Genomic DNA, 57,218 nt, shown 5'->3' with positions numbered 1-57,218 from the left:
CCTCGTAGGCTTTATCTTCTTCGGCGGTGCAGGACTTGCGACGACGTGGGGCGTATTGCGGGGGCGCAAGGCGTTCAAACGGTGGAATACGCCGTTTTAGTCGCAAGTCAGGCTGGTGATTCGACAGTGGGTAATCCCACTGTCGGCGTTCATTCAAAAATTCGTTCCCATCCTCGAGTGATCATCAGATAACCATATCCCGGTTACCCGGCCTGTGATGTCTTTCAGTGGGACCTGCCCCATGAAACGGCTGTCGTTACTTGAGTCTCTGTTATCACCCAACAGATACACATGATCGGGTTCAACTTTGACAGGCGACAGGTGCTGTGACTGCGCATCCACTACGGAACCTGGAGGCGCAAAAAACAGGCCGAGGTTTTCACCATTGTTAATCACCTCTCCGTTGACGATTGCCAGGATGTCGCCAGGAACTCCCGCAACTCGTTTAGTGGCTTCAATACCGTTAAACCGGTACACCACGATATCGCCCACCTTCGGTGTGCTGTACCGGCTGTTTTTCACGATGTAGTCGCCTACTTCCAGCGTTGGTCTCATCGAGCTGCTCGGGATGCTGTAGAGCTGATAGCCGAGCAGGGTGGAGCGCAATGGGTGGAACAGCACCAATGTCAGCATGATTAAAGACGCAACATATACAACATGGAACCGCATGGTGGGCAGTGATGTTGAATCGTTGTGCTTGCGTGCAATGATTGCCGCCGCAATAGCGGAGCAGAGCTTGACCAGCACGATGAACGCCAAGAGCGCATAGACCCCCTTGGGAGTTGCGATCAATCCCAGGGCGCCCGCCATTATCACGCCCGCATAGAGAAAGCCGGCGACGCGCACTGCCCACTTCACGCGCCCGACATACACAAGCCCCCAACCGGGTACCAGACAAGACATAAAGAAAGCGTTTGTTGAGTATCTCTGGCGCTGCATACTGGATTTATCACCGTATTGGAAAAAGTTAGAGTACTGACATCTTGCGGTCGACTCGTAACGAGGTCGTGTTAAAAGAGCTTGCTGGCGGGCAAAGCAGAAGTACTGCAATCGAGGAATGCATGGGCTGCAATTCCATTAATCCTGGCACTGCAATGCTTTCGACTTTTTTGACTATACGATGCCATTCATTGTTGGCGCAAAGGTGTGATCAGGCATGTTGCGCCCCCGTCATCCTGTTTCTGTGAGTCTGTTAGCCAGATTTGGATAGGCAGAGTCATCGACGGCCGACCAGAACTGCGGCCATAATCGAGTCATTACGCTTCCCAGAATAAATACAAAAACTCAGGAGTCATCGATGCAACCAATCCGTCTCGGTCTGGTGGGCTACGGCAAAATCGCCCAGGATCAACACGTGCCAGCCATCAATGCCAACCCGGCTTTTCAACTGGTGGCGGTGGCTACGCAAGGACAGCCCTGTGTCGGGGTCGAGAATTTCAAATCCCTTGATGAACTGCTCGAAAAGGGCTCGCAGGTCGACGCCATTGCATTCTGTACGCCACCGCAAGGGCGATTCGTGCTGGTGCAACAAGCGCTCGCAGCGGGCAAGCATGTGTTGGTCGAGAAGCCGCCGTGTGCCACGTTGGGTGAGGCCATGGCCTTGGTGAGTCAGGTTGAGCAGCAAGGCGTCAGCGGCCTGTTCGCCTGGCATTCGCGTTACGCGCCGGGTATCGAAGCAGCCCGTGACTGGCTGGCCACCCGCACCCTGCAAAGCGTACAGATCGACTGGAAGGAAGACGTGCGCAAATGGCACCCCGGCCAGGCGTGGATCTGGCAGCCAGGTGGATTAGGTGTTTTCGATCCGGGCATCAATGCGCTGTCGATCGCGACCCATTTGTTGCCGTTGCCGCTGTTCGTTGCGTCGGCTGACTTGCGGGTCCCGAGTAATTGCCAGTCGCCTATCGCCGCCTCGATCAAAATGTCTGATGCGCGCCACCTTGATGTTCGCGCGGAGTTTGATTTCGATCACGGTCATGATGAACTCTGGAGCATCGAAATTCGCTGCGCCGAAGGTGTTTTGCGACTCGATAACGGCGGCGCACTGTTGAGTATCGATGGCGTGCGCCAGACAGTTTCCGAAGAGGGTGAATACGCTGCGGTCTATCGACACTTTCAGCAGTTGATTGCGAGCAAAACCAGCGACCTTGACCTGCAACCGCTGAGGCTGGTTGCGGACAGTTTCTTCGTCGGCAGCCGGGCATTGGTTGAGCCGTTTTATGATTGAGCGTGACGTTATCTGAAGGGCCAAAACCTTCGGCCACTCACTGCATCTCCCGATTGAATCCTATCCTGTACAGACTGTGTGAAAACTACTGCGCTCGGCAATACTGCGTTAAAACAGGCGAAAAATGCTCATTTAGAACACCTAGACTCCGCTTTTTCGCCTGTTTTTGCCTTGTCTTGCCGTCGCTCGCTACGTTTTCACACAGTCTGTGTAGGAGCTCACCGAGGTTACGAGGCCAGCGATGGCGGTTAGTCTGACACACCGCCATCGCTGGCCTCGTAACCTCGGTGAGCTTCTACAGGTCCGATACCCGTAGATTAATGACGCTTCCATGGCTCGCTCGGCCAAGCGTCATGGCAAGCAAGCCAAAAGGAATTCGACATGCATCGCCTGACCTGGCTGCGTGATGAGATGCAACACAGCAATACCTTCGCGCAGTGGCTGCATCAACAGTTCGCGTACGAATATATCGGTCAGTCCCTGGCCGACTGGCAGCATGAGTTTGCCGAAGGGCAGTTGAGCGGTGACTGGCAATGCCTGATCGCCGTTGAGGATGGCCAGCTACTGGGAGGCGCGGCGCTTGCCACAAACGACCTCGCCGAGCGTCCGGAGCTGGGGCCGTGGCTCGCGTGCGTGTTCATTGCCCCGCATGCACGGCAGCGAGGCCTGGCAGAGCAACTGATCGAAGGCATCTGCACGGAAGCAAAGAGGGGCGGCACCTCGCGCATTTATCTGCATACCCACGATCGCCATGAGTACTACGCGAAGCGCGGGTGGCAGGTGTTGGAACGCTTTGAGGCCTGGGATAAGGCGCAATGGCTGATGACGCGGGATCTTTGATCGCTGCCAGTCATTGCCCGTTCGGTCTTCGGCGGGCAGTATCACGGTTTGACAAACGGACGCGTCGCCATGCACACACCCAAACTTCACCTCATGTGCGGCAAGATCGCATCCGGCAAATCAACACTCGCCAAAGCACTGGCCGTCGAGCATTCAGCAATCTTGCTCAGTGAGGATCACTGGCTCTCAAAGCTCTACCCCGGCGAGATCAACTCAGTCGCCGACTACGTGCGATCTGCACACCGGATACGCGATGTATTGGGCCCACTGGTCATCAACCTGCTGAAGTCAGACGTTGATGTGGTTCTGGACTTTCCGGGCAATACCCGCGCCGATCGCGAGTGGTTACGCAGCCTGTCGGAGGGCGCGAAGGTCAGGCACTGTTTGCACTATCTGGAGCTGGACGATGATATTTGCCGCGCCCGCCTGCACGCCCGTAACGAGCGCGCCGAGCACGACTTTGCAGCCACCGATGCCGAGTTTGATTTGATCACCCGTTATTTCCAGGCTCCCACAATGGAAGAAGGCCTGGATATTCTGGTCCACCGTCCGTAGCGCGGATGGCTGCGTAATCTGTTTTTAACGCAGACGAAAAGCAAATCAGTATTTAGTACAACTCGTCAGGTTTAACGACTCATGGGGCTGTTATAGGTCTGCGCCGTCGGCATTTCGAAGAAGCTGCACATGCGTGGCGTGATCGTCGTCCAATGGCTGAAAACCACAGCGCAGGTAAAATGCAGCCGCATCCGGGTTATCGGTGGACAGGCGCACCATGCGGAAATGCTCAGTCGCATATTCCACAAGCTGATTGACCAACCGCCTTCCGATGTTCTGATTTCTTGCTTCATTGGCGATGTACACCCTGCGTAGCCTGCCGATGTCCTGACCAGCAAACGGGTCCCGCGTCAGGCCACCAATGCCCACAAGACGGTCTCCCAGATACGCCGTCATCAGGCATTCACCCTGCGCCTCAAAACGGTTCGCTCCGGTTTGCCACTCCTCAATCAAGCGGGTGAGAAACCTGAAACCCTCTGCGCTCGCTTGTTCTTCCAGTGCCTGAATCTGTGGAGGCAATGCGGTGATCAGTTGAATGTCCACGTGGTTCACTCGATGTTCTCGTTTTGAGAGAGGCTCCGTCTTGCCAGAAATACCAGTACAGGTTGCAATCGGCAATGGTCGGGGAATTGCCGACGGGGCGCCCATTTTACGGAAATCGAAGCTAGTCATCCTTCAATTGATCCGCAAGAAACTCGACCATAGCCCTCACTCGACGACTGGGGCTGCTGGTTGCCGTTACCGCGTGCCAGCCAATAGCCGGGTGTCGCGCAGATGATTCGCTGGCTTCTGGTCAGCGCACGGGAGAATTCGGGAGGGCGGTGTTTCAGGCAGTACATTAACCATGGATGTACCGCCCTTCAGGTGTCAGGCGTTGGTTCGGCCGACAGCAGCTGGATCACCGCAGCCATCAGCTATCGTTAGTGGCGACAGTCACCTGTGTGCTCACGGCACGTCGGCCAGTCCCGGCGTCGGCACACGAATAGCGGAATAGCTCAAATGACAACCCATGAACCTTCTATAGGCAGGGCCGATGAGTCTGATCTGGACGGCATTCTGGAGCTTCAGGCTGCGAATCAGATCACCCAGGGTGGTTCGCTTTCGGCCAGCCTGCCACGCTCGCGAGTGCAGGCGATGAATGAATAAAATGCCCCTGATCGTTGCGCGCCGTGACGGGCACATTACCGGCTTTCTGATGACCACCACACGAGCGATGAACGCTGATCTGCCGATAGTGAAGGCCATGTTCGCCGCCTATCACGGCACACCTGACGCCTATGTCTATGGCCCGATTTGCGTCGGTGAGCAAGAGCGTGGCAAGGGGCTGGCGCAGAAGATGTTTGCCGATCTCCGGCGCCTTGAGGCGGGGCGTGAAGGCATTCTTTTCATACGTCAGGACAACGAGCCTTCATTGCGGGCGCATTTGAAAATGGGCATGAAGGAGGTCGCCCGTTTTTCATTCAAGGGGTTTGAGTACGCTGTCTTTTCTTATATTGGATAGCCTTTGCCCATGACAGGAAGAGGGCGGCTTGCAGTGCCGAGCGGTGATGCTTATTGCCTCGAGAACACCACCCTGACATTGCTTCGACCAAGCACTTTAGCCAGATCCTCAGCCCCCTCAACCCGGCCAATACGAGTGTATGAGTAGGGCGAGTCAAACGTCAGGTAGAAGAGCACCAGAGTGTCCGAGCCGTACAGCATGAGATCGCCGTTATGGATTACGCCCGGGCGGTACGGCGCGGTGGGCAGTTTTTGTGCGAGGGTGACGTGTTTCTCGTTGCCATTCAGGTCCGGCATGTTCAGGGTGAGCGGCAATCTGGCAGCCAGTGCGCGGCCGGTCTCGTTGTCAGCCAGGGTGACAACGAACGGGCGATCGCCAACAGTCATCCCTATGCGTAGCCCAGCTGCGGGTGTGGGTGGGGTCGTTGAATCCGCGATGGCTGAGACCGGGGTTGCCTCAGCGCCGAGCATCAGAAGACCCAGTAACAGGCGCGTAGCACGCTGACGTAAATGCAGTAAATAGCTATGTGCCCTGATCATGAATGTCTCCGTGTCGGGGACGTGCCGGGAAGATCGACTGAGTTTGCGAGTCAGCTCGCGGTATTGGCCGTCACAAGCGATTGACCAGACGCCGCACGCGCCGCCAGCAGCGCAAGTACGGCTGCAATCACCAGCAACGCCGCGCTTAATTCAAAGGTTGCCCGGTAGCCACTGAAGTCGAATACAAAGCCGCCGACGGTAGCGCCCAATGCGATTGCCAACTGGATGATAGCGACCATCAGTCCGCCGCCTGCTTCTGCATCTTCGGGCAGTGTTTTGGCCAGCCATGTCCACCAGCCAACGGGGGCGGCAGTTGCGACCAGTCCCCAGAGGCCGAGCAGTACCGCAGTTGTCAGTGCTGAGCTGCCGAACGAAACCAGAGCCAGTGCAATTACAGCCATCAACACTGGAATGACAATCAGTGTTCGATGCAGGCCGGTTTTCAGGAATATTTCGATCAGGAATGTACCTGCCAAACCGGCCAGACCCAGAATAAGCAGCATCAGTGAAAGCATGGAAACGCTGACATGCGTGACGGCCTCAAGAAACGGGCGCAGGTAGGTGAACAGCATGAACTGGCCCATGAAGAACACGCTGACGGCCACCATACCCAGAGCGACGGGCGTATTTTTCATTAGCTGGAAGACGTTACGGCTGCCCACGCGGCCGGTGGCCTTCATCGGCGGCAAGCTGAACAGCAGCCATGCCGAGGCGAGCAGGGCAACTGGAACCACGCAGAAAAAAGCCCCACGCCAGCCTATCAAGGCACCGAGAAAACTCCCGAGAGGCGCAGCTATGACGGTGGCCAGAGCGTTGCCGCCATTGACGATGGCCATCGCTCGCGTCACCTGATCTTCCGGCACCAGGCGCATGGCCGTTGCTGCTGACAGGGACCAGAAGCCACCGATGGCGACGCCGATCAGCGCCCGTCCAGCCATGAACAGCGTGTAGTTTGGCGCGAACGCCACTACGGTGCCGGAGACGATCATCAGCAGCGTGAGCGATAGCAATAACAGCTTTCGGTCAACCCGTGCCGCCACGGCTGGAATCAGCAGGCTGGTGAACAGGGCAAACAGCCCGGAGACGGAGATGCCCTGACCAGCTTGTCCTTCAGTAATGTGCAAATCGGCTGCAATTGGCGTCAGCAGACTGACCGGCATGAATTCCGAAGCGACCAGTGCAAAGGCGGCGAGTGACATCGCGAGCACTGCGCCCCAGGAGTGCTGGTCGTTCTGAGTGGAGAGGTGAGATGTATCGGTCATTGAATGATGTGTCCTGTAGAGCGTGAAGCGTCGCGGCATCGATATCGCAACCGCGAAAGGGACGTGCCCATAGGCCTGTCATTGATGAACCATTTTCCCCGGATGGCCGGACGCTCTGTAGCGCATTCCAATGACTTACTTGCCTGATCCTCTGAGTCTTGCTCTTTAAGCAGGACGCCCGGACGACAGAGGGGTAGAGTTCAGTGAAGAGGCGCGAGACGAACATGGCGATCAAACAAAGCACTGCAGTTCAACATTCATCGGCACAAGAACGGCTGGCGCAGATCATTGGCGAGCGGGTTTCCATCCCCGGTGATTTCGGCATGCCCATCGAGGGTCTTGGTTTCTTCAGGCGCGAACATCCGTCGTCGCCCGTGGTGTGCATGGTCGAGCCGAGCATCATTCTGGTTGCCAGTGGCGAAAAGCAGTTGTGGGTAGGCGGCCAGGGCTATCCCTATGACACGACCCGCTTTCTGATCACCTCACTGGACTTGCCTGCCAACTCTGAAGTGTTGGCGGCAAGCCCTGAACAGCCGTGTCTCGGGCTGACGTTGAAGCTGGATGTGCGCATGCTGGCTGAGTTGGCTGCACAGAGCGGTCTGTCGCCGGTTCGTGATCGATCCGTCGGGGCGGGCGTCGGCATCGGCTCTGTCACCGACGCATTGTTAGCGTCGTTCGAACGCCTGCTGGCGTTGCTTGAGGAACCCGAAGCCATTCCGGTTCTTGCACCGCTGATCAAGCGCGAAATCCACTATCGGCTATTGATGAGCGACCAGGCGAACAGGCTGCGACAAATCACTGCTGTGGACGGTCAGGGTTATCGAATCGCCAAAGCCATCGACTGGTTGAAGCTGAACTACGCCAGCGCGCTGCGGGTCGACGAACTGGCCGCCCGTGTGCAAATGAGTGCGGCCACCTTTCACCATCATTTCCGGCAGCTCACGGCAATGAGCCCTTTGCAGTATCAGAAGTGGCTGCGATTGAATGAAGCGCGGCGTTTGATGCTCAACGAACAAAAGGACGTTTCCAGTGCGGCCTTCAAGGTCGGCTACGAAAGCCCGTCCCAGTTCAGCCGCGAATACAGCCGCCTGTTTGGCGTACCGCCCAAACGGGATATTTCCGGGTTGAGGGGGCAGGGTGGGGATGTCGATTTGCGGGAGAGCGGGACTTGAGTGGCTGCCTCTTACTGCTTTGAGAGGTGCGCGGCGGTTTTCCATGTGTCCACGCCTACGAACGAGCTGAAGCATGACGGAGGCCAGGATCACCTGTCGACTGATCGCCACGTTACGAGTCCATCCAGACCATGGCTGGACTTGAGTCCTCCATCAAACGCTGGATCTGTAGGAGCTGCCGTAGGCTGCGATCGCGATGTGTCAGGGATAACTGATCGCAGCCTTCGGCAGCTCCTACAGAAAATGCATCAGGCCCACGTGCACGACAATCCGCGCCATGCTCGCTTTAAAGTTGATCTGCACAACATTGCTCGCCAGAATCGCGCTCCTGTCCGACCAAGCGTGTTGGGTGTGCAGTGAATAGGGGCGGCGGTTGAACGAACACACATTGTCCATGCGCCTTGAGCGCGTGGCGGCGCAGGTACCGGCCGGTGCACGGCTGGCCGATATCGGCTCGGACCACGGCTACCTGCCGGTGGCATTGTTGCGCCGAGGATTGATTGCAGCGGCGATAGCGGGCGAAGTGGCTGATACACCGTTTCGTGCGGCCAAACGCACCGTGCGCGAAAACGATCTCGATCAGCAGATCACCGTGCGTCTGGCCGATGGGCTGGCAGCAATCAAGCCAGAGGACCAGGTCACAGCGATCAGCATCTGTGGAATGGGCGGAGAAACCATCCGCGACATCCTCGAAAGCGGTCAGTCGCATTTGAGTGGCCGGGAGCGCTTGATCCTGCAGCCCAACGGCGGGGAGCAACCGTTGCGCCTATGGCTGATGGAGCATGACTACCGGATCCTCTATGAAGAGGTCCTGCGGGAAAACCGTTTCGATTATGAAATCATCGTTGCCGAGCGCCTCGGGCCGGTGATCTACACCGCTGAGGAACTGTACTTTGGCCCGTTACAGATGCAGGAGCGCAGTCCGGCATTCCTGCTCAAGTGGCATCGGTTGTTGCGTTACAAGCAGAAGACGTTGAAGCACTTCGAACGCGCTCGTCAGGCGCTGCCGGAGGAAAGGCTGGAAGACGCCACCCGGCAGGTTCGGTGGATTACTGAATTGCTGGCTGCTACTGGAGCATGACGCGCTGAATATTCGGGCGATTGGTTTTATCTGGGAATACGCGTCGTAGGACCGGCTTCAGCCGGGAAGAGGCCGGGACAGACACTTGGTGTCTCCCTGTCGGAATACCGTCTTCCCGGCTAAAGCCGGTCCCACTACAACGCGCCAGTATCGGGCCCGCATCAAAACCTGTGAGAGCTGAGCTTGCTCGCGATGAGGCTGTCGAGTCATCACCGCCTCACGTCATATCCTCCTAGGTCTTCAGGCGTTTCGCTTTAGTTTTGCGACCGAGCTTGAAGGCATCACCCGACGCTTCTGGCACAAGGGACATGCAGGGGGGAGCGGGCTCGGTCTGGCCATCGTCGATGCCATTGTCATCAGCAGTCAGGGGGAGTTGTCGTTCGCCAATCTGGTGGATGGGTTTGAGGCGGTCTTGAAACTTCCCTTGGCCGAGACGTCAGCGAACAGTTTTCAATCAGTGCCCACTTTCTAAAGATCTCCGGGCAATTGCCTGAAGCATGCGGCGACGAATCATGCCGCTCACTGGCCGTATCGCGTACCAATAAGGCGTGAAACGTCTGAGCGCCTGACGATCAACGCAATGCACCCGCGTGTGTGTCGTCATCCGGGCTAGCCCTGACTCCAGGCGCTGACAAGTAAAGCTGATCGCGAGCTTGACGCTGCCCGGTTCAGCAAAGTGTTGAAAGGCTTCTCCATCAGCCAAATGGGCCTGGCCGTAGTCAGCCTGCCAGAACTTTCCTGCCAGTCCGTAGACGACTTCTGTGTCGCCATCGCGATGCAGCAGGGTGAAGTTGTCCATGCCAAAACTCGCTTTACTGCTTGATGCCGAGCGTTGGAATAACCGCATGGGCAGCTCGCGTAGCTGGATGGCGTAACGAAAGAACCGGTCATCTTCAGGTCGGTACTTAACGGCTTCAGTCATCAGCCGGGCCGGGCTGGCTGCGGTTTCCAGCCAGTGGGTTTCACTGAACTGATAGTCAGGCAGGTAACGATCAATAAGATGCATCCGTACTCCTTATTGCAGGATTGTCCCGGTCGGCGGGGCGATAGATCAGGCCATTCTTTTAGATGTGCGTCTGGATCATCCTGCCTTGCCGACGTCTTGTGCAATCACGATCTGCTTTAGGGATCTCATGGTGATCCCGATACTCTGAACGCTTCATTCGTGAGTCTAAAGCTACCGCCCTCGCTGCCGATAACACCGGCCATAAACATGCGCCGTCGCGATAACGGCAATGACTGAATTTGCGACCAAAGCGTTGTGCTTGAAGGTCGCGTCATTTAAGGAAGAGTGACTGTGATCATTGGTATCGACCTGGGCACCACCAATAGCCTCGTGGCCGCTTGGGATGGCGAGCAGGCCCGGATACTTCCCAATGCCCTGGGCAACTTCCTGACCCCCAGCGTGGTTGGCCTCGACGACCATGGTCAGTTGGTGGTCGGTGACATCGCCCGTGAGCGTTTGCATACCCATCCCAAGCTGACCGCGTCGCTGTTCAAACGCTACATGGGCAGCGCCCGTGAAACCCATCTCGGCGGTCGCGCCTATCGCGCCGAAGAGCTTTCTGCAATGTTGCTGCGCAGCCTCAAGGCTGACGCAGAACGTGCTCTGGGTGAGCCAGTCCACGAAGCAGTCATCAGCGTGCCTGCGTATTTCAGCGATGCTCAGCGCAAGGCCACGCGTATCGCTGGCGAACTGGCGGGGCTGAAGATTGAAAAGCTGGTCAACGAACCCACCGCCGCAGCGTTGGCTTATGGTCTTCAACAGCGAAATGAAGCGACCTTTCTGGTATTCGACCTTGGCGGGGGCACCTTTGACGTGTCCATCCTTGAGCTGTTCGAAGGTGTCATGGAGGTTCGTGCCAGTGCGGGGGACAACTTCCTCGGCGGCGAAGATTTCGATGATCTGCTCGTGCAGCACTTCATCGCCAAAATCGGCACCTCTGACCTGCCAGACACAACCCTGCCGGCAATAGCCCAGCGGTTGCGGCGCGAGGCACAGCGGATTCGTCACTCGTTGGGGCAGGCGCAGGTTGCGCATTTTACCCTGCGTGAGCAGACACGCGAGTGGAGCCTTGAGCTGACGCAGAGCGACCTCGCTGAGATTGTCCGTCCATTACTGGATCGTTTACGCGCCCCGATCGAGCGCGCGTTGCGCGATGCCCGAATCAAGGTCGCGGACCTCGACGAAATATTGCTGGTGGGTGGCACAACGCGTATGCCGTTGGTGCGCAAACTGGTCGCGGCACTGTTCGGACGAATTCCGGCGATGCAGCTCAACCCGGACGAGGTGGTCGCGCAGGGCGCGGCGATTCAGGCTGCGCTGGTAGCACGCCATGAATCTCTGGAAGAGGTGGTGCTGACCGATGTATGCCCCTATACCTTGGGGATCGAGACTTCGGTGCAGGTCGGTGCCGGTTATCAAAGCGGTCACTACCTCCCAATCATCGAGCGCAATACCGTGGTGCCGGTCAGCCGTTCCCGCTCGGTGTCCACCCTCAGTGATAATCAGAAAGTGGTCAATCTGTTGATCTACCAGGGCGAAAGCCGCTTGGTGAGCAACAATATTTTCCTTGGCGAGCTGGAAATTCCGGTGCCGCCGCGCAAGGCCGGTGAAGTCAGCCTGGACGTACGTTTTACCTACGACAACAATGGCTTGCTCGAAGCGCAGGTCCATCTGCCGATCAATGGCGAAACCCTGCGGCTGGTGATCGAGAACAACCCTGGCGTATTGGCTCCTGAAGAAATCGCCCGGCGTCTGACGGCTCTTGAGGCGCTGAAAGTGCATCCGCGTGATCAGCAGGTCAATACCCTGCTGCTCGCCCGACTGGATCGCTTGTATCAGGAAAGCCTCGGTGACGGTCGTCTGCACATTGCCGCCCTGGCGAACCATTTCCAGCAAATGCTCGACACACAGGACGAACGCCAGATACGCGAAGCTCGTAGCGATATTACCCAGCGGCTGGTCCATTTCGAGCGAGAGGTTTAAGCCGTCATGAGCCACTGGCAATTGCTCGATCTGACTCCGGATGCGGACGAACGCAGCATCAAGCGCGCCTATGCGCGGCTGCTCAAAACCCATCGTCCAGATGAAAATCCCGAAGCGTTCCAGCGCCTGCGTGAAGCCTATGAAAGCTCCCTGGCAGAAGCTCGCTGGCGTGCGCAGGCCGATGACGAGGTTATCGATGAGCCTGCGGTGGCAACGATTGAAGAAGCGGCAGTGCAGTCGACGCTGCAAGCTGACGCCACTGCGCTAGTGATGCCTTTTGAGCGTGTTGAGGTACTCGACGACGTCAGCCCGCCAGACCCTTCTCTGGAGCAGATACAGCAGTGGCTGGACGAGGGTAAAGAGCGGCAGGTCCTGGATGCGCTGCGCATCTGGCTGGCGAGCGACTGGCTATTGCCTTTCGAGCGCCGCCAGCAGTTCGAGCAGCGCGTACTGGATTGGCTTGAGTCGGCTCCTGAATGGACGCCGGCCTTCTTCGAAGCGGTGTGCCAGTCGATGGGCTGGGACGAAGCACAAGGCAATATTCCGTGCGACTACTGGCGCTGGGACCGACTGATCCACAGGTGTGAAGCGCGGGCGATGGAAGAAACCATACGCAGCGAGCTGGCCAGGTATGACGCCGACAAACTCCACGGACAGGCTGCCGCGTTGCTGCTCAAACCCATGAGTGATCACCGCCGACGTGGCATGGCCGACTATTTCACCGGCCTTGACTGGCAACGCTTTGCTCAGCTCGCGCAGAACATCGAATATCAGAACCCGGATATACCTCGCAGGCTGGGGCTGCAACCGCTTGAGAACTGGCGGGACTGGTTGCCACCCTCCAGCTATCGAAGCATCTACATTTTCCTGTGGTTGGCGCTCTCTGCTGTCCTCATAGCTTCGGCGCTGCTTGGGCCAAGTAAGACTGATCAACTGGGCTCGATCATTTTTCTGCCAGTGTTTGTGCCGGTGGTGATGTGGATCGGCATGAAGATGTATCACGTCTGGGCCATGGTGGCCGTGGCATTGGGGAAGCTGGATGTAATCATCAGCCGCGAATTCATCCCGCATCGCTGGTATCGACAAGGTGCCGGTCTGTTGTTGCTCCGGCACATTGTTCCCAGTCTGGTTCCCGCGGCGCTGGCCTGGGTATGGTCTGCCAGTACTACGGCGCTAATACCGCTGGCCCCGATGTTGGTGTTATTAGGCACGCTTTATTTCACGGATGAAGCGCTGACCGGCGGCAAGGTTTCGCTTGGAGCGCGGGCTTTGGCGGCAATCAAACGCAAAGCCGGACGGCTGCCGTGGCACCTGCTGCAGCGCGAAAGCCTGATCGCCATCTTTGCTGTCTTGGGGACGGCTGGCTTCGTGTATTTCCGCATGAAGAACCTGCTTTAACAGGCAGGCCCGTTTTCACTGCGTATTACTGTGCAAATCCACAACTATCTCCGCCGGGCGTAGTCTGTTCATAGACCTCACTCTCGCCCGGCGGAGCTTTCATGATCATTGTTCATCACCTCAACAACTCGCGCTCCCAGCGCATTCTCTGGCTGCTTGAAGAGCTTGGGCTGCCCTACGAGATCAAGCGCTACCAGCGCGACCCAAAAACCAATCTGGCGCCCCCAGAGCTCAAGGCGATCAATGCGCTGGGCAAGTCGCCGGTCATTGAAGATGGCCCGCACGTGGTCATCGAGTCCGGCGCGATTGTCGATTACCTGATTCGTCGCCATGGCGATGGTCGCCTGCAACCGGACCCTGCCACGGCCACCTACGATGAATATGTGCAGTGGCTGCACTTTGCCGAAGGCTCGGCCATGCTGCCACTGATGCTCAACCTGTACGTTGGGCGGCTGGGGGATGCGGGTGCGCCGTTGCATCCTCGTATCGAGTCCGAGCTGGCGAATTATCTGGGCTATCTGAACGAGGCCTTGGGGCTAACCCCGTTTCTGGTGGGCGACGAGATAACAGGTGCGGATGTCCAGATGAGTTTCATCGGCGAGTTCGCCAAGGCTCAGGGCATGTTGCAGCCTTACCCGAATGTTGCCGCGTGGGTGCAACGCTTTCAGGACCGACCCGCGTATCGCAAGGCGCTGGAGCAGGGTGGGGAGTATGCATTTGCCAAGTGACCGCCGGACAAATTCGGCGATTGCTTAGCGTAGAAGCTCGCTGGCGCTACGTTGCTTGATCGCGTAGCGACCCGAGCCGATTGAAGTGAGCCAGGATCAGCTCTCGGAAGGCGCAGTAGAGTCCTGTGCGGTCTCGGCGTCCATTTTCAACCGGTCAGCTTTGCTGATGTATTTAGGCTTTTTCGGGGCCAGCTTGGCGTTGGCTTTTTTGGCTTTGGCCTTGAATAGCTGCTGTAGTTTTTTCTGGCGGTTCATGTTTTCTGCTCGGCGAGTCAATGCTGGGTCATGCGGGTGCGAAATTCTAAACCAGATCCCGGTCGAGCGCTTTGAGTCGATTGCTTTGTCGATGACAGGCATAGTCGGATGCCCCGGATTTTGCGGGCATCCGCATCAGTGGCCTGACTTAGAGCAAGTCTTCAGGCTGCATTGTCAGGATGATCTTGCCCACGTTTTCGGCTGACTCCATCCGGCGATGTGCATCCGCCGCACGTGACAGCGCGAAGGTGCTGTCCACCACCGGCTCCAGGCTGCCAGCGCCTTCAAACCGCTCAAGCCAATGCTCGCGAAAGCGTTTGATCATGTCGTGCTTCTCCGGCTGGGTGCGGGATTTCATCACCGTGCCGATGATTTGCAGGTGGCGGTAAAGGATATGCTCCAGCGCTATCGACACCTGGCCGCCGCCGCCAAGAATGCCCACCTGGATAAGCCTGCCGCCGTTGGCGAGCGAGGCAATGTTGCGTGCGAAGTAAGGCTCGCCGACAAAGTCGATGACCACATCCACACCGCGACCACCGGTCTTGTCGGCAATGACTTCGGCGAAATCAGTGGTTTTGTAATCGATGGCAACATCGGCGCCCAAGTGTTCGACACGCGCCAGTTTGCTGCCTTCGGTTGTCGCATAAACGGTGGCCCCTGTGGCGTAGGCCAGTTGTACCGCAGCCGAACCGACGCCTCCCGCAGCCGCGTGGATCAGCACCGAGTCGCCGGACTTGAGTCGAGCCAGATGCATCATCGCTTCATGGGCGGTGACAAACACTTCGGGAATGGCGGCAGCGTGCACATAGTCCAGTTGGGCGGGAATGTGCATCGCCATGCGGTAGTCAATTCGCGCCTGTTCGGCGTAGGCACCGCCACCCACCACGCCCATTACTCGATCCCCGACTTTGAAACCCGACACGTCGCTGCCTGTTTCAATGACTTCACCGGCTATCTCAAGCCCGATGATCGGCGAGTCGCCGAAGTCTGGTCGACCATAGCCACCGGTGCGATGGGTCAGGTCCGCCCGATTGACACCGGCGGCATAGACGCGCACCAACAGGTCGGTCGGGCGTACTTCGGGACTTGGCGCGTCTTGAAGTTTCAGTACATCGGCATCGCCGAAGTTTTCAATGATGATGGCTTTCATGGCTGGGTTGTCTCCGATTCAGTAAAGGTGGCATTGGCAATGGCGGACGCGGTAATGGCCGCAGGGAAACCGGCATAGAACGCCAGGTGAGTGATCGCCGCGGCGATTTCGCTGTGGCTGACTCCATTGCTGACTGCACGCTTGAGGTGGGCAGGCAGTTCTTCAGAGTGACCACCGGCAATCAGGGCAGCCACCGTGACCAGGCTGCGGTCGCGTGGCGACAGTGCCGGATCACTCCAGATCTGCGGGTACAAGGTCGAGTCAACGAACTGCGACAGTTTTGGGGTGAAGGCTCGGGCGGCTTCGCGCGGGCTGCTGAAATTGATGTTCGACATGGGAGACGTCCTCAGATCTGGCTGATGAATTTGTGAGTCAGGTAGTGCTCGATGCCCTCAATGCCGCCTTCGGAGCCGTGACCGCTTTCTTTCATGCCACCGAAGGGCAGTTCAGTGGCCACAATCCGGTACTGATTGATGCCGATCATGCCGGCCTCAAGACCGTCAGCGACGTCGATTGCGGTGCGTGCACTTGAAGTGAACGCGTAGGCAGACAGGCCGTAAGGCAGGCGGTTTGCTTCTGCCAGACCGTCCTCCAGTTCATCGAATGGCATTAATATCGCGATGGGTCCGAAGGGTTCTTCGTGCATGACCCGGGCGCTCATGGGCACATCGGCCAGAACAGTTGGCTCGAAGAAATAACCGTCACCCGGCAGACGCTTGCCGCCTGCCAGCAGCCGCGCACCCTGAGCAACGGCGTCGGCCACCAGTTCTTCCATCTTGGCCAGTTGCCGTGGGTTGGCGAGTGGGCCGACTTGGGTATCTGGCTGCAAACCATTGCCGATTTTCAAGGCGCGGGTGGCCGTTACAAAGTGATCAACGAACGTTTGGTAAACCTCTTTCTGAATCAGAAAACGCGTGGACGAAATGCACACCTGTCCGGTGCCGCGAAACCGGTTTGCAACGCCTTCTACCGCCGCTTTTTCAACCTCCGCGTCTGCAAACACCAATACCGGCCCGTGACCACCCAGCTCCAGGGTGATGGGCTTGACGCCTTCTGCGGCGCGAGCAGATAACAGGCGGCCAATCGGCACCGATCCGGTGAAGGTCACTTTACGAATGATCGGTGAGGCAATCAGTTGGCTGGAGACTTGATCAGGGATGCCGAAAACGATTTGCAGCACGCCTTTGGGCAAACCTGCATCGTCCAGCGCACGGGCCAGGGCCAGGGCTGTGGACGGGCTTTCTTCGCCAGGCTTGAGGATCACGCTGCAACCGGCTGCCAGCGCTGCCGAGAGCTTGCGGGCAGGGGTGATGGCCGGGAAATTCCACGGGGTAAAGGCGGCCACCGGACCAATCGCCTGACGCTTGACCAGTTGCAGAACACCCGGACGGTTGGCAGGTACAACACGACCATCAATACGGCGTGCGCTTTCAGCGAACCATTCGAAGTACTCCGCTGCGCGCTTTACTTCATCCAGGCTTTCGGTCAGCGGCTTGCCTTCTTCCAGCGTCATCTGGGCAGCGATATGCGGTGCACGTTCGAGGATCAGATCGGCAGCGCGTTTGAGAACCTTCGCACGCTGGTCCGGCACTGTGTTGCGCCAAGTATCGAAGCTGATTCGGGCGACTTCCAGTGCGTGCTGAAGGTCAGCTTGCGTGGCCAGCGGTACGCGCCCGATTTCGTGCCCGATTGCCGGATTGACGACAGCGGCGGTATCGCGCCCTTGAGCGTCGATCCACTCGCCACCGATGAAAAGATAAAGCGGGTCGTAAGAAGTGTTCATGGCGTTGCCCTTCATGGTTGTCAGGATTCGGGTTCAAGCCAGTGGCGTGTCTCGACGCTGCAATGGCTTGCCGCAGTGCCGGTACAGGCGGCCTGTGCAACCAAGTCTATGGAGGGCAACGCATTTGATTTAGCCGGCAAGAAGGGAATCATTGTTGTGTCAAAAGGAAATATCAGTCCGGGCAGAGCGGGTTGCACTGCCAATAATGAGCGGCGATGATGCCGCTTCACCGCTGCGCAACAGGCTTTAAGGACGCAACAGATGGACAAGTTTTCTAATATGTCTGTGTACGTAAAGGTCGTAGAGATGGGCAGTTTCACCGCTGTGGCCAACCATCTCGAATCGACGGTCGGCAATGTGTCCCGAGCGGTTTCTGCCCTGGAAACGATGCTTGATGCTCGTCTGCTGCAACGCTCCACCCGACGTCTTTCGGTGACCGATGCGGGGCGGCGGTTTTACGAGCGATGCAAGACAATCCTCGCTGACCTAGAGAACGCGGAGGCCGAGGCGAGCAATGCACTGCTGGAACCCAGGGGCACGCTACGCGTGCATTGCGTGCCGGGTCTTGCGCGCCACCTCGTCACGTGTGCGGCGCTGGAGTACCGCAGGAAATTCCCGGAGGTCACCGTGGATTTGCTGCTCTCGCAACGCATGCCGAACCTGCTTGAAGACCAACTGGATGTCTCCATTCTGATTGCCCGAACGCTGCCGGATTCGGCCTATGTCAGCCAGAAAATCGGAGTCAGTCACTGCGTGCTGGTGGCGTCGCCTGACTATCTGTCACGGCACGCAGCACCACAGGACCCGCAGGATCTGAGCGATCACCAATGCCTGTTGCTGGGCACCGTCGACTACGCACGAGATGAGTGGCAACTGAAGAGCAAAACCGGCAGCGCCACCTTCGTGCCCACGGGGCCTGGCTTCAGCGTGAACGATATGGAGGCCATGGCTGTTGCGGTGCGCGACGGAGCAGGCATCGGCTTGCTGGCCGGTTTTTCAGCCATCGACGATTTGCGCTCAGGGAAACTGGTGCGGGTCTTGCCGGACTTCCATACCCACGAGCGCAACGTTTACGCGGTCTATACCTCTCGCCAGTTCGTCGATGCGAAGATCAGCCGCTTTATCGATACGCTGAAGGCACGGGTGGGTGAGCAATTGGCGGCTACTGCTCATGAGCTGATTGGTCAATGACAGCAGTGGCCAAGGTACGTGCTACCAATCAGAGTGAACCAGGTCGCGAGACGTCAGGCCTGCGCGCACAAGTATGACGCCCCGCCTGTAGGACCGAATTTATTCGGGAAGAGGCCGGTACATCCGCCACATGTGTATCGTCAGGAATGTGTACCGACGACCACATTCACGTTGGTTCAGAAACTTCTCGCAGCTACATCGACAGGGGTCGTCCCTTGAGTGAGCTCGATGATGACTCGTGATGCCTGAGGGTTTTCGATCAGCTCAGCCAGAAAGGCGGCAACGTCGTCGCGGGAAATCTCGCCATACGGAATGGCGAGGCCTGCCCGAACGTTACCGGTACCGGGGCGGTCGACGAGGGTGCCAGGCCTGAGGATGACCCAATCCAGTTCAGAAGATGCCAGGACGACATCGGCCTGCTTCTTGACCTTCATGTAGTTCTCGAATCCTTCAGAGGTTTCTCCACCTCGTAGCGCTTCCGGGAAAGCCGATACCAGCAAGAAGCGGCGTACGCCTGCTGTTTGTGCTGCATTGACCGCTGTTTCCAGTGCTTTGCCATCAATGGCATTGGTCAGTTCCATGCCTGCGCCGCCAGCTCCGGCGGTGAACACCACGGTGTCGCTGCCTGCCATTGCATCGCTTAGTTGCGTAGAGTCCAGCTCGATGAGGTTACCCAGCAGAGGCGTAGCGCCCTGCGCTTTGAGTGGCTCTGCCTGCTCTGGTTTGCGATGAAGCGCTACTACTTCATGACCGGCAGCACTGAGCCTGGGGATCAGGTGGCGTGCGACCTTACCGGCAGCGCCGATGACGAACACGTTAGACATGCGATGCTCCTGATGGCGGACGTGCCGGTGTGTGGTGTACCGGCACATCGCAGTATGTTTTTAACCTTCGAACTGGTGGTAGACCTTGGCGATCACCTTCCAGTTGCCGTCGATTTTGAGCAGCGTCAGGTAGTCGTTGTAATCGGCACCGATGGCATCTTTTTCCATGTCGACGCGCACTACCGCGGTGGTGGGAGTAATGGCGAGGACATCCAGACGCGTGGTGATGTCCGGGGCATTGCCGTTGCTTTCAACAAAGGTGTAAAGATTGCTGATCGGCCCGCCCAATAGTTGGCCATTGGTGAAGCCATACATGACCGCGTCCTTGTGGAAGGCTTCTTCGATGGTGGCGACGCTGCCAGTGCGCAGGCCTTCGACATATTTGCCCGCTGTTTCAATCACGGCGTTGTAGTCGCTGGTCGGTACTGCTTTGATGTTTTTGCTCATGAACAGGTCTTCCTTTTGTTGGTTGAATTGATCACCCGATGAAACGAGGTCGTTGACGGTGACGTTTTGTTGCTCGGGTAATCAGTAGTGACCGAGAGGCCAGTCGGTGTAGCCCTTGGCGCCACCGCCGTAGTACGACTCGCGGGGCGCGATGGTCAGTTCGGCGCCGTAGCGCAGGCGCTTGACCAGATCCGGGTTTGAGATAAACAGGCGTCCGAACGCCACTGCGTCGATCTTGCCTTGCGTCCGGCGCTCGATTGCCATGTCCAGGTCATAGTTGTTGTTGCCGATGAAGGTGCCATTGAACTGCGCGCTCAGTGCGTCCATATCGACGCCTTCAGGAACTTCACGTGACGTGGCCGTGGCGCCTTCGACGAAGTGCAAATACGCCAGATTGAGCGTGTTGAGTTGCTGGATCAGGTAACCATGCAGGCCCATGACATTGCTGTCCGGCGGGGTGTTGCCCGCGTCCGGCGTGACCGGCGAGAGGCGAATACCGACGCGATCATTGCCCCAGATATCGACGATGGCCTGGGTCACTTCCAGCGTCAGGCGGGCGCGGTTTTCAATCGAGCCGCCGTATTGATCCGTGCGTTGATTAGTGGAGTCGCGCAGAAACTGGTCCAGCAGGTAGCTGTTGGCCGAGTGGACTTCAACGCCATCGAAGCCGGCACGTTTGGCGTTTTCGGCAGCCAGTTTGTACTGATCGATAATGCCGGGGATCTCATCGGTTTCCAGTGCGCGGGGCATCGACACCGGGACAAAACCATTGGCCGTATACGTGTTGCCGTCGGCTTTGATGGCGGAGGGCGCGACCGGTGCCTGACCGTCAGGTTGCAGGTCGACGCTGGAGAAGCGACCGACATGCCACAACTGGCTGACGATCTTGCCGCCTGCTGCATGCACCGCGTCCGTCACTTTGCGCCAACCGGCGACTTGTTCGTCGTTCCAGATCCCAGGTGTTGCGGCATAGCCTCTGCCCTGAGCGGAAATATTGGTCGCCTCGGCGACGATAAGCCCGGCGCTGGCGCGTTGTGCGTAATAAGTGGCGTGTAGATCACCAGGAACGCCGTCCTCGTCATAGCGACTGCGCGTGACGGGGGCCATGACAATGCGGTTGGCCAGCTCGATGGAGCCCATACGAACCGGCGAGAAAAGATCGGTGGTCGTGCTGATGTCGTTCATTGATTGGTTTACCTGCAAAGTTGATGGTTATAACTGACCGGTCGTCTACTAAAATGCGCTAAAAAAAAGCGCACTACCTCAGTAGGCGCTTGCTCATGTTCAGAGCGGTGTCGAAGGAGTCTGTAGACTTGTTTACTTTCACTAACAGCGAGGCCCCGAGCCAGAGCTGGTAAAGGCCCTCGGCAAACGCGCGGCTGTCTTCTCCAGGATGCAGGCTGTCATCGGCGATACCCAGATCAACGCACGTGGTGATGCGCTGAATGATCTTTGCCGTACCGCTCTCAAGGACCTTGCGCATGCCGTCAGACAGGTCGCACACCTCCGGGCCTAGCTTGACGACCAGGCACTTGCCGTCGGGGAGGTCGGTGCCCTGTGTGTCCTTCCAGTAATTGAAGTAGGCCCATAGTCGTTCTGCGCCATTGCCTGGTTGCGCCATCAGCGCGTCGACACGGCCCAGATATTCGGAGAAGTACTCTTCAAGCAGCGCTTCGCCGAATTCTTCCTTGGATTTGAAGTAGTAGTAAAACGAGCCTTTGGGCACGCCCGCAGCGCTCACGACCTCGGCGAGACCGACAGCGGTGTAGCCCTTGTTCGTCATAAGCGAGCGAGCCACATCAAGGATGTGCTGACGCATGTCGTGGTTAGGTTTCTTCATAATGGCGGCGATGCTAAAACATAACTGACCAGTCGTCTACAAGGTTTTCAGGACCTCTCGCTGAACGGTAAACGCCCTGATTACATCGGCTGTATCCGGGGCGTGGCGAAAAAGCGGAAAAAGTCGGGGCACATTCCGTCCAGCTAATGCGCCCCGACGGTGCTTCAAGCCTGAAGGTAGACAACATGCGTATGGGTGTACTCATACAAGCCATGCTTGCCGTCCGCGCCGCCCACACCGGACTTTCTGACTCCCGCGTGGAAGCCCTGCATGGCCTCGAAATTCTCACGGTTGATGTACGTCTCGCCAAAGTCGATTTCGCGGATGGCGTACATGGCCTTGCTCAGATCCCTGGTGTACAGCGACGACGTCAGGCCGTATTCGCAGTCGTTGGCCAGGGCAATGGCTTCATCCAGGTCATCGACGATCTGGATAGGCAGCACCGGGCCAAATATTTCCTTGCGCATGATTTCCATGTCCGCGCTGCAACCCGTCAACACGGTTGGCTGGAAGTGAAAGCCTTGACCGAGGTCAGCGATGTTGCCGCCGGTGATCAGGCTGGCGCCCTGTGCCTGGGCTTTTTTGACTTTGGCGGCGACGCTTTCCAGTCCTTGCCGGTTGATCAGCGGGCCCATTTCTACCGAGCTGTCGGCCAGTGGATCTCCGTAGCGGGTCGCGGCCATGGCAGCGCTGATCCTGTCGATGAATTCGTCGGCGACGCCCCGTTCGACGTACACCCGCTCAGCGCAGTTGCACACCTGGCCGGTGTTGATGATCCGCGAATCGCGAATGGCTTTGACGGCAAGGTCCAGGTCCGCATCGGCGAGCACAATGGCGGGCGCTTTGCCGCCCAGTTCAAGGTTGAGTTTGGTGATGTTGGGCGCTGCGGCGCTCATGATTCGCGCCCCGGTTTCAACGCTGCCGGTGAAGCTGATCATGTTCACTTGCTGATGTGAGGTCAGCGCTGCACCGACCCGGCCATCGCCGCAGACCACGTTGAACACGCCCGCAGGAAGGTCGGTTTCAGCGACCAGTCGGGCAAACTCGAAGCAGTTGTTGGGTGTCTCTTCGCTGGGCTTGATGACGATGGTGTTGCCTGTCACCAGTGCAGGAGCCATCTTGCGGGCGATCAGGAAGAACGGGAAATTCCACGGCAGGATCCCTGCTACTACACCCAGCGGTTTGCGAAACATGAAGATGTTCTCGCCGGGACGATCGCTGGTGATGATTTCACCTTCAATGCGCCGTGCCCACTCGGCCATATAGTCGAGGTAGTCCGCAGTAAAGTTGACCTCTACTTCTGCCAGCGCGTAGATCTTGCCTTGTTCCAGAGTGATGGTGCGGGCCAGGTGGGCGACGTTTTCGCGCAGCTTGCTGGCGATTTTGCGCAGATAACCTGCACGCTCGTTGGCCGGACGTTTTGCCCATGCCGACTGAGCCGAGCGGGCAGCGGCCAGCGCACGATCCACTTGATCCGCATCTGATGCGGGGACTTTGGCAAGCACGGCGCCAGTGGCCGGGTTGAGCACTTCAAAGTGTTCGGCGCTGGGGACAAATTCGCCGTTGATGTAGTTTTCGTAAACCGGTACTGAAGACATGGTCGGGCTCCTTCCAGTCAATAGGTGCGTGAGGCCGGGCGTTGTTCGGTGGCGTCACGATAAAGCGCGAGGTTGTTGAGTGCCGCCTGGCGCATCAGGCTGATGTCGATGGCCACGGCGATGAACTGACACCCCCAGCTTTGATAGCGGCGGGCGTCCTCTTCAGCCGGGGCCAGAATCCCGCTGATTTTCCCGGCCGCAAGCGTGGCATCAATGGCGTGGCGGATTTTTTCCTGCACTTCAGGGTGTGACGGATTGCCGATATGGCCCAGCCCCGTGGACAAATCCGCCGGGCCGATGAACACCGCATCAACGCCTTCCACGGCGGCAATTTCCGCGACGTTATCCACGCCCGCGCGGGACTCGACCTGCACAATCAGGCAGAGCTCTTCATGGGCGGTATTGATGTAGTCCGGCACGCCGTCCCAGCGTGTGGCGCGGGTCAAACCGCCGCCGACGCCGCGAATGCCGTGTGGCGGATAGCGGGTGGCCTGTACCAGCGCGCGAGCCTGCGCGGCGGTCTCGACCATGGGGATCATCAGTGTCTGAGTGCCGATATCCAGCAACTGTTTGATCAGCACCGGATCGTGACTCACGGCGCGTACGATCGGCGCTGTGGAGTAGGGCGCCACTGCCTGTAGCTGGGCGAGGATCGAAGGCACGGTATTGGGTGCGTGTTCGCCATCGATGAGCATCCAGTCGTAGCCGAAGCTGGCGGTGATTTCGGCGCCATAGCCTGTGGCAAATCCTGCCCAGATACCGTATTGCGGCTCGCCTTTGGCCAAGGCGGCCTTGAAGCCGTTGCGTGGCATTTTCATAGGGACTCCTGTCGGGCTGGGCCCGACATCCAGGGTTGGCTGACTCAGTGCTGGTAAGGGCGATGCAGTTGGCACTCAGGGTTCAACGTCACGCCAAAGCCTGGTTGATCGAGTTTCGAAAGACGCATGCGACCGTTCTCCGGCACCGGTTCGCCGAGCAGTTGAGGGTGGAACATCGGCACGACTTCGTCGGCCTTGGGCGCCATCATCAGGAATTCAGCGAATGGGCTGTTGGTGCGCGTGGCCACAAAGTGATAGCTGTAAACAGACGAACCGTGAGGCACGACCATTGCACTGTGGGCATCGGCCAGCGCCGAGATCTTGATCAGTTCGGTGATACCGCCACACCAGCCGACATCCGGCTGGATGATGTCGCAGCAGCCCATTTCCAGCAGCATCCGGAAGCCCCAGCGTGTTGCTTCATGCTCGCCGGTGGTGACCAGCATGCCGGTGGGCACGGCTTTTTTAAGCGCGGCGTAACCCCAGTAATCGTCAGGTGACAGCGCCTCTTCGATCCATTTCAGACCAAACTCATGGGCACCTTGGGCCAGACGCGTGGCGTAGTTGAGGTCCAGGCTCATCCAGCAATCGAGCATCAGCCAGAAGTCCTTGCCGACGCGCTCGCGCATCACCGCCAGTTCTTCGAGGTTCTTGCGCAGGCCTTCTTCGCCTTCTGCCGGGCCATGGTGAAGCGGCAGCTTGCCACCGATAAAACCCATTTTTTGTGCCAGGTCCGGACGGGCGCCGGTGGCGTAGAACTGCAGTTCGTCACGTACCGCGCCGCCGAGTAATTGGTGCACCGGCTCCTTGCGGACCTTGCCGAGCAAGTCCCACAGCGCCAGGTCAATGCCGGAGATCGTGTTGATCACCAGCCCTTTACGGCCGTAGTACTGGGACGAGAAATACATCTGATCCCAGATGCGCTCGATGTCGGTGACCTTCGCGCCCTCAACAAAGCGCGCCAGGTGTTTTTCGACGATATAGGCCGCAGGCTCGCCGCCCGTGGTGACGGCGAAGCCGATGTTGCCTTCCGAGTCCTCGACCTCGACCACCAGAGTGCCGAGCACGTTGATACCGAAGCTGCGACGGCTCTGGCGGTACTCCGGGTATTTGCTCATCGGCGTGGCGATGTGGTCGTCGATCCAGTGGCCGTCGCCCTGATCGTGATAGTCGGCGCCACCGCCGCGCAAGACAAAGGCGCGAACATGTTTGATGGTTGGAATGGCCATGATGTGATTCCTCCTGGTCAGACTTGAAAAGTCGGTTGCTTGCGAGGGACAGCCTGACTCGGCGGGCGAATGCCCATGATCAGGGCTGCGGCAATGAGTGTCGTGACGGCCAGCACGTACAAGCCGGCTGCCGGAGAATGAAAGGAGGCTTCTGCCCAGTTCTTCAGGATCGGCGCAATGAACCCGCCCAGCGCACCGAAAGAGTTGATCAGCGCGATGGCACCGGCTGCGGCAGCACCTGCCAGGAAGCTACCGGGGAATGTCCAGAACACCGGTTGTACCGCGATGAAACCCGAAGCGGCGAAGCACAGCGCAAGGATGCCGAGCAATGGGCTGGCGAAGGTCACCGATGCGGCGATCCCCAAGCCCGACACCACCAGAGTCAAGGCCGCCACCGTGCGGCGCTGGCCGGTACGATCAGCAATACCGGGGATTTTCCATGCGGCCAGTAACGCGCATATCCACGGGATGGCGCTGACCAGGCCGACCATCAAGCCGACTTTGGTGCCCAGCAATCCTGCGACCTGGCTTGGCAGGTAGAAAACCACACCGTAAACACTGGCCTGAATCAGCATATAAATCAGGCACAAGTACAGAACCGCAGGCTGACAAAGGATTTTCAGCAGGCTGCCATGGGATTGCTTTTGGCTGTCCTCAGCATCCAGCACCGCTTGCAACTGGTTACGCTCTTCTGGCGTAAGCCACTTGGCGTCGGCAGGGCGATTGTCCAGGTAGAAGTAGGCCCAGACACCGACCACGCTGGCCATTAACCCTTCGACCGCAAACAGCCACTGCCAGCCATGGGTGCCCATGAAGCCGTCCAGTTCAAGCAGCAAGCCTGACAACGGGCTGCCGAAAATAAACGCCAGCGGTGCGCCGAAATAGAAGAAGCCCATGGCCTTGCCGCGTGATGCGCTGGGGAACCAGTAGGTGAGGTACAGGATCACGCCCGGGAAGAAGCCCGCTTCTGCGACACCCAGCAGGAATCTCAGGATGTAGAAGGTGGTTTCGTTGTGCGCAAACATCATGGCGGCGGAGACGAGGCCCCAGGTCACCATGATCCGGCACATCCACAAGCGAGCGCCGACCTTGTGCATGATCAGGTTGCTGGGTACTTCCAGCAACGCGTATCCGGCGAAGAACACGCCAGCACCAAACGCGAAAGCGGCGTCACTGATTCCGGTATCGGCCTGAAACGCCTGCTTGGCAAAGCCGACGTTGGCACGATCAAGGAACGCCATGATGTACATCAGCAGGAGAAACGGCAGCAGCCGCCAGGAGACCTTGCGCAGTAAAGTCGCGGGTAGAGTGTTCACGTCAGTTTCCTTTTTGGAATTATTGAACTGCGTAACGGCTTGGATTGAGCGTTGAGTTTTTTAGGCGCGGAGCCTCGACAGCCATTCAGACGTCGGGGTATGCGGCATTGCGGGACGGGTGGGAGCGCGGGGCAACGAGGGGGCAGTAAAGTGTTTCATTGGATTCACCTCATTGGGTGTTGTTTTCTTGTGCCGAGGACTCTACTGCTTACCTGGGATGCGTGACTAATCGAATTAAGCTTATAGTCGATACCTTAAAGTTATCGATGGCAGAGGGCAGCATGAGTATCGAGCGATCTCCCCACCACCTGTTTGGCCGGCTGCGTTACAAGCACCTGCAGATGCTGGTGGTGCTTGGCTCAAGCCTCAACCTGCACCGCGCTTCGCTGAGCATGAGCATGTCCCAACCCGCAGCGACGCGCATGCTCCAGGAAATCGAAGACATGTTCGGCTGTGAGTTGTTCGAACGTCTGCCAAGAGGCATGCGCCCGACCGCGCTGGGCCGCGAGTTGTTGCGCTTCGCCGAGGCTGCGCTGAGCGGGCTGGACCGTTGCGCTGCCGACATTGCCGTGCGTAAGCAGGGCGGTTACGGGTATTTGTCGATCGGCACGATCATGGGCGCGGCGCCTGATCTGGTGATGAATGCCGTGGCTGAAATCAAAGGCCTCAACCCGCAATTGCGCATCCGCATCATGGGTGACACCAGTGATCAGGTGGTGCAGTTGCTGGAGCAGGGACGTGTGGATATTGCGGTCACGCGGCGTAACCTCATCACGGACCGCGAGCAGTATGAATTTGAGCCACTGGGCAATGAGCGGCTGATTGCCGTGGTGCACAGCGGCCACCCGCTGGCCCGGCGACGCAAGTTGCAATGGGCAGAACTGGTCAGGGATTGGCCATGGATTCTGCAGCCCGAAACCAGCCCGGCGCGCATTGCCATCGAACAAGCCTTGCAAAAGCTTGAACTGCCGATACCGGCGGACATCATCGAGTGCAGTTCGGTGTATTCGATGCAGCAACTGGTGCAACTGACCGATGCGCTGATGGTGCTCTCCGAGTCGGCGATGCGGGACTATCTGAAGATGGGCCTGGTCAAGGCGCTGCCGGTCACCCTCGACGCGCAGATGGCACCATTCGGCCTGCTACGCCGCAAAGGCGAACCGGTCAGCCGTGAGTTGCAGCACTTCATTGATTTGCTGCGTAAACGGGCTCGCGAGACGGCGTGAAGGCCTGTTCGTTGTAGGAGCTGCCGAAGGCTGCGATGGCGGTGTGTCAGGAATAAACGCTTTCGCAGCCTTCGGCAGCTCCTGCAGAATTTAGTCAGCCACGGTCCTGTGGGAGTTGTCGGAGGTCGGTCTCCCTGACACTCCGCCATCGCTGGCCTCGTAACCTCGGTGAACTCCTACAGGTGCTGGGTAATTTTATGGGCGTATTCCGCTCTGGAATACGCCCATGAAAATCATGAATTTTATTTATCTTGCCGAACCTCGTAGCGTGCGTTCTTCACCATAAGGAGATGACGTTATGAACAACCTGCGCTTGTATGTTGATGCCCAATTCACCAGCCCGTATGCCATGTCGGCTTTCGTGGTGCTGCGCGAGAAGGGTCTCGATTTCGAGATGAGTACTGTGGATCTGGACGCCACTGAAAATCAGTCAGCTGATTACGCCAGCCTTTCGTTGACTCAGCGGGTACCGACACTGATGCATGGAGACTTTGCACTGTCCGAGTCCTCTGCGATCACCGAGTATCTGGAAGAGGTTTTCCCACAGTCTCCGGTTTATCCGCACAATTCCAGGCAGCGTGCAAAAGCCCGGCAAGTTCAGGCATGGATTCGCAGTGATCTGCTGCCGATTCGTCAGGAGCGATCCACGCTGGTTGTTTTCTATGGCGACAAAGCCGGTCCGCTGTCGACAGAGGCCGAGTCAGCAACACGCAAGCTGTTCAGTGCTGCACAAATACTGCTTGCCGACAGCCCCGAGTACTTGTTCGGCGAGTGGTCAATCGCTGACATGGATCTGGCCGTGATGCTTAACCGGCTGATACTCAATGGCGATCTGGTGCCCCCCGCGCTAGTGGATTATGCGCAGCGCCAATGGCAGCGACCGAGCGTGCAGGAGTGGGTCAAGTTGCAGCGTCCTCCGCTTTAGGTGCTGGCGTATGGATTGACCGCCAATCCCTCTGGCGGTCAATTCAGCCTTTATGCAAAGCAAAAAAATCAAAACCGGCGCGTCTTTATTCAGGTCCGCATGCTGCCATCAATCAGAAGCTGTATTTGGCCGTCAGCATCATGTTACGTGGCGTGCCATAGCTGTCGCCGCCGTAGTCTGAGGAGTTGGCGATGGTCGAGTAGTACTTGCGGTCGAAGACGTTGTTGGCATTGAGCTGCAGGTCCAGGTGCTTGTTGACCTGGTAGCCCGCCATCAGGTCGGTGATGGCGTAGCCGCCCTGTTCCAGGCGATAGCTACCGCCATCGGCCAGGGCGATATCGTTGTACATGCGGCTCTGCCAGGAGACGTTGCCGCCGACGCGCAGTTTCTCCAGCGGACCCTGGAAGTGGTAACTGGTGGTCAGCTTGAACAGGTGCTCAGGCAGGTCGGTGTCAAATTGCTTGTTGACCTTGCCCGGGTTTGCGGCATCCTTGACCGTGTGCGTACGAGCATAGGTGTAGCCACCGCCAACCTGCCAGTTTTCGGTCAGCGCGCCTTGCAGTTCGAAGTCGACACCCTGGCTGCGGATCTCGCCGGAGGCCTCGGAGCAAGAGGATTGCAGGCAGTCTTGCGTCACCACGGCTACCGCGCGATTCTCCTGATCTACACGAAACAGAGCCATGCTCGCGTTAAGCGCACCGTCGAAGTATTCGCCCTTGATGCCGATCTCGTAGTTTTTACCCACGATCGGTTTCAGTGGTGTACCGGAGGTGTCTTGGGCGCTCTGCGGGGTGAAGATATCGCTGTAGCTGACATAGACCGAGTGATGATCATCCAGATCGTAGATCAGACCGGCGTAGCGCGTAACGTTACGGGTGACCTTGTAGTCGCCATCGCCATCACGGTTGTCGTAGTCATACCAGTCCAGGCGGCCACCGAGGATCAGCTTCAGCGGGTCGGCGAGGCTCAGGCGGGTGGTCATGTACACGCCATCCTGAGTCGTCACTTCGCGCCCGGTGGTGGTGTGGACGAAGTCGGGTTTGCCCGCACTGAGCGGCCAGTAGAAGTAATTGAACGGGTCGTAGTCCTGGGTCGTCATGTCGTAAATGCGTTTGCTTGCGCCCACTACCAGCTCATGTGTGCGCCCGAACGCTTCAAACGGACCACTGACGAAAGCGTCCAGACCGGCCTGATTCTCATCATTGGCGGCTTGGTAAACCGTGCGCTGCAGCGTCCTGTCAGGGGCCCAGCGTGACTGGTAGGAGCCGGAGAACAGCGCGTTCTGTTCGGCGTAGTTGGCGTTGATCTGAAGTTTCCAGTCATTGGCCAGACGCTGACGCAGCTCGGCAAAAACGGTGCTGATTTCCTGATCCTTGTTCTCCCAGTCGGTGCCGGGATTGTACGAACGAGGCAGGTCCAGGTGATGGCCATTTTCGCCAATCATCGCTGAACCCCAGAAGTAGTTGGTCTTGTCCTTCTGATGAGAGAAGCCCAGGGTCAATGTCGTGTCGTCGCTCAGGTCAGCTTCGGTAACCCCGTAGAACAGACCGTGGTCCTCCTCTACGCCATCAATGAAACTGTTGGCGTCGCGGTACGAAGCGACGACGCGGCCGCGCAGGGTGCCGCTGTCGTTGAGTGGGCTGGAGGCATCCAGTTCACCGCGATAGTCATCCCAACTGCCAGCAGCACCGGTCAGGGTGACTTTCTGCTCGGCCAATGGACGCTTGCGCACCAGGTTGATCGCCGCTGAAGGGTTGCCCGCGCCGGTGACCAGACCGGTAGCGCCGCGTACCACCTCAACCCTGTCGAACATCGCCAGGTTGGGCTGGGCACCGACCGACACGCCGTTATAGCCGCTCGGGATGCCGTCGTACATGAGGTTGTCGATGTCGAAGCCGCGTGACGTGTAGGACTGTCGACCTGGACCGTTGGAGTAATTGAGGAATAACCCCGGAGAGGCTCTGACCACGTCGTTAATGCTGGTCATGGCCTGATCGTCCATGCGCTGACGGGTAATAACGGTGACAGCCTGTGGTGTTTCGCGCATGGTCAGCGGCAGCTTGGTGGCTGTCGACATCGCGCCGGTGGTGTACGAGCTGGAGCCCTCGGTGGTGCTGCCCAGTTGGCTTGAGGTAATTTCGCTGGCACCCAGCTCTACCGTGGTCGGGCTGGATTGCGCCTGCACTTCGCTGCTGTCATCGGCCATCGCCGGAGTCAGGGTGGCCATGCAGATGGCCATTGCCAGAAGATTGCGTGAGGGACTGAAACAGTGCAGCGGGGTAGAGCGGGACATGACTAACTTCCTGTTAAAACGATGAGAATTAATGCTTATGAGAATTATTAGCATTCATTTTGTCAGGAATTTAAATCACGTAACAGCTTGATACGGAGAATATTTATCAATGGTGGCTGGCACATGGCCTGCTCAGGCGGGGGTGTGACAACGCCAGCCAACAATTTGGCGCGGGACGCCTCGACCCTTTCAAGGTCAGAGGCGTATTGCAGGGACAGGTCTCAAGCTTTGTTTTGTAACCACTCGGCGCGGCTCATTTCCCAAATTTCCTTGAGCATAGGCCCCGAGACGAAATGCCCTTCCTGCGTGTCGACCAGCCGCATGCCTTCGCGTTGGGAAACTTTGCGCGACGCCTGGTTGCCCACCGCTTTGGGTACCTGCATAACCGGGCGGGCCAGCGTCTCAAACCAATAGGCGTTAATCACCTGACACGCCTCGCTTATGTAGCCTTGCCCCTGCCATTGGGGCGCTAGCCAGAAGCCACGGTTGTTACCCGGCTGATCGTACAGACTGATGCTGCCGATGCTCTGCGCCGGTTCCGTATTCAAGCGGATCATCCAGTGCCACTCACGTCCGGACGCGATAGCAGGAAGCACAACGTCACGTACATAGGTCAGCGCACCGTCAGCCGGATAAGGCCACGGCACACGGCTGTCGAGGTAACGGACCACTTCCCACTGTGGGAAAAGCTGCTGGATTGCAGGCGCATCACTCAGTTGCAGGGAAGTGAGTATCAGGCGGGAGGTGTGAAGAGCAGGAGGGCATTCCATGGCACGGGGTCCTTAATGATCAGTATCAGGTATCTCCCGAACACTTTCGCAGAACCGCAGCGCGCCTGTCGAATGTCAGATAAGAACCTCCCAGGTTAATAACCCGGTGCGCAAGAGAGGATCACGCAGCGAGGTTCGCCGTTCCGGTTCTCGTTAAAACCGCTGCATCGATGGCCGATCGTCTTCGGCTAGGTGTAGCATCATCGGCCTTTGCGTCAGGATCTACTGGACGGGTTATGTTTTCAGCTTTCAAGCGCGGACGATTGTTATCGGCGGTGTTCAGTGTTCTGTTGTTGACCGGGCCGGCATACGCCGCGTCTGACCTCAGCGACCTTGAGCGGGCAGCGCAGGCGGGCAATGCAGATGCTCAGGTTCTCCTTGGCGCGCGTTATGAACGGGGCGATGGGGTCGAGCAAGACAAGGCGCAAGCGTTTACGTGGTTTCTCAAAGCCGCCCGGCAGAACGATGCTGTTGCGCAATTTAACGTTGCTGTTCTATACGAACACGGCGAGGGTGTGGCTCAGGATTGGTCCAAGGCACTGAGCTATTACCGCAAGTCGGCTGATCAGGGTTTCGTCAACGCTCAATTTCAATTGGGTGCCATTTATCAATATGGCCGGGGTGAGACCAAGAATCTCAACGAGGCTGCTCACTGGTACGCCTTGGCGGCCAAACAAGGTTTTGCGGGCGCTCAGAACAGACTTGGCTTGTTGTATGAAGACGGTGAAGCTGTTTCCCAAAGCTATGAAGAGGCCGTAGCGCTGTACCTGAAAGCGGCCGAACAGGGTGACTCCGCTGCGCAGTTCAACCTTGCCAGGCTGTATGCCGACGGTAAAGGTGTGGTCCAGGATCAGAGCAAGGCCGTGTATTGGTATCGCAAAGCTGCCGAGCAAGGAGAGTCTTATGCTCAGCACAACATGGGCGTTTTTTACCAGCACGGTTCGGGCGTGGTCCGCGATCCGGCGGAAGCGGCCGTGTGGTATCGAAAAGCTGCCGAGCAGGGCCGGGCGTCGGCGCAGTTCAACCTTGGAATGCTATATGTAACGGGGGAGGGTGTTGCACAGGACTATTCAGCCGCTGCCAAATGGTTTCGTCTCGCTGCCGAGCAAGGGCACGCTGGCGGCGAGTCAAGTCTGGGCAATCTCTACTTCATGGGCGAGGGAGTCCCCAAGGACCGTGCCCAGGCGATTAAATGGTGGGAAAAAGCCGCGGCGCATGGGGATGCCGTCGCACGGAGTAACCTTGAGAGGTTTTGACGCGGTCATGGCCCCCGTCGCTTTCATACACCCTTTCAAAATATTTCGACACGAACTTCAGTGAACTAACGCTCTGGCGCGATGATCCTTTTCTTTGCGCAGTCAGCGCGACCCTGTCTGCCAGTGCATCTGCGCTGAGTTTCGGACCGGGTCGTTCAACGATAAGGAGCCGCCGTGACCGTTACCACTCAACCCTTATACCGGACCACTCCAAGCCCGCTTCATGCGATCTTGCTGGCCGGTACCGTCCCGCTGTTTCTCGGTGCTTTGCTGAGTGACATTGCTTACGCCCAGACCTACCAGATTCAATGGGCCAATTTTGCCTCGTGGCTGATCGCCGGAGGTCTGCTGTTCTGTGGCCTGGCGTTGTTGTTTGCGCTGGTCAATCTGATCCGTGCGGACCATAAGGCAGGGCGTCCTGTTGCGTATTTCCTGCTACTGCTCGCCACTTGGGCGTTGGGTCTGCTGAACGCGTTTGAGCATGCGAAAGACGCTTGGGCGATGATGCCAACGGGCCTGGTGTTGTCGATCGTCGTGACCTTGTTGTCCGTTGTTGCTGCATGGATCGGCCTCACTAATCTGCGTTCGGGAGGTGCGGAATGAAGCATTCAGGCGCACTGACTCTTATCAGCGTGGCACTGTTGTTGAGTGCTTGTGGTGGCGACGGAGAAAGCACTCAGGCACGCGGTCCGGATCCGAAGTTGCCCGAGCCGCAACGCACGCTTTTGCCCAGCATGAAGATCGCTGAGCCTGTGGCATGGGGTGATCAGAAGCCCACCGTTCCCGAGGGCTTCAGCATTAGCGCAATTGCGACTGACCTGAGGATTCCGCGCCAGACGCTGGTCCTGCCCAACGGCGATATTCTGGTTGCAGAAGGGCGTGGCGGCAGTGCAGCCAAGCTCAAGCCCAAGGATGTGATCGCCAGCGTGATCAAGGCGAAGGGCAACACGCAGGTCAAAGGCGGCAACCGTCTGACGTTGCTGCGGGATGCCGATGGCGATGGCGCTTATGAGTTGAAGACGGTTTTCGCTGAGAACCTCAACGCGCCGTATGGCCTCGCGTTTGCCGATGGCAAGCTGTACGTGGCCAATCAGGATGCGCTGGTGCGCTTCGATTATCAGGATGGCCAGACCAAAGCCAGTGGTGCGCCGACCACGGTCACTGAACTGCCTTCGCAGATCAACCATCACTGGACCAAAGCGCTGACCATCAGTGAGGACGGGCGCACCCTGTATGTGGGCATTGGCTCGAACAGCAACGTCACCGAGCGCGGCATGGAAGTCGAGATTGATCGCGCCATGGTCTGGCAGATCGATGCCGAGACGGGCGCGCACAAGCCATATGCGACGGGCCTGCGTAACCCGACAGCGTTGACCATTCAGCCCGAAACCGGGCAGTTGTGGACGGTGGTCAATGAGCGTGACGAGCTGGGGCCTGATCTGGTTCCGGATTATCTGACTTCGGTGAAGGAGGGCGGTTTCTACGGCTGGCCTTACAGCTATTGGGGCCAGAACGTTGACTCACGCGCGCAGCCGCAGAATCCGGACAAGGTCGCCTCGGCGATCAAACCTGATTACAGCCTGGGTTCGCACGTTGCCGCACTGGGTGTCGACTTTTCCATCCCGGCCATGGGTGAGAAATTCGCCAACGGCGTATTTGTTGGCGAGCATGGCAGTTGGAACCGTCCAAACCCGGTGGGTTACAAGGTGATTTTCGTGCCGTTCAACGACGGTCGCCCTGCGGGTGAGCCGGTTGATTTCGCGACAGGCTTCCGTGGCGCTGACGGCAAAACTCGCGGTCGACCTGTTGGGGTCACGGTGGACCCGAAAGGTGCGCTGATCATTGCCGACGACCTGGCCAATACGGTCTGGCGAGTGACGCGCAACCGTTGAGCCGAGTGCCCCGAGGCGGATTATCTCCTCGGGGCGCTTCTGCACCGTCACCCAGCAAATAATTGATCTGTAGGAGTGAGCTTGCTCGCGATGGCGTCAGGTCAGACGATATCTTCTTAACCTGTCTATCGCTATCGCGAGCAAGCTCACTCCTACAGAAAAAATTATTTAATTCAGATAGTTATTTTATGTTTGATGAGAGCCGCCGATTCGAGTTTGCTGCGCGACACTGCTATGCAATTCTCGAAGAAGTCGCCATCAACTCAATACTTCCAGGTCACCGAGGCCGTCAGGTTCCTTGGCGCGCCGTAGTTGGTCGAGCCCGCTGATTGATACAGCGAAAGCAGGTATTTCTGATCGGTGACGTTATTCAGGTTCAATGACGTGCTCCAGTGATCATCGAAGTCGTAGCTGGCCATCAGGTCAATCAGCGCGTAGGCCTCTTGTTCAACCCTGCGGTTCGTATCGACTTCAGTCCCGCTTTGCCACTGGATGCGAGTCCCGACTCTGGCCTGGGGCATGCCGGGTAGCCGGTAGGCCAGGCTGCCGCGCAAGACGTGATCAGGGATGTACTTGCGTGCTTCATCACCATCCGCGTCTTCGATCCGCACAAAGGTATAGCCCGCAGCCAGTTCCAGGCCTGGCAATGCCTCGCCGGAAGCTTCCAGCTCGACACCACGGCTCTTGACGTCCGCACCTCGATAAACGTATTGGCCACCCACGATCTGACCGGTGAGTTCAGCAACGTTTTGCTGATCGGTTTTGAACACCGCTGCGGTGAGGGTCAGTCGCTCTTCGAGCACGCGTCCTTTCACGCCGACCTCGGTGCTTTTACCCTCTAGAGGCTCGATCACTCCGCCACTGGTGCTACGCACGTATTGCGGCTTGAAGATCTCGGTCCAGCTGGTATAGAGGCTCCATTGCGGGGTGAGGTCATAGACCAGACCGGTGTAAGGCGTCACTTTGCCGTGCACCCGCGTATCGTGCCGCGCTCCATAGCCCGCACCTTCGCCATCGGCACTGAGCATCCGGGCTCCGGCAATCCAGTGCAGATCATCGGCGAGGCTGAACCGTGCACCGGCGAACAGGCTTTTCTGACGGTCGCTGAACAGCTGGGTGTTCAGGTCGTTGGTAAAGTCAAAGGCCGGTTGCACCACGGTGCCCGCCAGGGCGTCCGCAAGGCTGGCGTTGATAAAGCCGGCAGCATCCCGATAGTGGCCGCGCTCCTTGTGATGAGTGCGGCCGTAGTTGGCACCTACCGTCAACTCATGTTCGCGCCCCAGAAAATTGAATGGCCCGGATAGCTGAGCTTCGCCGATAACCTGATGTTCGGTACTGGTGGTGCGGTTGACGTAGGCAAAAACGTCAGTCGCCGTTGCCGGGATGGCGTACAGCATTTTTGTGTCCTGATGCTGGCTTACGCCGGTCAGGGTGATTTTGCTGTGCCAGCCGTTATCGAATTCGTGGGTCAGCTCGGCGAAGGCGCGTTTGGTGTGGATGTCCCAGTAGGTCCAGGGTTGACCGATGCTGGAGCTGCGGCTGCTGTAATGAATGCGATTGCCCGCGAAATCGGCGATGGGCAGGGCGCCCCAGGTGCTGCCGTTCGAATAGCTGTCTTGCTGGGAAAAGCCTACGGTCAGCGTGTCCGCGTCGGACAGGTCGAATGCCAGCAGACCTGCCGCCACATTGACCTCGTGGCTGTACTGGTCGAGGTAGGAATTACCTTTGTCGTGTGCGGTGATGAAACGACCGCGCACGTTACCGCTATCTGTCAGCGGGCCGGAGACATCCAGGCCGAGGCGACGGTTGTCCCATGAACCGGCACTGGCGTCGATTTTCGCCTGAAACGTATCGGTAGGGCGCTTGCGGACGAAATTCACTGTTGCCGACGGGTTGCCTGCACCACTCATGAGCCCGTTGGCACCGTGCAATACATCGATCTGTTCGAACTCGGTCATGTCCTGATCGCCGAGCAGCACGCCGCCGGAGAAAGGCATGCCCATGCCGTCATATTCGAAGTTATCGATTGTGAAGCCGCGAGAGGTAAAGGCCGTGCGGTCAGTCTCGAATTGTTCGACGGTGACTGACGGCGCGCTGCGCAAGGCTTCTTTGACGCTGTTGAGCTGGAAGTCGTCCATTTGCTCGCGGGTCACGACGGTCACCGCTTGCGGCGTTTCCTTGTCGCTCAGGCCCAGACGTGTGGTGCTGGAAACCGGCTTGCCCTGATAGCCCACACTCTGGAGAGAGTCTTGTGTGCTGCGCGACTGAATCTGCGTGGCGGGCAGGTTCATCTCGTTGGCGACTTCAGGGCGGGCAACGGGCACCAGATATACCGTTACAGCGTCGGTACGGGCGAAGCTGTAGCCGCTGCCTTGCAGCAGGCCCGCCAATCCCTCTTCGGCCGAGTAGCTGCCAACAACTGCACTGCTGCGCAAACCAGCATCGAGGTTGCCGTCGAGCAGGACGTTTTGCCCGGTTTGCTGGCTAAACACCAACAGGGCCAGACGCAACTGTTGCGCCGGAATGTTGAGTGACAGCTTGTCCATGGTGCTGCCAGCGCTGTTGCCTGGCGCGGCATGCGCCTGAACGGCCCCTACGAGCAGCGTGCAGGCGAGTACTGCGCCGTGGGCGCCCAGTCGCCATTGCGCGCCATTTTTGCGTTCAGGATTGTGGTGCTTTGCCATTCAGGTTGTTCCCTATGAGATGCGCACGGATATGCGAACAGCTATCAGTCACATCTAAGACGGATGACCTTTGGCAATACCTGAAGGTGTTTTGAAAAAATTGTGACGGGTATCTGCTGGAGGCAGAGATTGCGGATTGGAATAATATTCAGGCGACCGGCTGCCACCGTGGGTGCGGTATTTCTACCGACCCGTTTCCTGTGACTGTGCGGGCCCGTACCCGGCTGAGGCCGGTTCCGCGTCAAGCCGCATGAATGACGGTCACCAGATCGGTGTACGTCGTCATTCTTACCGCCAGGGCCTTGGAAAGAACATCAAGCATTTGCTCAGGCCGATTCAGATTGAGGATCAGGCTGACTCGTCGTGCTGCAAGCTGCTGGTCCGCGATGAATATTTTGCCTTCGCGCCACCGTTGAAGTTCGCTGACCACTGCGCTCAGCGGCTTGTCGAAGAACACCAGTCGGCCGCTGCGCCAGGCGAGAACCTGGTCCAGTTCTGCGTGCTGAATAGCGCCTGTTTGATGGGCGCTGAAGCGAAGTGACAGGCCTTCTCCCAAATCCGTTTGTTGGCTCGATGTAACCACGCGTACCGTATGCCGACTCACCGTCAGCATCGTTGTTGTGCTGTCGCATGACACGCAGAACTCGCTGTCGTTAGTCAGAATCTGGCCCGCATCGGTGCTGACCGAGAGCTCGCCGGCAGCGCTGGGCACTACGTTGAAAAATGCCTCGCCCTGCAGCAGCTCCACGGCACGCTGTGTAGAGGACATGTTCAGATTCAGTGCGGTGTTGCCCGCAAGTTCAACGGTTGACCCATCAGCCAGGCGCACTGTCCGCCGTTCACCTACTGCGGTTCGCACGTCTGCAAAAGGGGATGCTGCGCCTTTGAGCCAGAACGTCGTTGCGCTCGTGGTGACCGCCGCCGCACAGGCCGCGACGCCCAAACCGACAAAGCGGCGCCGTGATAACCGGGCGCTGACTGCAGGCGGATTCGGTTGGGTGAGAAGGGCAGAGGCGGCCCATAAACTTTCCAGTTGCGCATACGCCTGTGCATGCCGGGGGTCAGCGTCGAGCCACTTTGCCAACGCTTCTCGCTCGGCGGCTGTGGGCGATCCGCCGTGCATCAACGCAAACCACGTGCTGGCCTGATGGCTGACGTCATCAGGCTGCGCAGCGGATGGGTGAAGAATCGGAGGTTCAACGCTCATAGGTCAATCAATTCAAGACAGGACGGTGCTGGCGCCAGATTGTAGTCCAGCTTGAGGGCGTAAGTCCGCTGCCCGGTCGTGTGCTTCCTCGGGTTCAAACAATTGAAGGCGATCACTCGGACATCCCTGACTTCAACAAGTCCAGGGCTCTGACCATGCGGCTGAAAGCGGTTTTAGAAGAAATCCCGAGGCGTTCACCGATCTCGACGTAGGTCAGGCCTTCAACCCGCACCATTAAAAACACTTCACGACAAGGCTCAGGCATGTTCTGAATCACGTCGTTCAAGGCTGACAGTTGCTGATTTGCAATGGCAGCTTGCTCAAGTGTCGGCGTTTGCGGTTCGGCATCGCTCATCTCTTGCTGTTCGAGTGGCTCGACCTTTCGATGCTCCTGGCGGCGGGTATGGTCGATAAACAGATTGCGAGCACTGGAGAACAGGTAGGCACGGAAGTTTTCTATGCGCGTACGGCTCATTTGTTCTGACAGCCGGATGAACGTGTCCTGAGTCAGGTCGGCAGCAGTCTCTTTGCAGCGCAAGCGACGATCCAGGTAAGCCTGAATTTCTCCGCGATGGGCGAGATATAACGCCTTGAGATCTGAGCCGGACATGAAGCCACCTTAACTGGCATGGGAGCAAGGGCGGCAAAATATCACAAATGAGAATCATTTGCTCTAGTTGGCAGGCATCGTCAGGTCCGGCCAGGCGTAGCTATGAACTGATGAGTTCCCGCACGCGTAAGGTGAGGGTGTCAATTGCAAAGGGTTTGGTCAGCACTTGCATGCCGGGGCCCAACTGGTCATCTCCGATGGCGGCGTTTTCTGCGTAGCCGGTGATGAACAAGGTTTTCAGCGCAGGCCTGACTTCTCGCCCGGCGTCGGCCATTTGCCTGCCATTCATGCCACCCGGCAGCCCGACATCGGTGATCAGCAGGTCGATGTGGACATCGGAACGCAGCACCTTGAGTCCGGCGACGCTGTCACCTGCCTCAATGATTCGATAGTTAAGGTCGCTCAGCACGTCCATGAGCAACATTCGAACCGTTGGTTCGTCATCGACAATCAGAATGGTCTCGCCGAAATCTGCGGGTGGCACCGATGTCTTGTCCGCTTCCCGGGCGTCCTCGGTTGCTTCTCCATCGTAACGGGGCAGGTAAATGCCAATCGTTGTGCCCACACCCACTTGGGAGTGAATACGCACCTGGCCTCCGGACTGTTTGGCAAATCCGTAGATCATGGACAGGCCCAGGCCGGTGCCCTGACCAATCGGTTTGGTGGTGAAGAAAGGGTCGAACGCTTTGGCTATCACCTCTGGCGTCATGCCTGTACCGGTGTCGGTGACAGTCAGTGCCAGATACTGACCTTCAGGCATTTCGTGCGCGCGGGCCGTGTCACCGTCCATTGTCATGTTGGTGGTTTCGATCCGGATGCGTCCGCCGTCCGGCATTGCATCACGGGCATTGATGCACAGGTTGAGGAGGGCATTTTCAAGCTGGCTGGCATCCACCAGAGTGGGCCATACGCTCGCTGCACCGATGGTCTCCAGGGCAATGCCCGGGCCGACGGTGCGTTTAATGAGCTCGCCCATTCCTTCCATTAACCTGTTCACATCGGTCGGTCGCGGATCGAGGGTTTGCCGACGGGAAAACGCCAGCAGGCGGTGAGTCAACGCAGCGGCGCGTTTTGCGGCACCCTGCGCAGTCGCAATGTACTTCTCCGTTTCCGTCCAGCGACCCTGAGCGATTCGGGTGCCCATCAATTCCAGAGCCCCGGAAATACCGGCCAGCAGGTTGTTGAAATCGTGCGCCAGGCCGCCGGTCAACTGGCCGACGGCTTCCATCTTTTGCGACTGCCGTAGTTTCTCTTCCGCTTGCATCAGTTCGACGGTGCGCTCTGCCACGCGTTGTTCCAGGGTTTCGTTGAGCGCACGCAGGGCTGCCGTTGCGCGGTCGCGTTCGGCTTCGATGGAACGTCGTCGTTCCACGTCGATCACCACGCCTGGCAGGCTGAGCGGGCTGCCGTCTTCGGCCAGATCAACCCGTCCATTCGCTTCGATCCAGTAGTACCGGCCATCAGCGCGACGTACACGGTACTGGTGCGCGTAAGCACCGCCTCTGAGGGTGGCCTCCTTGATCGCTTGCTCCAGCCCCTCCTTGTCTTCAGGGTGAACGGTCGCGACGACCTGTGCCATGCTCAAGCCCTCAAGGCCCAAGGCAGGATCAATACCGAAGGCCCGCGAGAAAGCTTCGTCAATGGTGAAGCGGTCGTTGGGAATGTCCCAGTGCCAGGTACCGATAATTGCGCCCGCCGCGAGCGCCAGTTGCACGCGCTCAACGTTTTGCCGCGCAACGGCCTCGCTGATGCGTAGACGTTCCTGCGCGTTGCGCCGTTCGGTGACGTCGCTGAAGATGATCGCGATCTGCCTGTCGGCCAGGTCACCGACGCTGACGGCGCGAACGTCAAACCAGCGCTTGAAGGCTTCAGCATAGTTTTCGAAGGTAGCGGGCTCACCGGTTTTAGCGACATGCCCGTAGGTTTCGAACCAGAAGCGTTCCAGATCCGGGGCAAACTCGGTTACCCACTTGCCGCGCAGGTTGACCCCGGCCTGGCGTTCGAAAGCGGGGTTTGCCTCGACGAACTGGTAATCAATCGGCTGGTCGTCGGCATCGAACTTCACCTGAACGATGGCAAAGGCCGACTCGATCGTCTCGAGAATCTTTCGGAAGCGCTCCTCGCTCTGGCGCAAGGCGGTTTCCGCGGTTCGCATCCGTGACAGGTCGAGCATGGCGCCGATCATGCGCACGGCGAGGCCTTCGGCGTTGCGGATCACATGACCACGGTCCAGGATATCTGCGTACGAGCCATCGATGCGCCGAAATCGGTACTCGGCTGTCCAGGCGCTGCCGCTACCGTCGATCACGGCATGGATCGAGTTATAGATGCGTGTCTGGTCATCAGGATGAATCTGGGCAATCCACCACTCGCCAGAGGTGTCGATTGACCCTAGCGGATGCCCGTAGGCCTCCTCCAGCGCTTCGTTCCAAAGCACCTGGTTGGCCAGCAAGTCCCAGTCCCAGATCGCGTCGTTGGTGGCTTTCGCCGCCAACCGATAGCGCTCCTGTGTTTCCTCGATGGCCACGCCTGCGAGGTGCTCGCTGGTGCGATCACGCAGGATCTTGACGAAACCAAGGTGAAGGTTGTCATCGTCATAGAGCGGCATCATCTCGCCCGATGCCCAGAAACGTTGACGACCTTTGCGCAGATGCCAGCGCTCATCCAGAGCACGACCTTCCTGAAGTGCGACGCGCATCTCCCGTTCGATCTGGCCGCTGACCCGGTCCGCTTCGGTGAAGAAGCGTTCGGCTGTCTGGCCCAGCATTTCTTCGCTGCTCCAGCCCAGCACCAACTCGGCACCGGGGTTCCAGTCGGTGATAACTCCGGCAGGATTGGTCACGATCATGGCGATATCGATGGCACTTTCGAAGATCGCCTGTTGGCGTGTTTCGCTGCTGGCGACGGTCGCCTGATCGGCTTCTGGCTCAGGGGCTGAAGTGACTGATGCGGCAAACCCGGTGCTCGGTTCAGCCTGATGCTGTGGGTCAATGCCTGCGTCCTCAAGGGCTCTGCGCAAACGCACGACTTCAGCCTCAAGCTGTTCACGAGTCAGGTCTTTCAACGGGCTGTCCACTTTCGCATTGTTGGTCCTTGGTAACCGCATCGGATCAGAAGCATTCGACATTCGTAAGGGCAAACCCGCAGCGCTGCAGATCTTGGCCTGCGCACTTGTTCACTGGGAGGAGTGCGTGAATAAGGTCGCGAATCCGTTTATGACCGGTACACACTTCGGTCGGTTCCAGCCAGGCCATGAATGACTCTAAGCGGTGATATCGGGCCGTAGGGTATGCGTGTTGCGCGCGATCCGGGAGAGGGACCGCAGATCGAAAAAACGCCGCTTTCTCTGTATCGAGACAAGCGGCGCTTTCTTTAGACGAATAAGCAGTGCTGCATGATTTGTCTACTCAATGCTCAATAGACTCACGCACTCTTTATTGCGCGTTTTTCAGCTTGATCACGTCACCGGAGATCGTGGTGGTGTAACCGCTCAGGATCCAGGCCCAGAACCAGTTTTCCTGGACTTGGGTGTTGATCATCGCATCGCCGCCTTTAGCGTTGATGGCGGAAGTCTGGGCGCGTACGAAGCGGCTGTTCTGGCGGATAGGGATAATGCCGAACAACATCAGGCCGGTGGCGCTTGCCTCACTGTGACCCAGTACGGTGTATTGGTTGCTGTCGTAGTGAGGGGATTTGATGGCGGTACCGGTGCAACCTGCCAGGGCGAGACCGAGAACGGCAGATGCGGCAACTTTACTGATGTACTTCATTGAAAACTCCATAGCCTAGAATCCCGGGATCCAATTTCGCGGGGGCGACACTCTAACCGCACCTCTCACAGATTGGAACGATCCTTCCTACAGAGATCGAGGCTATATAAACATTCGCGGCTCTTCAGGGACGTCGATTTGACCGCCCCTGGCCGCCGCTAATTTGGCTGGAGGGACTCGCGAATCGCTGCGGTTTGATCGACCAGCCGAACGCTGTCGCGCCCTTCACGTTTCGAGGTGTACAGCGCAGCATCGCCTTGTTCGATCAACGCAGCCAGGCTGACGGGCGGCTGGTCAAACAGGTTCGCGCCAATGCTCAATGTCACCGCCTGGGGCGTGCTGAACGTTTGTGAGGTTGCGTTGTGAAACTGGCTGCGCAGGGCATTGCCCAGTTCCAGAATGCGGTCACGAGAGGCGTTATTAAGCAGAATGACGAACTCGTCACCGCCCAGTCGTGCTGCCAGGGAGCCTTGGGGCAGGTTTGAGCGGATCATCTCGCTCAGCGTGATCAGCAGACGATCGCCAGCGGTGTGGCCGAACAGGTCGTTAACCAGTTTGAAGTTATCGATATCGATCAGCAGCAGGGCGCCGGGTCGAGTGCTTGTGACCTGATCCAGCAAACGCTGCGCCCGTACTTCAAGGGCGCGGCGGTTGTACAGGGCGGTTAACGGGTCGCGAGCGGCCAGCCGGGCGATGCGCATTTCCCGGCGATAGCGCTCCGTCCCGGTCATGGACAGTGCAATAAGCATGATCGCCATCGCGCCCTCCACCAGTGAAATCTGAATGATCTCGCCGCGGAACCCTGCAAGATCGATCAACGTGCCTGGCACCAGAGGCGGTATCGCCTTGGCCACATAAAAAAGGCCATGGATGAGCAGCACATAGCGCAGTTGCACCGCCCCGACGCTGAGCGACTTGCCATGGGGGCGCAGGAGGAAACTGGCTGTTAGCGTGAGCAAAGCCACCAGCAATGAGTTGACCACGAGCATGATTTTCGACCACGCCGGGTCGTTCGGTAGCAAAAGCAGGACCAGCCAGGCGACGGGTATTAGAAGCCAGGCGCGCGACAGGCGCACTTCGGTAAAACGCGCCACACCCGCCAGAAAAAGCCAGTGCGCCGCCACTAGCAGGCCATTGGCGAACCAGATACCGATCAACAAAAAACCGCTCATGCGTAGCAGGGCGAGTGTGGAGCCGATGCTGATCGTTGCAAAACCAGCGCTCCAGTACAGCAGTGAGGATTCACGAACGCTGCGCCATTCGACCGCAAGGTACAAGGCAGCGGCCGCCGCAAGGGCGATGGTAAGGATGAGCAGCGTGGGTGGGTCGAGCGCCATGGACTGACTGGCCTTTCTGATGGGCGATAAAAGGCGGGATTGTAAGCGTTCAGACGGATTTTTCAGAGCGCAACTGTCGGGTATTGGGCTGTTGCTGGACCAGTGGTGCCATCATCGTGAATTTCCGGGCTCTACAGGGCTCTACAGGGCTCTACAGGTCTCTACAGGAAAGGCCTCGGTAAGGCCGGACGCTGTCCTGATAGTCGGGCGCACCTAATATAAGCAGGCCAGGAGAACGTAAAAATGACCACCGATTTCAAGAGCGGCGACGCCGTCAGCTGGAACTCAGAAGCGGGTGAAACCCATGGCAAAGTGTCCAAGGTCCACGTCGAGGATGTGGAGTTCATGGGCAAGCATCGGCCTGCTTCGAAAGAACATCCGCAATATGAGGCCAAAAGCGACAAGACCGGCCACCTGGCAATCCACCACGGCAGTGCGCTTAGCCGCCGGTGAGGTGAGTTGCAGATCGAGTATCAGGTGGCCAGTCCTGCGAAAAGCCCATTTATCCAGTAGGTTATGTTTTGTCTAATTGGGTGGTTGATGCCGGGAATGACCTGACCGGAACGCTGCGACTAGAGGCCGAGCCGTTGCTTGAGTTCGGCCTCACTCCAGACGCCGCTGGCCGGTCCGCCTGGCAGACCTTCGTTGGCTCGTGCCAGCGGTAGCATGACTGGCATGAACCCTGCGTCGCGCACCAGTCTGGCACCCACCTCGCGAGCCTTGTCGTCATCGGCAAAGGTCGGGATCGCCTTGTTCTTGCCCGACTGGCTTTCCATGGACGCGTAACCGATGGCGTTGAACGCCCGAACCAGATGTACGTCCGGCAGATACTCCAGGTCAGCAGATGCAACACCTTGATCAAGCGCTTTGCGCCCTGTGTCTCCATCGCGGCCGCTGAAGGGGTTGCTGGCGCTGAGCACGACTTTGCCATTCAGTTTGCCCTTCAGTTGTTCTGAAAGCGTCGGCATTGCTCCATACGGAACCGTCAAGACGATCACATCACCCCATGCGGCAGCATCAGTGACCGAGCCGGCTCGTGTATTGGGGCCTGCGGTTTTCACCAGGTCCGTCAGTTCTGTGGGGTGCCGTGAGGAAAACATGACCGAATGGCCTGCTTTGGCCCACAGCGTGCCCAGCGTTCCACCGACGTTACCGGCACCGATCACGCTGATCTTGAGGGGCTCGGCCAGCACCTGGCTACTGAACAGGACAAGACCTGCAAACGCTGAAAAAAGGTGTCTGAACATGTTGTCTACTCCGGTTTGGAAAAGTCATTTATCCACCCTAGTAGAGGCAGCCGCCAAACGAAAGCTCACATGAGTCCAGTGCCGTCGCGCAGTCGAGCTTTACGCGCAGGGCCTTACCGCCTCACGTGCAGTCATTGGTCGCGCCAGGCTCAGCAACCCCAGTAACGCCAGTCCCGCGCCTACCCACAATGGAGCTCGCAGGCCATAACCGGCATCAATGGCGGTGCCGCCGCCCCAACTGCCCAATGCCAGGCCGGCAGTGATCACCGACGTATGCAGGGTGTTCACCAATGCACCGGGCTCCGCGGCTTTCATCACTCGCGCGACCATCGCCGGGTTAAGCGCCACGCCTGTCAGGCCCAGTGTGATGAAGCACGTCAGGTTCAACCAGAGGTGATCGCCCGCCAGCGCAAAGCCGCTTAACGCCAGTACCAGCAAAAGCAGGCCCCAGCCGAGAGCAGGGAGGGTGTAGCGATCCGCAATGCGGCCTACAACCATGTTCCCCAGCAGGTTAGCGACGCCATACAAGGCCAGTAATGGCGCCACGTGGCCGGGCGCAATGCCGACTTCTTCAATCAGGATCGGGGTGCAATAGCTGAATGCGGCAAAAGTGGCACCGATAATCAGTCCACTGGTGATATAGGCGGCCCACAGGCTGCGGTTTTTCAAGGCGTCCCATTGACGGTTCAGTGCTGGTTCGCTGCCGGCTTCACTGACGGGCAAACGTGCTGCGGCCAATACGCTGCAGATCAGCGCCAGCAACACGACCAGCCACGAACTGGCACGCCAGCCAAAATGCTGCTCGACCCACGCGGTCAATGGCACTCCGGCGACCGGCGAAAGCATCAGCCCCGCCAACACCACCGATACCGCTCTGCCGCGGAACTGCGGCGCAACCAACCCGGCACAGACAGTCATGCACAGCCCGATACAGGCGGCGCTGGATACACCCATCAGAATTCTCGCCAGGGCCAGCACCGTATAACTCGGAGCCATGGCGGCCAGCATACCGGCCGCGACGTAGACCGCCAGTAGCCCGACCAGTGCGCGTTTGTTGCTGATGCCACGGCTCAGCAACAGAACTGTCACCGGAGGCCCTCCCAACGCCATGCCCAAGGCATAGAACGCAATGAGATTACCCACTTGCGCCAGACTGACCGAAAAGGCATCGGCCAAGGCTGGCATCATCCCGGCAACCATGAATTCGGCAGTCACCAGAGAAAAGATCGTCAACCCCAGCAGGTAGACGGTGGAGGGCAGTTTGGCGTGGGTGGTCATGGACGTCTCAGGTATTCACAAAGGCCGCTACCCTAGGGATTGTTGATCGAATGGTCAAATAACTGTTGGGCATAGGGTCATGCTTTGGCGTCTTGATGGAGCCATGGCCTTGTCAGGCGTCTGCCAAGGCTCCCTTCAATAGCAAGTGCTCAACCTCTGGCGTGCGCTGGTTGATAGCTCCCAGATAATCGATCAGTTCCGCCGCCCGGCTGCCGCGCAGGCCCGCAGTTGTAATGTGGCCGTCGCGCACATAGGTGTAGAGCCCGGACACGGCGAACGCTTTCAGTTGGGCGATGTGTTCGCCTTGGGCTTGCAGTGTGGCCTGGAATAACGGGCTGTCGAAAAAACGGCGTCGGGCCAGCGGGCTTTCGAACGCTATCTCCATCATTGCGAGCTCTGCCCGCGCGGGCACTGCGTGATGAGCGACATTGGGGGCCGGAGGATGCATGCCGTCGTTGTTGAACGGTTGGCACAGGTGCAAGGTTAATTTCAGCACCTCATCAGCATGGGCCAAGGCCTTGGTCAGATCGTTGCTTAGGTAGTCGTGCAATCGCGCGAGACTGCTGCGAGGACTGAAGTGCACATGAATACGGTCGAGGCGGTCCAGCCCGTTGAACGTCTCGTCGTTCAGGCGATTGACCAGCGTCGTCGAACCTTTCGGTAAATCGTAGGCCAGGGTTTCCTCGAACATGTTCTGTTCGTCAGAGAAGATTATCGAGCTGGCTTGCTGAAACTGCTTCTGTTCCTGAGCTGAAGCGAAGCCAATCTCGACTCCGCCATCCAGTTCGTAATCGGCTATTTCCTGAACGCCGGAGGCCAACGGCCAAAGATGAGCGTCCTGGTTTCGGGAAAAATGGTGCTGGATATATAAACCGAGTCCGGGCAGTCGGGAGCAGAGCGGGCCATGCACGTCGCGCCAGTAAGTGGCGAAGATTTCATGGGGCACGCGTTCGCGTCGTTTCACGGTGGTATAGCTATTGATCTCAATCATGATTCACCTCAAGCAGGAAAATATTCGCATGAAGGTGAGAGTGGGTCTGTTTTCAGTCGTTCGGTTTATCTTCAGGTGAGTGACGCCCCGGTTCTTCCCCAGGCGTAGCGGTTGGCAAACGTGCTTGCAGGCCATCACTGAATCTCGCAAAGTCCGCTTTGGCTACTCCCTTATCGCGTTTTACCCGGAAACCCTATCTTGAATCGCCTCGATCATATTCAGCTCATGGCCGCGTATAACCAGTGGATGAACGACAAGCTATATGTCGCTGCCGCCCGCCTGCCCGAGGAGGCGTTGAGCGCGGACCGCGCTGCATTCTTCGGTTCAATCATGGGCACGCTGAACCATCTGCTGGTCGGCGATACCCTCTGGCTCAAGCGCTTCGCACGGCATCCGGCAGGGTTTCCCGCTCTGGATGTAGTGCGTGATTTACCTGATCCTAAAGCCTTGAGTGAGCAGGTCTTTAATAGCCTGTCGGAACTGTCGGCGCAGCGCAGACGGGTTGATCAGGCAATCATCGAGTGGACTGTCGAATTGCAAGAGGTCGATCTTGATGTGGTGCTGCGTTACGCCAATACCGCGGGTATTCCGGCAGCGCGTGATTTTTACGGACTGTTGATTCACTTCTTCAATCATCAGACCCACCACCGCGGGCAGGCGACGACGCTGCTGACGCAGGCGGGCGTCGATGTCGGCTCTACCGATCTGCTGGGGCTGATTCCGGACATTGACTGACACATTGACTCGCCGAGTGCGTTGTCGGTGGACGGCATAAGGCCATTCAGCTAACTTTGCGCCGCCGCCAATAAAGCACCGTTGTGGTGCGGCGGATCCACGAGCCTCATTATTAAAGGACTGAGACCTGCCAATGAAACTCTCTGCTTTGCTTCTTCCTGCCATCGCGCTGTTTACAGCTGCCAATGCTTCAGCCGCCACTGACTCATTGGCTGATTTCCTGAGCTGCAGCACCCAGTCGTTCCCGGTCATTACGCAAGCACCGTTCAAGTCACTGGTTCCCGGCAAGCAGGAAAACGGCCGTATCACCCTGCAGGGCGGCACCAAGACTGAGATGGGCCAGCGCTGGGTGTTCGATAAGCCGGTGGTGGTTGACGGTCTGTCCTTGACCGGCTTCTACGCCGAGGACATGGATCTGATGGGCTCGCGCATCATCAGTTGGGGGTTCTATGTTCAGCAGTCGCCTGAGCAAGTCGTGGCGTCGCTAAAGAAAGAGCACTCTCTGGAGCTGCTGTCGACCAATGGCGTGTTTGCCCGGCCGGAAATCTGGTCCGAGAAAGAGTCGAAATGGCTGTCTGAAACTTCGGGCGACACCGCTGGCAAGCTGGTCACCGACACCTCCGAGCGGGTCCTGATAGTCGAGCCTGTGCCAGCTGACGTGACCGGGGGCAGCAAGGGCATGTTGACGTGTTCCATCCAGGGTAAGGTCAGCGAAGCGGCCTTGAAATCGAGCCGTCCAGATCTGCTTTAAAACCACCTGATGCCTGGCAGGCCGTCATGCAGGTTCAGGTGGCGGCTTGATGATCAACCGAGTCATCTTGAATTTCCGCTTCTGAGCGGTTGTTTGAACATCTCCACTACTCTTACCTTTGTTCAGCAGTGCATGAACGCTGTAAACGGCCACCGCAGAATAAAAAACACACGGAGCACCCTACAGCAGCGCGAGCTGCATGCGGCGCTCTACGACAGGGAACTTGGTGCCTCGACAGACGTTCGTAGTACCGGATTAACCAAGACACGCCTCGTTACCGACATCAAGGCCACTTGAAGTCAGTCGATAGCTTGAACATGAACCCAATTTGATTCGCACTGCTCGCTTGGATGCATCGCACTAATGAGGCTGCTTGATGAACACCCTATCGGCGAGTGACCGTGCGCAACTGTTGCGTGAAACCACCGCGCAGTTCTGGCAGCACATTGTGCCCATTGTGCAAATCGCCTTCTGCATCCACCTCATATTGTTCGTGCTGTTCTGCGCGCTGAAGATACCTTCCCTGGCTGTGGGTAACGGCCTGAGCATTCTGGCTTATGTGGTCTGCCTCAAGGCCATCCGCGCGGGGCGCTACAGCTTCGCCGGGATGGTAATGAGCGCGGAAATCATCCTGCACGCGCTGCTGGCGACCTGGGTGCTGGGTTGGAACAGCAATTTTTACTTCTACCTTTACTGCGTGATTCCGATTATCGCGTTCAGTTTTCAAAGTGCGCGTCGGCCACGGTTACTGCTGAACCTGGCCATTCTCGTCGTCTCGGTAGGCGGCTTCGCGCTGCGTGGGCAAATGGGCATCGACTCAGGCGTGGCACCGCAGTTGCTCGAGGTGTTCGGTATCGTCAATGTCCTGACCGCCATCGGCGTGTTATTGCATGGCACTGCGTTGTCTGTACGCTTCACGCGTTCTATGCAACTGAACCTGTTCCATACCGCCAATCGCGACAGCCTGACCAACCTCTATACCCGGCGCAGAGTGATGCTCGGGGTACGGCAACTGGCTGACGCGGTACCGTCAGCGATCATCCTGTTGGACATCGACCACTTCAAACAGATCAACGACCGGCTGGGGCACGAGCAGGGCGACCTGATCCTTCAGCGAGTCGCGGAAGCCATCAACAGCAACGTACGCGCCACCGACGTTGCTTCCCGCTGGGGCGGCGAAGAGTTTCTGGTGCTGATGCCCGACACCTCGGCGCAGGCTGCCCAAGCAGTGGCAGAGCGCATCTTGCTGCGCATTCGCGAATGGGTGGGACAAGTGGACCATGGACCGCTGGTGGTCACTGCGACCCTCGCCGTCAGCGAAATCCGCCCGGCAGAAAGCTTCGAAAGCGCCCTTAACCGCGCAGATCAGGCCCTGTACCAAGGTAAGCAACAGGGGCGTAACCAACTGGTTGTGGCCGGTTGAATTTGCTGAGAGATGACCGGATCGGTTGAACCTGCGGCGGCTCATGAGCCTCGGCCGTAACTGCTTTGCTTTGCTTTGCTTTGCTTTGCTTTGGATCTTGATTTTGATCTTAAGCGCCCCGTTAAACCACGCTGGCCGCACGCAGATTCTGAACCGTGGGCAGCCCGGCAAGGATGCCGGGTTAGCCGCACCGGGCCATGGATGGCCCATTGCGGCGGCCCACGGTTCAGGATCTGCGGGCGGGTACACCGAGCGACAGCGAGGTGCCGAGTGGTGGGGCAAGAGCCTTTTGCTTACTTTTGGCTGGGCCGGCTTCCGGAACAAAAGTGAGGCGCCGTAAGGGCGCAACCAATAGCAGCCGTAACCTCAAAAACGGATATACACACAACCACCCGCGACCTGAACAAAGACCGAGGCGCACCCATCGCGGGCAAGCCTCGCTCCCACATAGACCGCGTAATCTTCATCCCCATGATCATCCATTGAGCTTGCGGGCGAACATGGAATCTCCCACGTCACCAGGCAGTGGCCGACAGAACACTCAACTGATCAAGTGGGAAACTGCAGCGCGTTGGTCAGATCACCCATCGGCGATTGCCCGCGAGCAACCATCGCACTGTCTCGCTCCTTCAGACCATTGAGCTTTTCCAGCCCGTGAACCCGAGTAATCAGACGCAGAATCGAAGCCGTATCGTAGACCGTATGATCGACCGTGCCCTTACGCGCGAAAGGAGAAACCACCAGCGCAGGAATCCGCGTACCCGGCCCCCAACGATCGCCCTGGGGTGGCGCTACGTGATCCCACCAGCCGCCGTTTTCGTCGACAGTAATGACAACCACCATGTTCGCCCATTGCGGACTGCTGCGAAGTACCTTGATCACGCGGTCGATATGCCGATCACCTGCTGCGACATCCGCGTAACCCGCATGCATGTTCAGATTGCCCTGAGGCTTATAGAAGGTGACCGCAGGTAATTTGCCCGCCTCAGCATCGGCGAGGAATTTGTTGCTGCTGACCTCATCGCCCAGCCCGCCATCGCGCAAACGTTTTTTCCGTTCAGCCGGGTTCTGCGGGCCTTGCTGCACGAAATAATTGAACGGCTGATGGTGGTACTGAAAATTGGGAATTTTCGGGATCCCGGTAGAGTCCTTAAACTCATCAAGCGTGACTTGCCAGGCACCTGCATACCACGCCCAGTCGACATTCTTCTTCGACAACTTGTCGCCAATGTGTTCGTGAGTCTGTGGCACCAGCACGTTGGGCAGATCCGGCATGGAGTAGTCCGGTTTTGCCGGATCACGTAGCCAGGTCGGCCAGAACGGCGGGGCGAGGGTATTAACCGCATAGCCATCGGGCGTCAGTGCGCTGGGGCCGAATTGCGGTGGTCCGGTCATGGCGCTGGCCGGAGACTGCTCCAGTGGCTTGAGGCGCGGGTCCGTCGGGTTGTCACTTTCCAGGCGGGCGATTTGTGATTTCGCCACCGAGTTCGCAGCATCCGGGTACTTCGGTGCGGTGGCAGCAATCAGGTACTGGTGGTTGAGAAACGAACCGCCAAAGGCTCCCTGGAAGAAGTTGTCACAGAGTACAAACTCCTTGGCGACATCCCACAGACGCAGCGAATACTGGCTTTGTGCGTAGTAACCCATTGGCAGGCCACCGGCATCGGCCCAGGCAACGAAGCGGTCATTCTTGCCGCCGTTGATTTGCATCTGGTTCTGATAAAACACATGCCACAGGTCCCGGGTGACGAGGCTCAGTGGTAAATCTTCGCCATTGATACCTTTGAGCGGGAAGGGTGCATTGGGCAGGTTTTCCTGAAACTGACCGCCCGCGGGGTAGCTCACGCCGTCAACCGTTTGCGGGCCCACTTGCAGCACGCCGCCCCAGGCCGGTGGCAGGGTTTTCAGCAGCGAGCCGTCGCGGTCACGTTGTTGATAATCGCCTGGCTTGAGCGCCGACAGGGGCTTCTGCACTCCAGGGAAATTACCGAACAAGTTATTGAAGCTGCGGTTCTCGGCGTAGATCACCACGACGGTTTTGACATGCTCGCGTAGAGCCTTGTCCAATGCCGCGCCTGTCAAAGGAGCGGTTGGCGCTGCCGGGGATTTCTGAGTGGTATCGCAGCCGCTCAGGGCGATACCAGCACCCAAGGCAGCCATGCCTCCCAGAAATCGGCGGCGTGTAGGGTCGTTTTGCGAGGCATCGTCGGGTTTGTCGCTCATCGTGAACTACCTGCCTGGGTAAATGTTGCTAAATGTTTCAGGCGAGGGTATCCACGCTGTATGACGGTATTACTACAGCCGATCTGCGGCGGACCTTTCGCAGAGTCAGATGCGTGGAGCCGTGTAGCGATCGATAATCCGCTGAATTTCTCCGGAGACTCTCATCCGTACCAGTGTGCGCAGGATTTTTTGGGTGGGCAGGGCAGGGTCGTTGCGAATGATGCAACCGGCTGGCTGCTCGGCGATCAGCGAGATAGCTTTCAATTGCTGGTTGGCGGGGAGGTCACGGTTTAGCCAATCCAACACCAATTGGCTCGACACCGCGTAGTGGTAGCGTCCTGCAATCAGCTTTCGCAATGTCTGCTCCTGACTGCGCGCGTCTTCACGCACCAGTTGGTGATTGTCGAACAGGTACTGCAGATCCGGGTAGTTATAGCCCAGCACGGTGCCAATGATTTCATTGTCGAAGTGGTCGGGATAAGGCCCTGCGGCGGTCTCGGCAGAAGCGATCAGCAGGTCACGTTGATACAGGATCGGCAGGCTCCAGAAATAGTCGCCTGACAGGTGCGGCACCCAGGCTTGCGCCGCGTAGCAACGAATGTCGACCTCGCCGCGCTCAAGGGCCGCCTGCACGCGCAGGCGCGGCAGTACGTGATACTCGGCTTCGCGGCCCACCTGACGAGCAAGGCTCTGCATGATCTCGAACAGGATTCCGGCCGTGGGTTGGTAATTGTCCAGTTGCACCAGTGGCATCGACCAGCTTTCAGCCACGGAAAATCTCAGTGGCGGCTCGGCTGCTGACGCGTTTACGGTCAACAGCAACAGGGCGCTCGGTATGAGCTGACTTAGACGCATAAAAGGTTCCTCAAGTGCGAGCATCCATAAACGCTCTTAAAGACCCGACTACTGGGCGCCTTTACATCCGTTTTCACAGCTTAGCCAGAATAGACGAGGACACCAGATGCAATTTTGCCCCTGCTCCGCTAGCATTAGCGGTCTTCCGCTTCCCAGTTGCGACGGTTTTCCATGAGTTATCAGGTTCTTGCACGTAAATGGCGTCCGCGCTCGTTCCGCGAAATGGTCGGCCAGACCCATGTGCTGAAGGCCCTGATCAATGCGCTGGACAGCCAGCGGCTGCACCACGCCTATTTATTCACTGGCACCCGGGGCGTAGGTAAAACCACGATTGCGCGGATTATCGCCAAGTGCCTCAACTGTGAAACCGGCATTACGTCGACGCCTTGCGGCACCTGCTCGGTGTGCCGGGAGATCGATGAAGGTCGTTTTGTCGACCTGATCGAAATCGACGCCGCGAGCCGCACCAAGGTCGAGGACACCCGTGAGCTGCTGGATAATGTGCAATACGCGCCGAGCCGCGGACGCTTCAAGGTCTACCTGATCGACGAAGTGCACATGCTCTCCAGCCACTCGTTCAACGCGTTGCTCAAGACTCTTGAAGAGCCGCCGCCGTACGTCAAATTCATCCTCGCGACGACTGATCCGCAGAAACTGCCAGCGACGATTCTGTCGCGCTGCCTGCAGTTCTCCCTGAAAAACATGACGCCGGAGCGCGTGGTCGAGCATTTGACCCATGTGCTGGGCGTCGAAAACGTCCCGTTCGAAGAGGATGCACTGTGGTTGCTGGGACGTGCCGCCGACGGCTCGATGCGCGACGCCATGAGCCTTACCGATCAGGCCATCGCCTTTGGCGAAGGCAAGGTGATGGCCGCCGATGTGCGGGCCATGCTCGGTACGCTGGATCACGGCCAGGTGTTCGACGTGCTGACCGCTTTGATCGACGGCGATGCCCGCAGTCTGCTGGAAGCTGTCCGCCATCTGGCCGAACAGGGCCCGGACTGGAATGGCGTGTTGTCGGAGATTCTCAACGTATTGCATCGCGTGGCGATTGCCCAGGCGTTGCCTGAGGGTGTCGACAACGGCCATGGCGACCGTGATCGTGTGCTTGCTCTGGCGCAGGCATTGCCTGCCGAAGACGTACAGTTTTACTACCAGATGGGCTTGATCGGCCGACGCGATCTGCCACTCGCGCCTGATCCTCGAGGAGGCTTTGAAATGGTCCTGCTGCGGATGTTGGCGTTTCGCCCCGCTGACAGCAGCGATGCCCCGAGGCAGCCGCTAAAGACAGTGGGAATCAACCCGGCCACAGTTGATTCCCCACAACCAGTGGCCGGCGCGACAGCGGTCGCGCCGGTAGCCGTTGCTCCTGTGCAGGCAGCCGCTCCGGTTGTTGCTGCGCCAGTGGCTGCTCCGATTGTCGAGCCGGTAGTGCAAACCCCCGCGCCGACTCCCGTGGTAACTGCCCCGGAACCTGAGCCGGTCGAAGAAGTCGACTTGCCATGGAATGAGCCCAAGGCGTTGCCGCCTGTAGCTGAAGAGCAACCCGAACCCGAGCCGGTTGCTACGCCTGCTCAGGAACTGGTTGCCGAGCCGGTACTCGACACCGTCGCCGAGCAGCCTGAACTCACGCCGATGCCAAGTCCTGCGCCAGCCAGTCCGGTGCCGGATGCGCCGGAGGTTGAAGTACCGCAGTCTGAGGCTGTCGCCGAGCAAGCCGTGACCCCGGCGATGCTTGAAGCCATTCCTGACGCTTACGTGCCAGCACCGATGGACCGTGACGACGAACCACCACCGGACGACGATTATGTTGAGCCCGATGTGGATATCGATCCGGCGTCCTACAGTTATCTGGATGAACTCGCGCACGAAACCGTGACCGAAGAGGTCGAAGCTGAACCGGCTCCGGCGTCGAAACCGGCGACGGGGCTGGCAGCTGAATGGCTGGACATGTTCAACAAGTTGCCGATTTCGGGCATGACCAGCAGCATCGCATCCAACTGCACGCTGGTCTCGATGGACGGCGATAACTGGTTGCTGCACCTGGATCCGGGGCACAGCGCCTTGTTCAACGCGACCCAGTTGCGCCGTATCAACGATGGTCTCAATCAATTTACCGGGCGCACGATCAACCTCAAGATCGAGTTGATCAAACCTGAACAGGAAACCCCGGCCCAGGCGGCTTCGCGGTTGCGTGTCGAGCGGCAGCGGCAGGCGGAAGCGTCGATCCATGCCGATCCGTTCATCCAGCAGATGCTTGAACAGTTTGGCGCAGTGATCCGGGAGGATACGATTAAGCCCGTGGATGCCCCGGTGGCTCAGACTCATTAACTGACGGTGGGATTCGAATGGTTTCCCACCTGCTAACACAATCAACTTTCGAGGAGATATCCCATGATGAAAGGTGGCATGGCTGGTCTGATGAAGCAGGCGCAGCAAATGCAGGAAAAAATGGCCAAGATGCAGGAAGAACTGGCCAATGCCGAAGTTACCGGTCAATCGGGCGCAGGCCTGGTCAGCGTAGTGATGACCGGTCGCCATGACGTCAAGCGCATCAATCTGGATGACAGCCTGATGCAGGAAGACAAGGAAGTACTGGAAGACCTGATCGCTGCTGCCGTCAACGACGCAGTACGCAAGATTGAACAGGCCAGCCAGGAAAAGACCTCCAGCATGACAGCAGGCATGCAACTGCCTCCAGGTATGAAGCTGCCGTTCTGATTGCAGGTTGTATCCCAAAATGCCAGGCCTTATGCCTGGCATTTTTGTTTGTGCAAAAAGGTTCGAATCGTCCAGAGCCTGTGGGTGCTTGCCCGCGATAAAAAACACTGCGGATCTCAGGTCAATCGCGTCCAGCCTTATCGCGGGCAAGCACCGCTCCCACAGGGAAAGCGCGTTTCATCCGTGGGAGCGGTGCTTGCCCGCGATGCAGGCGCTGCGGTCGTGCAGATGAACCGGGTTGCTTTCTTCGGGGGCAAGCCTCGCTCCAACAGGGAGGCGAGCTT

Annotated in this window: 52 protein-coding genes; 22 read left to right on the top strand and 30 right to left on the bottom strand. The window is 58.3% G+C overall.

Features of this window, described 5'->3' with window-relative positions; genetic code table 11:
• Positions 1-153 precede the first annotated feature (153 nt).
• Complete coding sequence (gene lepB / locus EE949_RS13985) at positions 154-846, bottom strand: signal peptidase I (RefSeq protein WP_240350602.1); 693 nt, start codon at positions 844-846, stop codon at positions 154-156.
• A 451-nt stretch (positions 847-1,297) separates the two neighbouring features.
• Between lepB and EE949_RS13980 the strand changes: the two genes are divergently transcribed.
• From EE949_RS13980 to EE949_RS13970, 3 genes are all read left to right on the top strand, one after another.
• Positions 1,298-2,224 (top strand): Gfo/Idh/MocA family protein, encoded by a 927-nt coding sequence (locus EE949_RS13980; protein ID WP_122664817.1) that lies wholly within the window; start codon positions 1,298-1,300, stop codon positions 2,222-2,224.
• 381 nt (positions 2,225-2,605) lie between these two features.
• Positions 2,606-3,064 (top strand): GNAT family N-acetyltransferase, encoded by a 459-nt coding sequence (locus EE949_RS13975; protein WP_122664816.1) that lies wholly within the window; start codon positions 2,606-2,608, stop codon positions 3,062-3,064.
• Between the two features lie 69 nt (positions 3,065-3,133).
• A complete protein-coding gene (locus tag EE949_RS13970) occupies positions 3,134-3,619 on the top strand; it encodes an AAA family ATPase (RefSeq protein WP_122664815.1) in 486 nt (161 codons plus the stop codon).
• A gap of 90 nt (positions 3,620-3,709) precedes the next feature.
• Here the strand turns inward: EE949_RS13970 and EE949_RS13965 are convergent, their stop codons facing one another.
• Positions 3,710-4,171, bottom strand: coding sequence for a GNAT family N-acetyltransferase (locus EE949_RS13965; protein ID WP_122664814.1), 462 nt, complete (start codon positions 4,169-4,171; stop codon positions 3,710-3,712).
• 447 nt (positions 4,172-4,618) lie between these two features.
• Between EE949_RS13965 and EE949_RS29820 the strand changes: the two genes are divergently transcribed.
• Positions 4,619-4,765, top strand: coding sequence for a hypothetical protein (locus tag EE949_RS29820; protein WP_162874466.1), 147 nt, complete (start codon positions 4,619-4,621; stop codon positions 4,763-4,765).
• A gap of 1 nt (position 4,766) precedes the next feature.
• Positions 4,767-5,120, top strand: a complete 354-nt coding sequence (locus EE949_RS13960; RefSeq protein WP_240350603.1) for a GNAT family N-acetyltransferase — start codon at positions 4,767-4,769, stop codon at positions 5,118-5,120.
• Positions 5,121-5,170: 50 nt separating this feature from the next.
• Here EE949_RS13960 and EE949_RS13955 read toward each other — a convergent pair whose 3' ends face one another.
• Together EE949_RS13955 and EE949_RS13950 are read right to left on the bottom strand one after the other, a co-directional pair.
• Positions 5,171-5,659: a cyclophilin-like fold protein gene (locus tag EE949_RS13955; protein WP_162874467.1), complete on the bottom strand. Its 489-nt coding sequence runs from the start codon at positions 5,657-5,659 to the stop codon at positions 5,171-5,173.
• Between the two features lie 50 nt (positions 5,660-5,709).
• On the bottom strand, positions 5,710-6,921 hold the full coding sequence (locus EE949_RS13950; RefSeq protein ID WP_205505000.1) for an MFS transporter: 1,212 nt from the start codon (positions 6,919-6,921) through the stop codon (positions 5,710-5,712).
• 224 nt (positions 6,922-7,145) lie between these two features.
• On the opposite strand from EE949_RS13950, the gene EE949_RS13945 reads away from it, so the two are divergent.
• Both EE949_RS13945 and EE949_RS13940 read left to right on the top strand, forming a co-directional pair.
• On the top strand, positions 7,146-8,093 hold the full coding sequence (locus EE949_RS13945; RefSeq protein WP_122664812.1) for an AraC family transcriptional regulator: 948 nt from the start codon (positions 7,146-7,148) through the stop codon (positions 8,091-8,093).
• A 373-nt stretch (positions 8,094-8,466) separates the two neighbouring features.
• Positions 8,467-9,174 (top strand): tRNA (adenine(22)-N(1))-methyltransferase, encoded by a 708-nt coding sequence (locus EE949_RS13940; RefSeq protein ID WP_346010043.1) that lies wholly within the window; start codon positions 8,467-8,469, stop codon positions 9,172-9,174.
• Between the two features lie 454 nt (positions 9,175-9,628).
• On the opposite strand, the gene EE949_RS13930 is transcribed toward EE949_RS13940, so the two are convergent.
• Entirely contained in the window at positions 9,629-10,180 is a 552-nt protein-coding gene (locus tag EE949_RS13930; RefSeq protein WP_122664810.1) for a hypothetical protein, read from the bottom strand.
• A 291-nt stretch (positions 10,181-10,471) separates the two neighbouring features.
• On the opposite strand from EE949_RS13930, the gene EE949_RS13925 reads away from it, so the two are divergent.
• The 3 genes from EE949_RS13925 (at position 10,472) to EE949_RS13915 (ending at position 14,289) form a co-directional block, all read left to right on the top strand.
• Positions 10,472-12,163: an Hsp70 family protein gene (locus EE949_RS13925; protein ID WP_122664809.1), complete on the top strand. Its 1,692-nt coding sequence runs from the start codon at positions 10,472-10,474 to the stop codon at positions 12,161-12,163.
• 6 nt (positions 12,164-12,169) lie between these two features.
• Positions 12,170-13,561 (top strand): J domain-containing protein, encoded by a 1,392-nt coding sequence (locus tag EE949_RS13920; RefSeq protein ID WP_122664808.1) that lies wholly within the window; start codon positions 12,170-12,172, stop codon positions 13,559-13,561.
• 101 nt (positions 13,562-13,662) lie between these two features.
• Positions 13,663-14,289 (top strand): glutathione S-transferase family protein, encoded by a 627-nt coding sequence (locus tag EE949_RS13915; RefSeq protein ID WP_122664807.1) that lies wholly within the window; start codon positions 13,663-13,665, stop codon positions 14,287-14,289.
• A 96-nt stretch (positions 14,290-14,385) separates the two neighbouring features.
• Here the strand turns inward: EE949_RS13915 and EE949_RS13910 are convergent, their stop codons facing one another.
• The 4 genes from EE949_RS13910 to EE949_RS13895 form a co-directional block, all read right to left on the bottom strand.
• The gene (locus tag EE949_RS13910; protein ID WP_122664990.1) at positions 14,386-14,544 is read right to left on the bottom strand and encodes a DUF2986 domain-containing protein; all 159 of its coding nucleotides are present in this window, start codon (positions 14,542-14,544) and stop codon (positions 14,386-14,388) included.
• Between the two features lie 148 nt (positions 14,545-14,692).
• Positions 14,693-15,694, bottom strand: a complete 1,002-nt coding sequence (locus EE949_RS13905; RefSeq protein WP_122664806.1) for an NAD(P)H-quinone oxidoreductase — start codon at positions 15,692-15,694, stop codon at positions 14,693-14,695.
• Positions 15,691-16,029, bottom strand: coding sequence for a carboxymuconolactone decarboxylase family protein (locus EE949_RS13900; protein WP_122664805.1), 339 nt, complete (start codon positions 16,027-16,029; stop codon positions 15,691-15,693). Before EE949_RS13900 ends, EE949_RS13905 begins: the two co-directional genes overlap by 4 nt.
• A gap of 11 nt (positions 16,030-16,040) precedes the next feature.
• Positions 16,041-17,477, bottom strand: coding sequence for an NAD-dependent succinate-semialdehyde dehydrogenase (locus tag EE949_RS13895; RefSeq protein WP_122664804.1), 1,437 nt, complete (start codon positions 17,475-17,477; stop codon positions 16,041-16,043).
• A 261-nt stretch (positions 17,478-17,738) separates the two neighbouring features.
• Here EE949_RS13895 and EE949_RS13890 point away from each other — a divergent pair, with 261 nt between their 5' ends.
• Positions 17,739-18,668: a LysR family transcriptional regulator gene (locus tag EE949_RS13890; protein WP_122664803.1), complete on the top strand. Its 930-nt coding sequence runs from the start codon at positions 17,739-17,741 to the stop codon at positions 18,666-18,668.
• 176 nt (positions 18,669-18,844) lie between these two features.
• Here EE949_RS13890 and EE949_RS13885 read toward each other — a convergent pair whose 3' ends face one another.
• The 8 genes from EE949_RS13885 to EE949_RS13850 all read right to left on the bottom strand — a co-directional run bounded on the left by EE949_RS13885 (position 18,845) and on the right by EE949_RS13850 (position 26,740).
• Entirely contained in the window at positions 18,845-19,492 is a 648-nt protein-coding gene (locus tag EE949_RS13885; RefSeq protein WP_122664802.1) for an NAD(P)-binding oxidoreductase, read from the bottom strand.
• A gap of 60 nt (positions 19,493-19,552) precedes the next feature.
• Positions 19,553-19,939 carry a nuclear transport factor 2 family protein gene (locus EE949_RS13880; protein WP_122664801.1) on the bottom strand — a complete coding sequence of 129 codons (387 nt, stop codon included), beginning with the start codon at positions 19,937-19,939 and terminating at the stop codon, positions 19,553-19,555.
• Between the two features lie 81 nt (positions 19,940-20,020).
• A complete protein-coding gene (locus EE949_RS13875) occupies positions 20,021-21,124 on the bottom strand; it encodes an alkene reductase (RefSeq protein ID WP_122664800.1) in 1,104 nt (367 codons plus the stop codon).
• A gap of 73 nt (positions 21,125-21,197) precedes the next feature.
• The gene (locus tag EE949_RS13870) at positions 21,198-21,779 is read right to left on the bottom strand and encodes a TetR/AcrR family transcriptional regulator (RefSeq protein WP_122664799.1); all 582 of its coding nucleotides are present in this window, start codon (positions 21,777-21,779) and stop codon (positions 21,198-21,200) included.
• Between the two features lie 164 nt (positions 21,780-21,943).
• Complete coding sequence (aldA, locus tag EE949_RS13865; RefSeq protein WP_122664798.1) at positions 21,944-23,377, bottom strand: aldehyde dehydrogenase; 1,434 nt, start codon at positions 23,375-23,377, stop codon at positions 21,944-21,946.
• A 17-nt stretch (positions 23,378-23,394) separates the two neighbouring features.
• Complete coding sequence (locus EE949_RS13860) at positions 23,395-24,195, bottom strand: HpcH/HpaI aldolase family protein (protein WP_122664797.1); 801 nt, start codon at positions 24,193-24,195, stop codon at positions 23,395-23,397.
• Positions 24,196-24,239: 44 nt separating this feature from the next.
• Positions 24,240-25,424, bottom strand: a complete 1,185-nt coding sequence (gene rhmD, locus EE949_RS13855) for an L-rhamnonate dehydratase (protein WP_122664796.1) — start codon at positions 25,422-25,424, stop codon at positions 24,240-24,242.
• A gap of 17 nt (positions 25,425-25,441) precedes the next feature.
• On the bottom strand, positions 25,442-26,740 hold the full coding sequence (locus tag EE949_RS13850; RefSeq protein ID WP_099269777.1) for an MFS transporter: 1,299 nt from the start codon (positions 26,738-26,740) through the stop codon (positions 25,442-25,444).
• 281 nt (positions 26,741-27,021) lie between these two features.
• On the opposite strand from EE949_RS13850, the gene EE949_RS13845 reads away from it, so the two are divergent.
• Together EE949_RS13845 and yfcF are read left to right on the top strand one after the other, a co-directional pair.
• A complete protein-coding gene (locus EE949_RS13845) occupies positions 27,022-27,966 on the top strand; it encodes a LysR family transcriptional regulator (protein WP_122664795.1) in 945 nt (314 codons plus the stop codon).
• A 298-nt stretch (positions 27,967-28,264) separates the two neighbouring features.
• A complete protein-coding gene (yfcF, locus tag EE949_RS13840) occupies positions 28,265-28,891 on the top strand; it encodes a glutathione transferase (RefSeq protein ID WP_122664794.1) in 627 nt (208 codons plus the stop codon).
• A gap of 112 nt (positions 28,892-29,003) precedes the next feature.
• On the opposite strand, the gene EE949_RS13835 is transcribed toward yfcF, so the two are convergent.
• Together EE949_RS13835 and EE949_RS13830 are read right to left on the bottom strand one after the other, a co-directional pair.
• Positions 29,004-31,184 carry a TonB-dependent siderophore receptor gene (locus EE949_RS13835; RefSeq protein WP_122664793.1) on the bottom strand — a complete coding sequence of 727 codons (2,181 nt, stop codon included), beginning with the start codon at positions 31,182-31,184 and terminating at the stop codon, positions 29,004-29,006.
• Between the two features lie 221 nt (positions 31,185-31,405).
• On the bottom strand, positions 31,406-31,954 hold the full coding sequence (locus tag EE949_RS13830; protein WP_122664792.1) for a GNAT family N-acetyltransferase: 549 nt from the start codon (positions 31,952-31,954) through the stop codon (positions 31,406-31,408).
• 236 nt (positions 31,955-32,190) lie between these two features.
• Here EE949_RS13830 and EE949_RS13825 point away from each other — a divergent pair, with 236 nt between their 5' ends.
• The 3 genes from EE949_RS13825 to EE949_RS13815 all read left to right on the top strand — a co-directional run bounded on the left by EE949_RS13825 (position 32,191) and on the right by EE949_RS13815 (position 35,102).
• Positions 32,191-33,210, top strand: coding sequence for an SEL1-like repeat protein (locus EE949_RS13825; RefSeq protein ID WP_162874468.1), 1,020 nt, complete (start codon positions 32,191-32,193; stop codon positions 33,208-33,210).
• A 174-nt stretch (positions 33,211-33,384) separates the two neighbouring features.
• Positions 33,385-33,813, top strand: coding sequence for a DUF2231 domain-containing protein (locus tag EE949_RS13820; protein ID WP_122664790.1), 429 nt, complete (start codon positions 33,385-33,387; stop codon positions 33,811-33,813).
• A complete protein-coding gene (locus EE949_RS13815) occupies positions 33,810-35,102 on the top strand; it encodes a PQQ-dependent sugar dehydrogenase (protein ID WP_122664789.1) in 1,293 nt (430 codons plus the stop codon). Before EE949_RS13820 ends, EE949_RS13815 begins: the two co-directional genes overlap by 4 nt.
• Positions 35,103-35,365: 263 nt before the next feature.
• Here EE949_RS13815 and EE949_RS13810 read toward each other — a convergent pair whose 3' ends face one another.
• The 6 genes from EE949_RS13810 to EE949_RS13785 form a co-directional block, all read right to left on the bottom strand.
• Complete coding sequence (locus EE949_RS13810) at positions 35,366-37,786, bottom strand: TonB-dependent siderophore receptor (protein ID WP_122664788.1); 2,421 nt, start codon at positions 37,784-37,786, stop codon at positions 35,366-35,368.
• Positions 37,787-38,027: 241 nt separating this feature from the next.
• Positions 38,028-38,993 (bottom strand): FecR family protein, encoded by a 966-nt coding sequence (locus EE949_RS13805; RefSeq protein WP_122664787.1) that lies wholly within the window; start codon positions 38,991-38,993, stop codon positions 38,028-38,030.
• 112 nt (positions 38,994-39,105) lie between these two features.
• Positions 39,106-39,603 carry an RNA polymerase sigma factor gene (locus EE949_RS13800; RefSeq protein WP_122664786.1) on the bottom strand — a complete coding sequence of 166 codons (498 nt, stop codon included), beginning with the start codon at positions 39,601-39,603 and terminating at the stop codon, positions 39,106-39,108.
• A 100-nt stretch (positions 39,604-39,703) separates the two neighbouring features.
• Positions 39,704-42,628 carry a PAS domain-containing protein gene (locus tag EE949_RS13795; RefSeq protein ID WP_430735956.1) on the bottom strand — a complete coding sequence of 975 codons (2,925 nt, stop codon included), beginning with the start codon at positions 42,626-42,628 and terminating at the stop codon, positions 39,704-39,706.
• 409 nt (positions 42,629-43,037) lie between these two features.
• Positions 43,038-43,373, bottom strand: coding sequence for a hypothetical protein (locus EE949_RS13790; protein WP_122664785.1), 336 nt, complete (start codon positions 43,371-43,373; stop codon positions 43,038-43,040).
• Between the two features lie 158 nt (positions 43,374-43,531).
• Complete coding sequence (locus EE949_RS13785; RefSeq protein WP_122664784.1) at positions 43,532-44,710, bottom strand: GGDEF domain-containing protein; 1,179 nt, start codon at positions 44,708-44,710, stop codon at positions 43,532-43,534.
• 243 nt (positions 44,711-44,953) lie between these two features.
• Between EE949_RS13785 and EE949_RS13780 the strand changes: the two genes are divergently transcribed.
• A complete protein-coding gene (locus tag EE949_RS13780; RefSeq protein ID WP_122664783.1) occupies positions 44,954-45,163 on the top strand; it encodes a DUF2945 domain-containing protein in 210 nt (69 codons plus the stop codon).
• Between the two features lie 119 nt (positions 45,164-45,282).
• Here the strand turns inward: EE949_RS13780 and EE949_RS13775 are convergent, their stop codons facing one another.
• The 3 genes from EE949_RS13775 to EE949_RS13765 all read right to left on the bottom strand — a co-directional run bounded on the left by EE949_RS13775 (position 45,283) and on the right by EE949_RS13765 (position 48,226).
• Positions 45,283-45,957: an NADPH-dependent F420 reductase gene (locus tag EE949_RS13775; protein ID WP_122664782.1), complete on the bottom strand. Its 675-nt coding sequence runs from the start codon at positions 45,955-45,957 to the stop codon at positions 45,283-45,285.
• 99 nt (positions 45,958-46,056) lie between these two features.
• Positions 46,057-47,235 carry an MFS transporter gene (locus tag EE949_RS13770; RefSeq protein WP_122664781.1) on the bottom strand — a complete coding sequence of 393 codons (1,179 nt, stop codon included), beginning with the start codon at positions 47,233-47,235 and terminating at the stop codon, positions 46,057-46,059.
• Between the two features lie 112 nt (positions 47,236-47,347).
• On the bottom strand, positions 47,348-48,226 hold the full coding sequence (locus tag EE949_RS13765; RefSeq protein ID WP_122664780.1) for an EthD domain-containing protein: 879 nt from the start codon (positions 48,224-48,226) through the stop codon (positions 47,348-47,350).
• 198 nt (positions 48,227-48,424) lie between these two features.
• Here EE949_RS13765 and EE949_RS13760 point away from each other — a divergent pair, with 198 nt between their 5' ends.
• The 3 genes from EE949_RS13760 to EE949_RS13750 all read left to right on the top strand — a co-directional run bounded on the left by EE949_RS13760 (position 48,425) and on the right by EE949_RS13750 (position 51,135).
• Entirely contained in the window at positions 48,425-48,961 is a 537-nt protein-coding gene (locus EE949_RS13760; protein ID WP_122664779.1) for a DinB family protein, read from the top strand.
• A gap of 133 nt (positions 48,962-49,094) precedes the next feature.
• Positions 49,095-49,712 carry a hypothetical protein gene (locus EE949_RS13755; RefSeq protein WP_122664778.1) on the top strand — a complete coding sequence of 206 codons (618 nt, stop codon included), beginning with the start codon at positions 49,095-49,097 and terminating at the stop codon, positions 49,710-49,712.
• A 376-nt stretch (positions 49,713-50,088) separates the two neighbouring features.
• The gene (locus EE949_RS13750) at positions 50,089-51,135 is read left to right on the top strand and encodes a GGDEF domain-containing protein (protein ID WP_122664777.1); all 1,047 of its coding nucleotides are present in this window, start codon (positions 50,089-50,091) and stop codon (positions 51,133-51,135) included.
• 549 nt (positions 51,136-51,684) lie between these two features.
• Here EE949_RS13750 and acpA read toward each other — a convergent pair.
• Together acpA and EE949_RS13735 are read right to left on the bottom strand one after the other, a co-directional pair.
• A complete protein-coding gene (acpA, locus tag EE949_RS13740; RefSeq protein ID WP_122664775.1) occupies positions 51,685-53,358 on the bottom strand; it encodes an acid phosphatase in 1,674 nt (557 codons plus the stop codon).
• 105 nt (positions 53,359-53,463) lie between these two features.
• On the bottom strand, positions 53,464-54,213 hold the full coding sequence (locus EE949_RS13735; protein ID WP_240350604.1) for a substrate-binding periplasmic protein: 750 nt from the start codon (positions 54,211-54,213) through the stop codon (positions 53,464-53,466).
• Positions 54,214-54,384: 171 nt separating this feature from the next.
• Here EE949_RS13735 and dnaX point away from each other — a divergent pair, with 171 nt between their 5' ends.
• The gene (gene dnaX, locus EE949_RS13730; protein WP_122664773.1) at positions 54,385-56,544 is read left to right on the top strand and encodes a DNA polymerase III subunit gamma/tau; all 2,160 of its coding nucleotides are present in this window, start codon (positions 54,385-54,387) and stop codon (positions 56,542-56,544) included.
• Positions 56,545-56,607: 63 nt separating this feature from the next.
• Positions 56,608-56,934, top strand: coding sequence for a YbaB/EbfC family nucleoid-associated protein (locus tag EE949_RS13725; protein ID WP_027900954.1), 327 nt, complete (start codon positions 56,608-56,610; stop codon positions 56,932-56,934).
• Positions 56,935-57,218 lie beyond the last annotated feature (284 nt).

The sequence above is a fragment of the Pseudomonas viridiflava genome (assembly GCF_900602065.1).
Lineage (GTDB): Bacteria > Pseudomonadota > Gammaproteobacteria > Pseudomonadales > Pseudomonadaceae > Aquipseudomonas.
Note: the sequence above shows the minus strand (reverse complement) of the source record. Positions and strands in the feature narration are given on the sequence as shown.

Excerpts from the sequence above, each read along its gene's own strand:
- EE949_RS13980 (WP_122664817.1), top strand. The coding sequence starts at position 1,298 with ATGCAACCAATCCGTCTCGGTCTGGTGGGCTACGGCAAAATCGCCCAG.
- EE949_RS13975 (WP_122664816.1), top strand. The coding sequence starts at position 2,606 with ATGCATCGCCTGACCTGGCTGCGTGATGAGATGCAACACAGCAATACC.
- EE949_RS13970 (WP_122664815.1), top strand. The coding sequence starts at position 3,134 with ATGCACACACCCAAACTTCACCTCATGTGCGGCAAGATCGCATCCGGC.
- EE949_RS29820 (WP_162874466.1), top strand. The coding sequence starts at position 4,619 with ATGACAACCCATGAACCTTCTATAGGCAGGGCCGATGAGTCTGATCTG.
- EE949_RS13960 (WP_240350603.1), top strand. The coding sequence starts at position 4,767 with ATGCCCCTGATCGTTGCGCGCCGTGACGGGCACATTACCGGCTTTCTG.
- EE949_RS13955 (WP_162874467.1), bottom strand. The coding sequence starts at position 5,659 with ATGATCAGGGCACATAGCTATTTACTGCATTTACGTCAGCGTGCTACG.
- EE949_RS13950 (WP_205505000.1), bottom strand. The coding sequence starts at position 6,921 with ATGACCGATACATCTCACCTCTCCACTCAGAACGACCAGCACTCCTGG.
- EE949_RS13945 (WP_122664812.1), top strand. The coding sequence starts at position 7,146 with ATGGCGATCAAACAAAGCACTGCAGTTCAACATTCATCGGCACAAGAA.
- EE949_RS13930 (WP_122664810.1), bottom strand. The coding sequence starts at position 10,180 with ATGCATCTTATTGATCGTTACCTGCCTGACTATCAGTTCAGTGAAACC.
- EE949_RS13920 (WP_122664808.1), top strand. The coding sequence starts at position 12,170 with ATGAGCCACTGGCAATTGCTCGATCTGACTCCGGATGCGGACGAACGC.
- EE949_RS13915 (WP_122664807.1), top strand. The coding sequence starts at position 13,663 with ATGATCATTGTTCATCACCTCAACAACTCGCGCTCCCAGCGCATTCTC.
- EE949_RS13910 (WP_122664990.1), bottom strand. The coding sequence starts at position 14,544 with ATGAACCGCCAGAAAAAACTACAGCAGCTATTCAAGGCCAAAGCCAAA.
- EE949_RS13905 (WP_122664806.1), bottom strand. The coding sequence starts at position 15,694 with ATGAAAGCCATCATCATTGAAAACTTCGGCGATGCCGATGTACTGAAA.
- EE949_RS13900 (WP_122664805.1), bottom strand. The coding sequence starts at position 16,029 with ATGTCGAACATCAATTTCAGCAGCCCGCGCGAAGCCGCCCGAGCCTTC.
- EE949_RS13895 (WP_122664804.1), bottom strand. The coding sequence starts at position 17,477 with ATGAACACTTCTTACGACCCGCTTTATCTTTTCATCGGTGGCGAGTGG.
- EE949_RS13890 (WP_122664803.1), top strand. The coding sequence starts at position 17,739 with ATGGACAAGTTTTCTAATATGTCTGTGTACGTAAAGGTCGTAGAGATG.
- EE949_RS13885 (WP_122664802.1), bottom strand. The coding sequence starts at position 19,492 with ATGTCTAACGTGTTCGTCATCGGCGCTGCCGGTAAGGTCGCACGCCAC.
- EE949_RS13880 (WP_122664801.1), bottom strand. The coding sequence starts at position 19,939 with ATGAGCAAAAACATCAAAGCAGTACCGACCAGCGACTACAACGCCGTG.
- EE949_RS13875 (WP_122664800.1), bottom strand. The coding sequence starts at position 21,124 with ATGAACGACATCAGCACGACCACCGATCTTTTCTCGCCGGTTCGTATG.
- EE949_RS13870 (WP_122664799.1), bottom strand. The coding sequence starts at position 21,779 with ATGAAGAAACCTAACCACGACATGCGTCAGCACATCCTTGATGTGGCT.
- aldA (WP_122664798.1), bottom strand. The coding sequence starts at position 23,377 with ATGTCTTCAGTACCGGTTTACGAAAACTACATCAACGGCGAATTTGTC.
- EE949_RS13860 (WP_122664797.1), bottom strand. The coding sequence starts at position 24,195 with ATGAAAATGCCACGCAACGGCTTCAAGGCCGCCTTGGCCAAAGGCGAG.
- rhmD (WP_122664796.1), bottom strand. The coding sequence starts at position 25,424 with ATGGCCATTCCAACCATCAAACATGTTCGCGCCTTTGTCTTGCGCGGC.
- EE949_RS13845 (WP_122664795.1), top strand. The coding sequence starts at position 27,022 with ATGAGTATCGAGCGATCTCCCCACCACCTGTTTGGCCGGCTGCGTTAC.
- yfcF (WP_122664794.1), top strand. The coding sequence starts at position 28,265 with ATGAACAACCTGCGCTTGTATGTTGATGCCCAATTCACCAGCCCGTAT.
- EE949_RS13835 (WP_122664793.1), bottom strand. The coding sequence starts at position 31,184 with ATGTCCCGCTCTACCCCGCTGCACTGTTTCAGTCCCTCACGCAATCTT.
- EE949_RS13830 (WP_122664792.1), bottom strand. The coding sequence starts at position 31,954 with ATGGAATGCCCTCCTGCTCTTCACACCTCCCGCCTGATACTCACTTCC.
- EE949_RS13825 (WP_162874468.1), top strand. The coding sequence starts at position 32,191 with ATGTTTTCAGCTTTCAAGCGCGGACGATTGTTATCGGCGGTGTTCAGT.
- EE949_RS13815 (WP_122664789.1), top strand. The coding sequence starts at position 33,810 with ATGAAGCATTCAGGCGCACTGACTCTTATCAGCGTGGCACTGTTGTTG.
- EE949_RS13810 (WP_122664788.1), bottom strand. The coding sequence starts at position 37,786 with ATGGCAAAGCACCACAATCCTGAACGCAAAAATGGCGCGCAATGGCGA.
- EE949_RS13805 (WP_122664787.1), bottom strand. The coding sequence starts at position 38,993 with ATGAGCGTTGAACCTCCGATTCTTCACCCATCCGCTGCGCAGCCTGAT.
- EE949_RS13800 (WP_122664786.1), bottom strand. The coding sequence starts at position 39,603 with ATGTCCGGCTCAGATCTCAAGGCGTTATATCTCGCCCATCGCGGAGAA.
- EE949_RS13790 (WP_122664785.1), bottom strand. The coding sequence starts at position 43,373 with ATGAAGTACATCAGTAAAGTTGCCGCATCTGCCGTTCTCGGTCTCGCC.
- EE949_RS13785 (WP_122664784.1), bottom strand. The coding sequence starts at position 44,710 with ATGGCGCTCGACCCACCCACGCTGCTCATCCTTACCATCGCCCTTGCG.
- EE949_RS13780 (WP_122664783.1), top strand. The coding sequence starts at position 44,954 with ATGACCACCGATTTCAAGAGCGGCGACGCCGTCAGCTGGAACTCAGAA.
- EE949_RS13775 (WP_122664782.1), bottom strand. The coding sequence starts at position 45,957 with ATGTTCAGACACCTTTTTTCAGCGTTTGCAGGTCTTGTCCTGTTCAGT.
- EE949_RS13770 (WP_122664781.1), bottom strand. The coding sequence starts at position 47,235 with ATGACCACCCACGCCAAACTGCCCTCCACCGTCTACCTGCTGGGGTTG.
- EE949_RS13765 (WP_122664780.1), bottom strand. The coding sequence starts at position 48,226 with ATGATTGAGATCAATAGCTATACCACCGTGAAACGACGCGAACGCGTG.
- EE949_RS13755 (WP_122664778.1), top strand. The coding sequence starts at position 49,095 with ATGAAACTCTCTGCTTTGCTTCTTCCTGCCATCGCGCTGTTTACAGCT.
- EE949_RS13750 (WP_122664777.1), top strand. The coding sequence starts at position 50,089 with ATGAACACCCTATCGGCGAGTGACCGTGCGCAACTGTTGCGTGAAACC.
- acpA (WP_122664775.1), bottom strand. The coding sequence starts at position 53,358 with ATGAGCGACAAACCCGACGATGCCTCGCAAAACGACCCTACACGCCGC.
- EE949_RS13735 (WP_240350604.1), bottom strand. The coding sequence starts at position 54,213 with ATGCGTCTAAGTCAGCTCATACCGAGCGCCCTGTTGCTGTTGACCGTA.
- dnaX (WP_122664773.1), top strand. The coding sequence starts at position 54,385 with ATGAGTTATCAGGTTCTTGCACGTAAATGGCGTCCGCGCTCGTTCCGC.
- EE949_RS13725 (WP_027900954.1), top strand. The coding sequence starts at position 56,608 with ATGATGAAAGGTGGCATGGCTGGTCTGATGAAGCAGGCGCAGCAAATG.